Source organism: Sporosarcina sp. E16_8 (assembly GCF_017347095.1).
Lineage (GTDB): Bacteria > Bacillota > Bacilli > Bacillales_A > Planococcaceae > Sporosarcina.
The window spans coordinates 1-40,726 of record NZ_JADPRZ010000033.1; the positions used below are offsets into that span (position 1 = coordinate 1).

Annotated in this window: 40 protein-coding genes, 1 riboswitch and 1 other annotated feature; of the genes, 4 read left to right on the forward strand and 36 right to left on the reverse strand. The window is 43.6% G+C overall.

Annotated elements, in window-relative coordinates; genetic code table 11:
* Positions 1 to 154: 154 nt before the first annotated feature.
* The 22 genes from I2484_RS15300 to I2484_RS15405 form a co-directional block, all read right to left on the reverse strand.
* On the reverse strand, positions 155 to 892 hold the full coding sequence (locus tag I2484_RS15300) for a cyclase family protein (RefSeq protein WP_207151915.1): 738 nt from the start codon (positions 890 to 892) through the stop codon (positions 155 to 157).
* 105 nt (positions 893 to 997) lie between these two features.
* Positions 998 to 1,112, reverse strand: a riboswitch (SAM riboswitch).
* A gap of 102 nt (positions 1,113 to 1,214) precedes the next feature.
* On the reverse strand, positions 1,215 to 1,691 hold the full coding sequence (locus I2484_RS15305; RefSeq protein WP_207151916.1) for an acyl-CoA thioesterase: 477 nt from the start codon (positions 1,689 to 1,691) through the stop codon (positions 1,215 to 1,217).
* 244 nt (positions 1,692 to 1,935) lie between these two features.
* Positions 1,936 to 2,667, reverse strand: coding sequence for an urease accessory protein UreD (locus tag I2484_RS15310; RefSeq protein WP_255551483.1), 732 nt, complete (start codon positions 2,665 to 2,667; stop codon positions 1,936 to 1,938).
* A 67-nt stretch (positions 2,668 to 2,734) separates the two neighbouring features.
* Positions 2,735 to 3,364: an urease accessory protein UreG gene (gene ureG, locus I2484_RS15315; protein ID WP_207151918.1), complete on the reverse strand. Its 630-nt coding sequence runs from the start codon at positions 3,362 to 3,364 to the stop codon at positions 2,735 to 2,737.
* A 23-nt stretch (positions 3,365 to 3,387) separates the two neighbouring features.
* Positions 3,388 to 4,128 (reverse strand): urease accessory protein UreF, encoded by a 741-nt coding sequence (locus I2484_RS15320; protein WP_255551485.1) that lies wholly within the window; start codon positions 4,126 to 4,128, stop codon positions 3,388 to 3,390.
* Entirely contained in the window at positions 4,070 to 4,603 is a 534-nt protein-coding gene (locus I2484_RS15325) for an urease accessory protein UreE (protein ID WP_207151919.1), read from the reverse strand. The genes I2484_RS15320 and I2484_RS15325 overlap by 59 nt, the downstream gene beginning before the upstream one ends.
* Before the next feature lie 261 nt (positions 4,604 to 4,864).
* The gene (ureC, locus tag I2484_RS15330; protein WP_207151920.1) at positions 4,865 to 6,580 is read right to left on the reverse strand and encodes an urease subunit alpha; all 1,716 of its coding nucleotides are present in this window, start codon (positions 6,578 to 6,580) and stop codon (positions 4,865 to 4,867) included.
* Entirely contained in the window at positions 6,577 to 6,945 is a 369-nt protein-coding gene (locus I2484_RS15335; RefSeq protein WP_207151921.1) for an urease subunit beta, read from the reverse strand. The genes ureC and I2484_RS15335 overlap by 4 nt, the downstream gene beginning before the upstream one ends.
* 15 nt (positions 6,946 to 6,960) lie before the next feature.
* Positions 6,961 to 7,263, reverse strand: coding sequence for an urease subunit gamma (gene ureA / locus I2484_RS15340; protein WP_207151922.1), 303 nt, complete (start codon positions 7,261 to 7,263; stop codon positions 6,961 to 6,963).
* Positions 7,264 to 7,651: 388 nt separating this feature from the next.
* Positions 7,652 to 8,665, reverse strand: coding sequence for an ABC transporter ATP-binding protein (locus tag I2484_RS15345; protein ID WP_207151923.1), 1,014 nt, complete (start codon positions 8,663 to 8,665; stop codon positions 7,652 to 7,654).
* Positions 8,662 to 9,603, reverse strand: coding sequence for a C40 family peptidase (locus I2484_RS15350; protein ID WP_207151924.1), 942 nt, complete (start codon positions 9,601 to 9,603; stop codon positions 8,662 to 8,664). Before I2484_RS15350 ends, I2484_RS15345 begins: the two co-directional genes overlap by 4 nt.
* A gap of 252 nt (positions 9,604 to 9,855) precedes the next feature.
* On the reverse strand, positions 9,856 to 10,779 hold the full coding sequence (locus I2484_RS15355) for a S66 peptidase family protein (RefSeq protein ID WP_207151925.1): 924 nt from the start codon (positions 10,777 to 10,779) through the stop codon (positions 9,856 to 9,858).
* A 123-nt stretch (positions 10,780 to 10,902) separates the two neighbouring features.
* The gene (locus I2484_RS15360) at positions 10,903 to 12,552 is read right to left on the reverse strand and encodes a peptide ABC transporter substrate-binding protein (protein ID WP_207151926.1); all 1,650 of its coding nucleotides are present in this window, start codon (positions 12,550 to 12,552) and stop codon (positions 10,903 to 10,905) included.
* A 59-nt stretch (positions 12,553 to 12,611) separates the two neighbouring features.
* Entirely contained in the window at positions 12,612 to 13,592 is a 981-nt protein-coding gene (locus tag I2484_RS15365; RefSeq protein ID WP_346014202.1) for an ABC transporter ATP-binding protein, read from the reverse strand.
* A 111-nt stretch (positions 13,593 to 13,703) separates the two neighbouring features.
* A complete protein-coding gene (locus tag I2484_RS15370) occupies positions 13,704 to 14,642 on the reverse strand; it encodes an ABC transporter permease (RefSeq protein WP_207151928.1) in 939 nt (312 codons plus the stop codon).
* Positions 14,642 to 15,577: an ABC transporter permease gene (locus I2484_RS15375; protein WP_207151929.1), complete on the reverse strand. Its 936-nt coding sequence runs from the start codon at positions 15,575 to 15,577 to the stop codon at positions 14,642 to 14,644. Before I2484_RS15375 ends, I2484_RS15370 begins: the two co-directional genes overlap by 1 nt.
* A gap of 163 nt (positions 15,578 to 15,740) precedes the next feature.
* Positions 15,741 to 17,558, reverse strand: a complete 1,818-nt coding sequence (gene opp4A, locus I2484_RS15380; protein ID WP_207151949.1) for an oligopeptide ABC transporter substrate-binding protein — start codon at positions 17,556 to 17,558, stop codon at positions 15,741 to 15,743.
* Positions 17,559 to 17,582: 24 nt separating this feature from the next.
* On the reverse strand, positions 17,583 to 18,512 hold the full coding sequence (locus I2484_RS15385) for an ABC transporter permease (RefSeq protein ID WP_481886414.1): 930 nt from the start codon (positions 18,510 to 18,512) through the stop codon (positions 17,583 to 17,585).
* A 5-nt stretch (positions 18,513 to 18,517) separates the two neighbouring features.
* Positions 18,518 to 19,486 (reverse strand): oligopeptide ABC transporter permease, encoded by a 969-nt coding sequence (gene opp4B / locus I2484_RS15390; protein ID WP_207151930.1) that lies wholly within the window; start codon positions 19,484 to 19,486, stop codon positions 18,518 to 18,520.
* Positions 19,487 to 19,503: 17 nt separating this feature from the next.
* Positions 19,504 to 20,430, reverse strand: a complete 927-nt coding sequence (locus tag I2484_RS15395; protein ID WP_207151931.1) for an ABC transporter ATP-binding protein — start codon at positions 20,428 to 20,430, stop codon at positions 19,504 to 19,506.
* On the reverse strand, positions 20,417 to 21,436 hold the full coding sequence (locus I2484_RS15400; RefSeq protein WP_207151932.1) for an ABC transporter ATP-binding protein: 1,020 nt from the start codon (positions 21,434 to 21,436) through the stop codon (positions 20,417 to 20,419). Before I2484_RS15400 ends, I2484_RS15395 begins: the two co-directional genes overlap by 14 nt.
* Before the next feature lie 446 nt (positions 21,437 to 21,882).
* Entirely contained in the window at positions 21,883 to 22,857 is a 975-nt protein-coding gene (locus I2484_RS15405; protein ID WP_207151933.1) for a DUF4003 family protein, read from the reverse strand.
* Between the two features lie 118 nt (positions 22,858 to 22,975).
* On the opposite strand from I2484_RS15405, the gene I2484_RS15410 reads away from it, so the two are divergent.
* On the forward strand, positions 22,976 to 23,806 hold the full coding sequence (locus I2484_RS15410) for an AAC(3) family N-acetyltransferase (protein ID WP_207151934.1): 831 nt from the start codon (positions 22,976 to 22,978) through the stop codon (positions 23,804 to 23,806).
* A gap of 855 nt (positions 23,807 to 24,661) precedes the next feature.
* Here the strand turns inward: I2484_RS15410 and trpA are convergent.
* From trpA to I2484_RS15440, 6 genes are read right to left on the reverse strand one after another with little or no spacing between them, the layout of a single operon-like run.
* The gene (trpA, locus tag I2484_RS15415) at positions 24,662 to 25,450 is read right to left on the reverse strand and encodes a tryptophan synthase subunit alpha (RefSeq protein WP_207151935.1); all 789 of its coding nucleotides are present in this window, start codon (positions 25,448 to 25,450) and stop codon (positions 24,662 to 24,664) included.
* Positions 25,443 to 26,657 (reverse strand): tryptophan synthase subunit beta, encoded by a 1,215-nt coding sequence (gene trpB, locus I2484_RS15420; RefSeq protein ID WP_207151936.1) that lies wholly within the window; start codon positions 26,655 to 26,657, stop codon positions 25,443 to 25,445. The genes trpA and trpB overlap by 8 nt, the downstream gene beginning before the upstream one ends.
* A 3-nt stretch (positions 26,658 to 26,660) precedes the next feature.
* Positions 26,661 to 27,275: a phosphoribosylanthranilate isomerase gene (locus tag I2484_RS15425; RefSeq protein WP_207151937.1), complete on the reverse strand. Its 615-nt coding sequence runs from the start codon at positions 27,273 to 27,275 to the stop codon at positions 26,661 to 26,663.
* Positions 27,272 to 28,060, reverse strand: a complete 789-nt coding sequence (gene trpC, locus I2484_RS15430; protein WP_207151938.1) for an indole-3-glycerol phosphate synthase TrpC — start codon at positions 28,058 to 28,060, stop codon at positions 27,272 to 27,274. The genes I2484_RS15425 and trpC overlap by 4 nt, the downstream gene beginning before the upstream one ends.
* Entirely contained in the window at positions 28,057 to 29,088 is a 1,032-nt protein-coding gene (gene trpD / locus I2484_RS15435) for an anthranilate phosphoribosyltransferase (protein WP_207151939.1), read from the reverse strand. The genes trpC and trpD overlap by 4 nt, the downstream gene beginning before the upstream one ends.
* A gap of 55 nt (positions 29,089 to 29,143) precedes the next feature.
* Complete coding sequence (locus I2484_RS15440) at positions 29,144 to 30,517, reverse strand: anthranilate synthase component I family protein (protein WP_207151940.1); 1,374 nt, start codon at positions 30,515 to 30,517, stop codon at positions 29,144 to 29,146.
* Between the two features lie 67 nt (positions 30,518 to 30,584).
* Positions 30,585 to 30,811, reverse strand: a binding site (T-box leader).
* Between the two features lie 511 nt (positions 30,812 to 31,322).
* Here I2484_RS15440 and rluF point away from each other — a divergent pair.
* On the forward strand, positions 31,323 to 32,027 hold the full coding sequence (gene rluF, locus I2484_RS15445; protein WP_207151941.1) for a 23S rRNA pseudouridine(2604) synthase RluF: 705 nt from the start codon (positions 31,323 to 31,325) through the stop codon (positions 32,025 to 32,027).
* A 63-nt stretch (positions 32,028 to 32,090) separates the two neighbouring features.
* Here the strand turns inward: rluF and I2484_RS15450 are convergent, their stop codons facing one another.
* The 4 genes from I2484_RS15450 to dacB all read right to left on the reverse strand — a co-directional run bounded on the left by I2484_RS15450 (position 32,091) and on the right by dacB (position 36,070).
* Positions 32,091 to 32,816, reverse strand: a complete 726-nt coding sequence (locus tag I2484_RS15450) for an amino acid ABC transporter ATP-binding protein (protein ID WP_207151942.1) — start codon at positions 32,814 to 32,816, stop codon at positions 32,091 to 32,093.
* A 12-nt stretch (positions 32,817 to 32,828) separates the two neighbouring features.
* The gene (locus tag I2484_RS15455; RefSeq protein WP_207151943.1) at positions 32,829 to 33,497 is read right to left on the reverse strand and encodes an ABC transporter permease subunit; all 669 of its coding nucleotides are present in this window, start codon (positions 33,495 to 33,497) and stop codon (positions 32,829 to 32,831) included.
* 40 nt (positions 33,498 to 33,537) lie between these two features.
* The gene (locus I2484_RS15460) at positions 33,538 to 34,365 is read right to left on the reverse strand and encodes a transporter substrate-binding domain-containing protein (protein ID WP_207151944.1); all 828 of its coding nucleotides are present in this window, start codon (positions 34,363 to 34,365) and stop codon (positions 33,538 to 33,540) included.
* 145 nt (positions 34,366 to 34,510) lie between these two features.
* Positions 34,511 to 36,070, reverse strand: a complete 1,560-nt coding sequence (dacB, locus tag I2484_RS15465; protein WP_255551489.1) for a D-alanyl-D-alanine carboxypeptidase/D-alanyl-D-alanine endopeptidase — start codon at positions 36,068 to 36,070, stop codon at positions 34,511 to 34,513.
* Positions 36,071 to 36,225: 155 nt separating this feature from the next.
* On the opposite strand from dacB, the gene mgtE reads away from it, so the two are divergent.
* Complete coding sequence (gene mgtE, locus I2484_RS15470) at positions 36,226 to 37,584, forward strand: magnesium transporter (RefSeq protein ID WP_207151945.1); 1,359 nt, start codon at positions 36,226 to 36,228, stop codon at positions 37,582 to 37,584.
* Positions 37,585 to 37,655: 71 nt separating this feature from the next.
* On the opposite strand, the gene I2484_RS15475 is transcribed toward mgtE, so the two are convergent.
* Both I2484_RS15475 and I2484_RS21595 read right to left on the reverse strand, forming a co-directional pair.
* Positions 37,656 to 38,153, reverse strand: coding sequence for a GNAT family N-acetyltransferase (locus I2484_RS15475; RefSeq protein WP_255551490.1), 498 nt, complete (start codon positions 38,151 to 38,153; stop codon positions 37,656 to 37,658).
* On the reverse strand, positions 38,147 to 38,338 hold the full coding sequence (locus tag I2484_RS21595) for a hypothetical protein (RefSeq protein WP_255551491.1): 192 nt from the start codon (positions 38,336 to 38,338) through the stop codon (positions 38,147 to 38,149). The genes I2484_RS15475 and I2484_RS21595 overlap by 7 nt, the downstream gene beginning before the upstream one ends.
* A 76-nt stretch (positions 38,339 to 38,414) precedes the next feature.
* Between I2484_RS21595 and I2484_RS15480 the strand changes: the two genes are divergently transcribed.
* Positions 38,415 to 38,792, forward strand: a complete 378-nt coding sequence (locus I2484_RS15480; protein ID WP_481886415.1) for a VOC family protein — start codon at positions 38,415 to 38,417, stop codon at positions 38,790 to 38,792.
* A gap of 269 nt (positions 38,793 to 39,061) precedes the next feature.
* Here I2484_RS15480 and I2484_RS15485 read toward each other — a convergent pair whose 3' ends face one another.
* Together I2484_RS15485 and I2484_RS15490 are read right to left on the reverse strand one after the other, a co-directional pair.
* The gene (locus I2484_RS15485; RefSeq protein ID WP_207151946.1) at positions 39,062 to 39,679 is read right to left on the reverse strand and encodes an NAD(P)-dependent oxidoreductase; all 618 of its coding nucleotides are present in this window, start codon (positions 39,677 to 39,679) and stop codon (positions 39,062 to 39,064) included.
* 31 nt (positions 39,680 to 39,710) lie between these two features.
* Positions 39,711 to 40,418, reverse strand: a complete 708-nt coding sequence (locus I2484_RS15490; protein WP_207151947.1) for a TSUP family transporter — start codon at positions 40,416 to 40,418, stop codon at positions 39,711 to 39,713.
* Between the last annotated feature and the right edge of the window lie 308 nt (positions 40,419 to 40,726).

Below are 40,726 nucleotides of genomic sequence, written 5' to 3' on the forward strand. Positions count from 1 at the left end.
GCAGACTCTCTTTTTTATGGCAGTATCGCAAATGAGCGGACTCTCTTTTTTATGGCAGTATCGCGAATGAGCGGACTCTCTTTTTTATGGCAGTATCGCGAATGAGCGGACTCTCTTTTTTATGGCAGTATCGCAAATGAGCGGACTCTCTTTTTTATGGCAGTATCGCGAATGAGCGGACTGGGAATCCCGATGCTTTTTCCGGCTTCGGGACGATGTTAAAAATGACTGCGCCTTTTGCAGGCACTTTATCTAAGTTTGTTAATAGCTCAATTTGATAGGTATCTTGTTCAAGAACGTAATATTCGCCTAGCAAAGCTTGATTCTTTTGAAAATCGATGGCTGAATCGGTATCGAATGTTTCATGACCAACTGCTTTCACTTTTCTGTCGTCAAATAAAAACTGCAAAGCAGCTAGACCCCAACCCGGTATACGGTTATTCCCATCGGCATCTTTATTGCAAAACGCCTCGTTATCCGGCCAGCGTTTGCTCCAATCTGTGCGTAGTGCTACAAATGTACCTGCCTCAATTTGTCCATGCTGAGCTTCAAACTTTAGAATATCTTCAACAGTTAATGTGAAATCATGATTTGCATCGGATTCTTTCGATTTATCGATGACAACAAGCGGTAATACCAATTCTTTTAAACTCAATTCATCCAAGTATCTTGTATCACGTACGAAGTGAATTGGTGCATCAATATGTGTGCCATACTGTCCTGCAAATTTAAAGCTCTGTGCAAAAAAACCATCATCATGATTGAATAATGTTGTAAACTCTGCTGCATCAAATGCTGAAAAATGGGGTGATTCGGGTCCAAAGGTATGTGTTAAATCGACCCATTCTTTCTTTTTTAACAAAGCAATTGCATCGATTAATTCGTTTGACATAATAATTCTCCCTTCATCTTTTGAAGGTAACTCTAGTCTCCAGAAAGAACAAAAAAACCTCTTCTAAATTTCAAGAAGAGGTTTTGGCATAATCGCTTTTTGCTCTTCTTATCTACAAGCCCTAAGCATTACACTTAAGCTTCTGGAATTAGCACAGTACTTTTACAAGTCTGTTGCTGAGGTATCATCGGGCCAGTCCCTACACCTCTCTGGATAAGAAAGTTACGTATTTAGTTGTTAAATAGTACAATACATGTTTCTGAATGGATTGTCAATACAATATATAAACTATTTTGATTATACTTAACTTTACTTCAATAAATTAATGTTTCATCTCACTCCGTAATTTTCGGTGTTCACGGCGTTCTGGACCCGTCTCAAACAGACTCTTTTCAGCTTCTGTTTCCGGATAAATGCCCGGCACAGGTGTAGGTTTGTTGTTTTCATCCATAGCAACCATCGTCAGGAATGATTCGGTTGTTAGTTTTGTCTCGCCCGTAAGCAGGTTCATCGAATGGACCGATACGAACACTTCCATCGATGTACGACCTGTTGACGTGACGATTGCTTCAAGTTCAAGCACATCTCCGACACGCGCGGACGATACAAAATCGACCGAATCGATTGAAGCAGTAACAACCGCTTTTTTTGAATGTTTCATGGCTGCAATATCAGCGATTTCATCTATATACGCGAGGACTTTCCCCCCGAAAATTGTCTGCAGATGATTTGTATCCGGTGGCAATACAAGTTTCGTCTGGATTGTACGTGATTGGCCCATTGGCCTTTTTTCTTGCATATAAGTTATCCCCTTTTCAATGTAGAACTCCAAAGTAAGTATACCCATTCCTACGCACTGTGACCGTTATTTTTTCTTTTTGGTATGAAAATTGTAACTTAACAACACTCTCTCAAAACTTCGAAACGTTCCAAGCTAACTTAACAACACTCTCTCGAAACTTCGAAACCCTTCAAACTAACTTAACAACACTCATCGAAAAAGCCACAACCAAAAGAGGACACCCCTCTTATTGAGTGTCCTCTTAAACTATTTCTGCCAACAATGCGTATATACGCTTCATCTCTTCCTGCATCGTCCACTGATCGACCGCAAGCCATCTACAATGGATTGCATTTCCTTCAAGCCTTGTCATTCCAGCTCTCAATCCTTCTTCGACCCGCAATGTTTCTTGCATTGCGCGGACGTCGACATCTGTGGCTTTCGGCGATACGAGCCAAATTGAACCGATATACATCGCATCTTCAAGCACACCTATGCCGCCAAGTGCCACTTCTTTCGGTGAGAAATGCAGAGAATCAAAAGCAATTAATTCATCATCGACAAAAATCTTGAAATTCGTATGGAACGATTGATAATCAAATATCTCACCGCGCTTTTCGCGTCCTGGGGCAACAATTTCTCCCCATAATATGGTTGCATCGCTGGCGATTCGAAGTGTCGTGTCGCCCCTGTATTTCGCATCTACAAATGGAATAATTACTTCCGGCATCCATTCGAGGCGCGCGCGTTCTCCTATCTGGACATTAATGGTCTGCACACAAGTGTCTCCCGTATGTGACGGATAGATTTTCAAAGCGGACTGCTGAACCAATCTTACGCTGCTATCTGGAGCAAGCTTCACTGTAATGTCATTCCGATCTCCAGCGACCATGCCCCCAGAGGATTCCATTATATAGACGGTCGCTGTCGGGTCTTTCCCTTCATACAGTTCACGACTTGCCTTCAATGGAGGCTGCTGGAAAACATGAGGCATTCGCGTGTAGCCTCTTCTTGGTTCGAATTCCAAATCTAGTTTTCCGTGGTGGATGGTACGGGAGGGCTTAAGCATTTGAACCAGCGGATCCCGCACCTTCTAATAACATATTGTGCTTGATCCAAGCAACAACTTGGTCAACATTTTTCTGTGTTCTTACATCTGTAAAAATGTACGGACGTCCGTTACGCATTTTTTTCGCGTCGCTATCCATTAATTCTAGATCAACGCCAACGTATGGAGCAAGATCCGTTTTATTGATCAATAAAAGATCAGAACGCGTCAAAGCAGGTCCGCCTTTTCTCGGAATATCTTGGCCTTCTGCAACATCAATGACATAAATATAACCGTCAACAAGCTCTGGGCTAAATGTAGCGGATAAGTTGTCGCCGCCGCTTTCCACGAAAATAATATCAAGGTCTGCAAAGCGACTTTTCAGTTCATCAATTGCTGCGAAATTCATCGAAGCATCTTCACGTATTGCCGTATGTGGGCAACCTCCCGTTTCAACGCCTAAAATGCGGTCGGCTTCAAGTACACCACTATTTATTAAATACTGAGCATCTTCACGTGTGTAAATATCGTTCGTAATGACCGCTATATTATATTCTTTGTGCATCGCGCGTGTAAGTTGATCGACGAGCGATGTTTTGCCCGATCCAACTGGTCCACCGATACCAATACGTACTGGTTTCATCTAAAAAAACTCCTTTCAATCCATCATGAAATAAATAATCTTGAGAACAAATACTCGTGCTTCATAGAGGCAAGTTCAATACCTAGCGCGTTATTACTAATATCAGCTTCTGTCAACGTAGCAACTAAGTCAGCCGCTTCCGTCACCTGTCCAATTAATTCATACGTTGTTTGAACGCCGGTTGTTTGACCGAATGGCACAGCACGGACCGCATTTTGGACGAGTCCGTTAAGCGAGGCAAACAAATACGTCATAACCGCATGATGCGCACTGACACCTGTCGTTGCGCTGTAAATACCATAGAGAATGGCGTAATGTCCTTTAATCTCTTTCAAATCAATGCGTGCTTTCCAGTCAGCAAGGAAATCATCCGTCCCGAGTGGAGACACCGTTTTAATAAACTGTCTTCCAAGTTTCACACTTGCTTCACGTGATTCCTTTGCAAGCTTGATTGCTCCGCATAATTGCTCCAAATAGAGAAGCCGTTCGATATCCTGTTCCTGAGCTGCAGCATACGCTTCTTGAATTAAAATCGCATCCCCACGCACCAGGTTTTGAAAAAGAAACGACGTACAATAAGCGACCAAGTCTTCTTTTGTCCGGATCACATCTTCCTGAATGTACGTCTCCATACCATAGGTCTGCGTAAAGGATCCAATTGGAAACGCGGAATCATGAATTTGAATTAGCCGTAAAAGGGCGAGATCAGTGAGAGTGTCCTCGGTATTTGAATGGTTGTTTGAATCGTCTTTCAGTTGTTTCATATGCGACACCCACTTCATCTAGCAATTTATTCAACGTATGATCTGCACGCACGATGACTTCGTTTTCCTCAATTAATGCCGGTGTGTGGCGGTTCCCAAGTTCGAAAGCTGTTTTGCCCATTTCCGTCATGTTTTTCGGGCTAATCACGATAACAGGCTCCATTTTAGTGCGAACGGCAATACGACGCGAGTCATCCTCGAATAGGATATCGCCATATTGTAACGGCTGATGTTCATGATGATGATCGTGGTCGTCATGGTGGTCGTGGTCATCATGGTCATGGCCGTGATCGTCATGGTGGTCGTGATCGTCTTCCTGTTGTTTAAGTGACAACGCGACATCTGTACCTTGATCTGTTTCTTTGCGTAGAATGCGTTTACTTAACTCTTCCCAGTCAAGTTCAATCCACTCTGTCTGTTTACCGGCAATTTCTTCTTCCGTTCCAATGTTACCAATGACTTTAGTTATAAGCATTTAGCATCCTCCTTTATCGGTACGTTCAATAGGATGAAGCCGAAATGGCTGCAAAATACATTTTCAACCATTTCGACCTTTCCCTTTGATTATATTTATATATGTTCACACAAAGAATTTCATTGAACTCGCTACGGCGCAAGGGGATGCCTCCCGCCCCAATCCAAGAAGCTGCGCTACCAGTCTTAGGGCTTCGGCTCCCCCTTGTCAGGCGCCTTCACTTAGTTAATATAGGTTTCATTCGTTCAATATATTTAGTCATTAAAACAGGAAATAACGTTGTGCCATCGGGAGAACACTAACCGGTTCACACGTAGCAAGTACGCCGTCAATTTTCACCTCATATGTTTCAGGATTGACGTCAATTTCTGGTGTCTCACTGTTATGTTTCATATCTGCTTTGCCAATGTTACGACAATTTTTGACAGTACCAATCATTTTCTTAAGGCCCAGTTTTTCAGGAAGGCCTTCTTCTACTGCAATTTTAGGAAGAAATGTCATTGCCGCGTGTTGAGGTGCTTGACCGTGGAAACCGTACATACGGCGTCCCATCATCGGTTGCGGCGTTGGGATAGACGCGTTTGGATCGCCAGTCATTGCGTAAACAGCAATTCCACCTTTAATAACGACTTCCGCTTTCACGCCGAAAAATGCGGGTTCCCAAAGGATAATATCCGCTAGTTTCCCTTCTTCGAGTGAACCTACTTCATGGCTGATTCCGTGTGCAATCGCCGGGTTAATATTTAACTTTGAAATGTAACGTTTTACACGGAAGTTATCGTTGTCTTTTCCTTCATCTTGTGGAAGTGCGCCGCGTTGCATTTTCATTTTATTTGCCGTTTGGAATGTACGCATTGTCACTTCACCAACACGCCCCATCGCTTGTGAATCGGATGACATTATACTTAGAATTCCTAGATCCTGCATAATATCTTCGGCCGCAATTGTTTCAGGACGGATACGTGAATCTGCGAACGCCACGTCTTCAGGTACATCGTGTTTCAAATGATGACAGACCATAAGCATGTCCAAATGTTCGTCAATTGTATTTGTTGTAAATGGTTTTGTCGGATTCGTCGATGCAGGCAAGATATTTGGATATGCAGCCAATTTCAGTTGGTCTGGCGCATGTCCGCCGCCCGCTCCTTCAGTATGGAAAATGTGGATGACACGACCGTCAATTGCCTCAATTGTATTTTCAACAAAACCAGCTTCATTGAGCGTATCGGAGTGAAGTGCGACTTGGATATCGAATTCATCTGCAACGATAAGACTCTGGTTAAGAGCATCTGGAGTTGCACCCCAGTCTTCATGAATTTTCATACCGATTGCACCTGCACGGACTTGTTCAATAATTGGTTCCGTCGTAGATGCGCTCCCTTTTCCAAGTAAGCCAACGTTGATTGGTAAATCTTCAACCGCTTGTAACATTCTGTGAAGATGCCACTCGCCCGCCGTCAAACTCGTCGCTTTTGAACCTGCGGCTGGGCCTGTTCCACCGCCGATGAATGTAGTCGTACCAGCGTTAAGCGCAGTTTCAACTTGCTGAGGACTAATGAAGTGAATATGCGTGTCGACAGCACCTGCTGTTGCGATAAGTCCTTCACCCGCATAGACTTCTGTCCCTACGCCGATAATCATATCCTGATCTACACCATCCATCGTGAGCGGATTTCCTGCTTTTCCAACTCCGATGATACGGCCATCTTTAATACCGATATCCGCTTTTACAATACCTGTATAGTCAATAATCATAACGTTCGTAATGACTGTATCGAGGACACCTTCAGCGCGAATATTTTTACCGTTTTGCCCCATTGATACGCGTAGTGATTTTCCTCCACCGAAAACACCTTCATCACCGTATGATGTATAGTCTTTTTCAATTTCAATCCAAAGATCCGTATCAGCAAGACGTACTTTATCGCCTATTGTCGGACCGAACATTTTCGCATATTGTTCGTGTGTTACTTTCATTTATCCTCGGCTCCTTTAAATCCTGCTCCTGCTGCTTTATCTAAAATTTCCGCCTTATTATGTGTTGAACCTTCCGTCAAGTTATTCAGTCCAAACACGTGACGTTTTCCACCAAATTCAACCAATTCGACTTCCTTCTCTTCGCCTGGTTCAAAGCGTACAGCCGTGCCAGATGGGATATTCAAATGCATGCCAACTGCCTGTTCACGGTCGAATTCAAGGTATTTATTAACTTCGATAAAATGGAAATGAGATCCGACTTGTATCGGACGGTCACCAGTATTTGCAACACGAACTGTTTTCACCGGGCGTCCAGCATTTATTTCAATCATGCCTTCAGCTGTTCTAATTTCTCCTGGAATCATTGTTAAAGCCTCCTATTATTGAATTGGACGATGGACCGTCACAAGTTTTGTTCCATCTGGGAATGTACATTCTATCTGCACATCACTAATCATATCGCCGACGCCTTCCATTACATCCTCAACCGTAAGCACTTGTTTCCCTTCACTCATCAGTTGCGCAACAGTCTTACCATCACGCGCACCTTCCATAATGTAGTGGCAAATTAGTGCAATCGACTCTGGATAATTTAACTTTACTCCGCGTTCTTTACGTTTTATTGCAAGTTCTCCTGCAACATGTAACAGCAACTTTTCCTGTTCAACGGGTGATAATTTCAATTCAAAGCACCTCTTTTTTTAATTAATAAAAAAACCAAATCTTGTACGATTTAGAAAATTAATTGAATTAGTATTCTTGTTTCTTTTTTTAACTTAGTTTGCATGAATATGCCATTTTGGACAACCGTCCAGTGGATTGGGGCCCGTCTAGATCGGGCTTTTGCGGAATGTGTCGAAGAATGTCGATGACTAAACTATTATAATGGGTTATGGCTTTTCTTTCAACTTAATGACTTATAAAGGCATAGGGAAATCGTATTGTTTTTTACAATTATCTATGGAAAACTTACTTTTAATACTACTTGTAGTTTTGGCTTCATTACTTGTTTATGCTCTCCTTTATATTACCCAAAGATGCTCTTATCCAAACAAAAAGAGCTGTCCAGGTTCATTGGGACAACTCAGGTACTACCATTGAATCATGTCGTGCCATCACTTTTTCATCATGCAGATGACAGGCGACGAAATGACCGGACTCTTTTTCGAGCCATTTCGGCTTTAATTCCGCACAGACCAGCATAGCGTACGGACAACGCGTACGGAATACACAACCTGACGGCGGATTTATGGGACTTGGCAGTTCACCTTGCAGCAAAATACGTTCGCGTAATTCTTCGATGTCTGGATCCGGAATTGGAATCGCTGATAACAACGCTTCCGTATAGGGGTGTAGCGGTTTATCGTAGAGCTGTGCACTCGTCGTCAACTCGACCATATGCCCGAGATACATGACACCAATACGGTCTGAAATATATTTCACCATCGACAGATCATGAGCAATGAATAAATACGTCAATCCTTTCTCCCTCTGTAACCGCTGCAACAGTTTCACGACTTGCGCTTGTACGGATACATCTAGTGCAGAAATCGGTTCATCAGCGATGATGAATTCCGGATCGAGTGCAAGCGAGCGTGCGATGCCTATACGCTGGCGTTGTCCGCCAGAGAATTCATGTGGGTAACGGTTCGCATGATCCCCACTTAAGCCGACATCCTCCAATAATTCATTGACACGGTCGCGCATTTCTTTCTTTGTCTTGTACAAACCGTGGATTTGCATTGGTTCAGCAATGATCTCATAGACCGTGGAACGCGGATTCAATGATGCATATGGATCTTGGAAAATCATTTGCATTCTCTTTAAGAAACGTCGTCTTTCTTTACTCGTCATGTCGTGAACGCTTTGACCGTCGTACAACACTTCCCCGTCTGTCTTATTATACAGGCCTAGAATCGTACGACCTGCCGTTGACTTACCGCAACCCGACTCACCAACAAGGCCGAACGTCTCTCCTTTGTAAATATCAAAACTAATTCCATCGACTGCTTTCAACTTGTCTCCGCGCCCAACATCAAAATAACGTTTCAATTCTATTACAGACAATAATGCCGGTTGTGTCATATCTTTCCCTCCTTTGTCACGCCGTAACGTCGGACTGCACAAAGTTCTTTCTCCAATTTAGTGCCTGCAAGCTTCATCACTTCTACCGATTTCCCCGTGGAATGGGAATGAAGAAGCAACCCGTCACCAAAATAAAACCCGACATGACGGATACTCGCTTTTCCTTCATTATCAGCAAAAAATAGAAGATCTCCTTTTTTCCAGAGCGACTGATTATCTAATGGAATTTCCTCACCTACGCTGGCTTGGTCACCGCCATCCCGTGGAATGCTGTGCCCACAAGCTTTCAACATACTGTATGTAAAACCGGAACAATCATAGCCATACGAAGACATACCTCCCCATATATAAGGTAGATCGAGGAAAGCGAGCCCTTTATCAACCGCTACAGAAGGTTGTTCTTTTTTAAATTGATGAACAGATGGCGCTAGTTCCGTATCTTGTTTTAGTAGCAAGGCTTCTCCATCAGGTGCGCACACGCGTAAATGGCCACCAGACTCACCGATATAGGGGAGAATTGAGTTGAACGGAATAACGACGCAAGGAGAACCGTCTACTTTCCAAAGTTGTGCTTTTCCCGCTATCACTCTTGCAAATCCAGTCGCATGTATCGGTTCCGCTTCCTTCAGCTGCGCAAGAGGGACCCAACCCGGATAGCCCCTTTCGTCTTTAGTTGACGATTGCCAGACAGCAATGATTTTCGCCCAATCACCTTGCACATCTTCAACGATGACCGGTTCACCAAACAGCAACTGCGTCTGAATCCGATTGCCATCACACAAGTCAAGGCGTGGTTCATACGGTAACTTCTCAAGCCATTCCGTTAACCGGACCGGGTTCGCTGTTCCAGGTTCATCAATCACACGGACAGATTCAGGTGAAGTCCACACAGTTGCAACCGGGACCGCACAATACCAAGTGTTTACAGTCGTTTCCATTATCCATCCACTCCTTAACCTATATGCTCCATCTGTTCATAGCCAAAGCCCAGCACTGACGTTTCCAGTAAACAAATCGAACTTCTATGATAGAAGCGAGTAACGTTTGGCTAACTTGTCGCATAATGCGCTGATGCCGTAATACCCAATTTGGTCTCACTACTACTCCCGACCATACATTTCACACCGTACAATCTTGCGCGTGCATTGACTTTCAATGCTTAGTGGATGCCGCTCATTTTCGACGCTTAATTATTCCACGCCCGGTAATATCGTCAATGTCTTATTATCTGCATCGAGCTTTGCACCGACGCCTAGTGGGATCGCAAAATGCGGCTGGCAATGACCAATTTGGAATCCTTTCACGACTGGCACCCCTAGATTACCCATGTAATGGTCGAAGACTTCGTCAATCGTAAGTGTTTCTTTTCGTTTTTTCGGTTCCGCGTCTGAGTAGTTACCGATAACAATTCCTGCTGCCTCTTTTAGCTTACCAGCCATGCGCAGTTGATTGAGAAGACCATCTACTCTGTATGGCTCTTCACCTACATCTTCTATAAAGAGAAGCTTCCCCTTCGTGTCCACTTCGAACTTGGTACCAATTCCACTGGCAAGTAGCGACAGATTCCCGCCAACAAGTTCACCTTGCGCAACACCAGCTGTAATCGTTTCAAGAGGTGAAATCGCTTCTGTGTAATGAAGTTCCATCGGCTCAAATAACTGTTGAAACATTTTTGCAGATAATTCATGGAACGTGTCTTTCCCTACACAAGATGCTAACATCGGACCATGAAACGTGACGAGATTGGAATACAGTCCCATCGCCGTATGCAGGTACGTGATATCACTGAATCCCCAAAACACCTTCGGATTCTCTTTCATAAGCTGCAAATCGATTTTATCCGTAAAGCGAGCTGAACCGTACCCTCCGCCCGCACAGATGATTCCTTTAATCGAAGGATCTGCGAACATGCTATGTAAATCCTCAAGTCGTTCATCGTCCGTCCCCGCAAGATAACCATGGACATTCTTAACATGCTTCCCAAACTTCCATTTCAATCCCAGTTGTTCAAGAAACGCAAGTGAGCGCTCTAAGTTCTCCTGATTCGGCGGGCTCGATGGAGCGATGATACCGATTGTGTCACCTTTTTGAAGACGTTGTGGTCGTATTTTCATATTAATAACTTCCTTTCATTCACAAAATCTTTTTTGAAGTTGTGATGGCACTCCTAAAGTTAACGGTACAGCACCAACTATTCAAGAAAAAAACGGCGCCACAACGGACGCCGCGACTTTCACTTAGTTCTTATCCGTATACTTCAAATCGATATAACCAACCGGATGGCGCAAAATTCCGGTAATACCGGGCTTTTCAAGCGTCGTCTGGTTATAATAATAAATCGGGAAGACAGGCATTTCTTCCATTAGAAGCTGATCCGCCTGTTTCAGCAATTCCCAACGTTTGTTTTCATCTGTTTCTTTTTTAATGTCCGTAATAAGCTTATCATACTCCGCATTCGACCACGTCGTCCGGTTCATAGACGAGTCTGTGATGAAACTTTCAAGTGCATTCACAGGATCTGCATAGTCATGCAAGAAGGAAGAGCGGGACATTTGGTATTTAAACTCTTTTTGTTCAGAAGCGAAGACTGCGCTCTCAATATTTTTCAAGCCCACGTCAACACCAAGAACTTCCTTGAACGTCGCTTGTAGTGCTACCGCGATGTTTTGATGGGATGGGCTTGTTGAATACGTTAATTCCACTTTTGGTAATTCCGTATAGCCCTCTTCTTTCATTCCTTCTTCGAGAAGCTTTTTCGCTTCATCCTTATTAAATTCAACAAGATTACCCACAGAGTCACGGAATTCCTTGCCGTCCGGACCGATAAATCCGTATGTGATGAAACCGTGCGCTGGTTTTTCGCCATTTTTCGTCACGTAGTCGACGATTTCTTGCTGGTTAACCGCGAGTCCGAATGCTCTTCGGATTTTAGTATTTGTGAAAGGCTCCATCGAGGTATTGAAACGGTAGAAGTAAAGTCCCGCTTGGTCATCGATTCGCAGTTCGTCGCTATCTTTCAACTTTTCCGCAAGTTCAGGCGGTACTCCTGATTGATCTAGCTCACCCGATTCGTACATTTGATATTCCGTTGTTGGATCATTGACCATAGCCCACTCTACTTTGTCGAGCTTCACAGCAGCTGCATCCCAATAATTTTCGTTCTTTTCGAAAACGAAACTTACATCATGATCCCACGATGCTAATTTGAATGGACCATTCCCAACAAATGATGCCGCTTCTGTGAACCATTTCGGATTGGCAGTTGCTACTTTTTCATTAATCGGGAAGAAACTTGGGTTTGTAATAATATTCAAGAACGCCTCATTTGGTCCCGTTAACTTCACGATTAATGTTTTCTCGTCCGGCGCTTCTACTGCAACATCCTCAGCAGTACCTTCACCAGTATTATAGGCTTCCGCTCCTTCGATAAAATACGCTAGGAACGAAGCAGGTGAAGCTGTTTCCGGATCAAGCATATGACGCCAAGCATAGACAAAGTCCCCCGCTACTACAGGATCTCCATTTGACCATTTTGCAGCATCACGGATGGTAAATGTATATGTCAGGCCATCTTCAGAAACATCAATCTTCTCTGCCGTCGCTTCTACAGCCAGATGATCTTCTGACAGACGCGTCAAGCCTTCCATCAAGTTGTTCAATGCACCCCATGAAACTGCGTTGAACCCGACAGATGGATCAAACGATGTCGGTTCCTCACCATTATTTAAGTAAAGGATTTTCTCCTTTGCCACCGTTTCTTCTTTCTTTTCTTCGCCTTTAGTGCCCTTATCCTTCTCTGGTTCTTTCCCAGCATCCTTCGTAGCTGTACAAGCTGCCAACACGAGTGCAAGCATGGCTACAATAAGAAACGTCAACCACTTCTTCATACAAAATCCCCCTTTGTTTGTGATGAATATGGAAGCACTTTCGTGCGTATTTCCAACGTTTAGGTAAAAACCAGTTTCGAGCGTTCATCTTGTAACCAGCAATTGACTGCATGGTCTTTAGTTAGTTGTGTTGTTTCTGGATAAACACGGTCGCAGACATCCATCGCAAACGGACATCTCGCTGTGAACGGACAGCCTTCAGGCGGTGCAAACAGATCTGGGGGCGTCCCTTCAATCGGCTGTAGTTCCTCTTCTTTCAAATCAAGCCGTGGAACCGAGTTGAGTAGCCCTTTCGTATACGGGTGTTGTGGCGTATAGAAAATCTCACGCTTCTCTCCTATTTCAATCACCTTACCCGCATACATGACTGCGATGCGGTCTGCAATCTTGGCGACAACGCCCAGATCATGTGTAATCAGAATAATTGATACGCCTGTCTTTTCTTGAATTTCATCAAAAAGCTCAAGAATTTGAGCCTGGATTGTAACGTCGAGTGCGGTAGTAGGTTCATCCGCAATTAGCAGTTCTGGTTCACAAATAAGGGCAATCGCAATGACTATCCGTTGTCTCATGCCACCAGAAAACTGGTGCGGGTATTGTTTCAACCGCTCTTCGGGACTCGGAATACCTACTAGTTCCAACATTTCAATCGCTTTCTTCCGCGCATCTGCCTTGCTTACTTTGTGATGTGTTCGATATCCTTCGGTCAACTGTTCACCAATTTGTAGTGTTGGATTCAAGGCGGTCATCGGGTCTTGAAAAATCATCGAAATATCAACACCTTGGATCTTCCGCAGACCTGCTTTACTCAACTTCGTCAGGTCTTTCCCTTTGAATAGTACTTTGCCATTCTTTATTCTTCCAGGCGGCTGCGGAATCAGCCCCATGATTGTGTTTGCCGTGACACTTTTTCCGCATCCGGATTCTCCTACGATTGCGAGCGTCTCTCCCTTGTACAGATCGAACGACACACCGCGGAGCGCCTGGACTTCACCGCCAAATGTCTTAAATGATACGTGTAACTCTTCTACAGTAAGCACCTTTTCGGTTGAAACAGCTTTTCGATTCTTGCCCTTCTGTCTAACTAAATCTTCCTGCCGATTACAAACAAGTGCTTTCGCATTATCCGATTGATGTTCATTCAAAACCCATCACCCCCTTAGTTTCGGATCGAGTGCATCTTGCATACCGTCACCAAGAACGTTAAATGCAAACATCGTCATTGAAATGAAAAATGCTGGGAAGAACAATCGCCACCAATAACCTGACAAAATGACTGGCAGTGCATCATTTGCCATCACTCCCCAACTCGCAAATGGGACTTGAATGCCGAGGCCCAAGAAGCTAAGGAACGCCTCCGCAAATATGGCACTGGGCACGGTAAGTGTCATCTGTACGATAATCGGTCCCATCGTATTTGGTAATAAATTTTTTCGGATGATTCTCGGAGTCTTTGCCCCAAATGATTTCGAGGCAGTAACAAATTCATAATTTTTAATTTGGAGAACTTGTCCCCTAACGATACGAGCCATACCGACCCAGCCCGTGATGGTCAGCGCAATGATAATTGTCGTCAAACTCGCACCCATGACAACCATCAGCAAGATGACAACGAGCAAATGCGGCAATCCGTACAGTATTTCAATGATGCGCATCATAAGTGTATCGGTTCGCCCACCTTTATACCCACTGATTCCACCATAGATGATACCAATGAAGAAATCGATTAAAGCTGCCATGACACCTACAAACAGTGAAATACGTGCACCATACCATGTACGAGTAAAGACATCTCGCCCCGCTTCATCCGTCCCAAACCAATGTTCAGCAGAAGGGGCTTTGTTCTGATTCGGATAATCCGTTCCCGTCACAGAATGTGGCGAGAAAACCGGGCCGAAGATCGCAAACAGTGTTAATACGATAAGAAAAACAAGTCCGCTAATTGCCAATTTATTTTTCCGCAAGCGATGCCAGGCATCTTTCCAGTAGGACAGCGATGGCCTGACGACTGATTCTGCTATGTCCGAATCCTTCTCTTTTGGTTTGAACCACTCATCTGGAATAGTTACCCTTTCATCTTTCTGTACCATTACACATCACCATCCTTCCTGTGCAGTTTAATGCGCGGATCTAGGAAGCCGTAAACGATGTCGACGAGGAATAGCATGAAGACGAGAAATGCACTGTAGAAGACGGTGGATCCCATAATAACCGGATAATCTCGGTTATTGATACTTTCAACGAAATATTTTCCCATTCCAGGTATCGCAAAGATCTTCTCAATGACGAACGTCCCTGTCAAAATCCCTGCAAGCATCGTTCCCATTATAGTGACGACAGGCATAAGTGCATTACGAAGTGCATGGCGCACGACAACACGGAACGGTGTAAGCCCTTTCGCACGTGCCATCTTCATATAATCTTGCGTCAACACTTCAAGCATACTTGCACGCGTCAGCCGTGCGATGATTGCCGTCGGGCCCGTCGCAAGCGCTAATGTCGGCAATATCATATGAAGCGGGCTACTCCACGTCGCAGGTGGTAGCAATTGCCATGTGACGGCGACTTGCTGTATTAACAGCGTCGCAAGCACGAAGTTCGGAACGGATATCCCGACGACAGCGAAGGTCATTGCCATATAATCAATAAATCCGTTATGCCGGAGCGCCGCGAATGTGCCAAGAATAATACCCGATATGACTGCAACAAGAATTGTAATCATTCCAAGTTCGAATGAAATCGGAAATCCCCTGGCAAGCAAACTGTTCACGGTCTCGTTCGGCTTTTTAATCGATGGTCCAAAATCAAACGTCACAATTGACTTTAAATAATAGACGTATTGAACAGCAACTGGCTGATCAAGTTTATAGAACTTTTCAAGGTTCGCCTGAATCGTCGGATTAGTTGTCCTTTCTTCATCGAACGGCGATCCTGGTATTGAATGCATTAGGAAGAACGTCAATGTTGCGATGATAAGGATCGTAGCAATCATCATGAAAAACCGTTTGACTATGTATACCGCCATGCATCATTCCCCCAAACTCTCTGTCTTTCTTCCTTTTTATATCTAACTATTCAAATAACTAGGTAATCACAATTCTATCAAACTCTTGTGAATATTACAACATCACTAACAAGAAAAAAACCGTTACCCAGAGTAATCTAGGTAACGGTTTTTAACTATTTACTTATTCAGATACGCCCCACATCCATGGGTTGTAGTTAGGAGTACCTGCTTCAATCGAGTAGTTAACCATACGCTTGTTAGTAGCTGTTAGTGCATAACGGTATACAGTTGGTGCAACCGGTACGTCTTCAACCATAAGCGCCTGCCACTGATTGTAGATGTCTTTACGGTAGTCCGAGTCAAATGCTTTCTCAGACGTTCCAGCTGTTAAGAGCTCATCGTTCTTTTCGCTCGTGTAATGAGAGTAGTTAAACGATGCTGTTCTTCCATACAAGCCTGATGGATCTGGATCTGATCCAGTTCCCCATGCGCCTTGATAGATATCGATTTTTGATTCGCCAGCTTTTAACATATCGTAGAATGAATTGAACTCATGTAAACGACCGTCAAGAAGTTCAACTTTGATACCTACATCAGCCCAGTTTTGCATATAGAACTGTGCAATTGGTTCAGCTGTTTCCCCACCAGCCATAGAAGCGAAGTTAAGTACGAATTCTTCACCTTTATCATTTTCACGGAAGCCATCGCCGTCTACATCTTTATAGCCAGCTTCATCAAGAAGCGCTTTTGCTTTTTCAGCATCATATCCACGGCCTGGATTGTCCCCATCATGGAAACTTGCGAATACCGGGATGATTAAAGTTGTAGCCGGGAAACGAAGACCATGGTAAAGTTCTTTACCAATTGTATCGTTATCCATTGCGTGCCACATTGCTTGACGAACAAGTTTGTTGCTCATTTTTTTACTTGGATCCATTACGTTTTCTTTCTCTTCCCATTGACCAAGATTGAAGCCGATATATGTGTACGCAAGGTCTACTTTTGCAAGAAGTTCTACGTTTTCAACCTTTTTCGCATTTTCGTACTGATCGACTGGAACACTTGCAAAGTCGATTTCACCTTTTTTAAGTGCTTCAAGAGCAGTTGCCGAACTTACCACTTTCAAAACAACTGTTTTATTGGCAGGTTTCCCTCTCCAATAATCTTCGCTTCTTTCAAAAAGGACAGATTCGCCTGGTACAATTTTAGCAACTTTATAAGGTCCGAAACCGATTGGATTTACACGAATCTTATCTGATGCTACGATTTCTTCCATTGTCAATTCACCAGCTGTTACGTCACCCACATGGTGTCTTGGAGTAGGGTATGTCACAATACCTGATAGAAGGGACGGTGTAGCTTCAGTATATGTGATCGCAATTTCTTTATCGCTAATTACGTTAATACCGGAAATTTTATCCGTTTCTCCTTTGTTATATGCAGGCATACCTACTACGTTTTCGATCATGAAATCATAACGGTCACCGACATAATCAGGGTGTCCTAAAAGCTCGTACGTGTAAAGGAGATCCGATGCTTTTACAGGCTCCCCATCATGCCAATTCACATTGTCTGCGATTTTTAGTGTGATTGTTTTGTTGTCATCAGAAATTTCATATGTTGCAGCTCCATCATTTGTGATCAAATAGTCACCATCAGTAGCTAGAAGATCTTCAACGAAGAACTGCATGACGTCAGCGTCATATGCTCCAGAATAGAACACAGGGCTCAATGTACCTTCGAACGGAGAATCACTAACAAGTCCAAACGTTAGTTCACCGTCTTCTTTTGCTGCTGCCGTATTTGCGACGTCTAGCGGGAATACAAGTGCATCGCCTTCAGCCGGTTTTTCTTCCGGTTTTTCCTCAGTCTTCGTTTCTTTTTCCTTGTCTTTTTCTACTTCTTTTTCGCCAACTGCGTTCTCTTTACCTGTACAAGCAGCTAAAAACACGCTGAGAACAAGCATTAGACCAACAAGTAACATAAGTTGCTTCTTCATCAATTGTATTACCTCCCCTTTTTTTTAAGCTAATCTTTGTCTTGCGTCAGACGCACGTTTAACCGCTTGTCCAACGTAATTTATACACAGCATCATTACTAGAATCAGTAATGCTGCGGGTAACCATACCCACCACTTATTCTGTACAATATCAGGGTTTCTCGCATAGCTAATCAACGTCCCGAGAGAAGGCGTTCCCGCCGGCAGACCAAATCCAAGGAATGTAAGACCTGTCTCTAACCCGATATTTCCCGCAAGCGTAAGTGTCATATTTACTATGACGAGGGAACTTAAGTTTGGAAATAATTCAAAGAACATAATTTTCCAACTCGGTGTCCCTAACGTCTTGGAAGCATTGATGTAGTCAAGCTCCCGTTCTGCCAGTGCCCTTGAACGGATTAACCTTGCTTTACCGAACCAAGCGAACGCACTTACGATTAAGATGAAGCCGAAAATCGTATATTTTGGAACACTAACCACGAAAATGATGATGATCATCAATGACGGTAGAACCATTAAGAAGTCGATGATACGCATAATGATATTATCGACAATTCCACCATAGAAGCCAGCAATCAGACCAACCGTTAAACCAAAAACACCAGCAATTAATGTGACGCTTAGTCCGATTGTGAAAGAGTTCCGCGTCCCTAGCAACAGCTGACCCAATACATCACGACCACCATCATCCGTCCCGAGCCAATTGTCTGCGGAGGGCGGCTTCCAGTTATTAAAGAAGTTGACGCGCGTAAGTGCTGTCTGGTCGATGAATAGTGGAGATAAATAGGCGGCCAACAAAATAAGCGTAAGTAAGATAAGTGAACCCAATGCCATTTTGTCGTTTCTTATTTCACGCCAAATCGTTTTCACAAACGATGGAGTATTCATTTTCTCTTTTGCCATCAGTTCTTTTTCATTGAACACGACCACTGTTTTCCCCTCCTCACTTTTCATTTTTATCAATCAATACGGATACGTGGATCGACAATGCTGAGGATTATATCCGAAAGCATCGTCCCGACAATTGCAGCTGTGCCCGAAATCATGACAAGAGCTGTAACTACCGTAAAGTCACGTCCCATAACTGACTGGATGAAAAGCTGTCCGAGTCCGGGATAACTGAAAATCATTTCAAGGAAGATTGAACCTGCAATAAGACCTGTAATTTCATAACCGAGAAATGCTGCTATTGGCAATAGGGAGTTCCGTAAAATATGACGCGTATACACCTTACTTTCCGGAACCCCTTTAGCACGGGCTGTCTTAACAAAATCTTTTAGCTTAGTATCGATAATATCATTACGTAAATATTGAATGGTTCCGAACGTCGCAAGCAATGCGCCCGACATAACAGGTAGAATTAAGTGTTTCACTTTACTTACTATATAATCAAAGGATCCTGTCTCAATCCGTATATCGACACTTCCACCAATTGGGGTCCACCCAAGGATGAAGCTGAAGAGAAACAACATTAAAAGTGAAAAGACGAATAGCGGCGTTGCAAAAGCAAAATAGTTATAGGTGACAATCAGCTTATCAGCCCACGAATCCGTCCACCTGCCAGCAATGATTCCAAGTGGTATAGCGATTATATAGGTCACTATCAATATTCCAGTTGATAACAGTAGCGTGTTCCCAACTCTTCCTGCAAGCAATGACGTAACAGGTTGCTTATGTGTAAATGACTGACCGAAATCTCCTTGAACCGCATTCCCAACCCAGTGTCCATACTGAACATACCAAGAATCATTTAGGCCTAATTTTTCACGCATTTTCTCCATTTGCTCAGGTGTCACATTAGGGTTACTCATGAATGAACTTGTCACTGCATCGCCAGGCATCGCTTTGGCGAGCAAGAAGATTATTAAGCTAAGAACTAAAAGCTGCGGAATCATGATCAATGTTCTTCTTAAGATGAATTTTAGCATTTTTCAACAATTCCCCTTTACTGCAATGCAACGGAATGTGTATCAGAAACCCTTTTCAGGTCAAACATCCGTCCATCTTTATCGAAATAACTATCATAGTCTGTCCGGTATGCTTCATTGATGGACTGACGGAGATGCGTTTTCTCAAATCGCTTTTCTGGATTCATTTCCGGAATTGCTGCAATAAGCCTCTTCGTGTATAAGTGTTGTGGGTTGTTATAAACGTCGGCAGCTGTTCCTTCTTCAACAAAACGGCCTTTATACATGATGCCGATTCGGTCACACATATGCTGGATAATCCCTAAGTCATGGGAAATGAATAAGTACGTCAGATTAAATTCCTTTTGAATTTCTTGCATAAAATTCAAAACTTGTGCTTGAACAGACACGTCTAGTGCTGAAACAGGCTCATCTGCGATAATTAATTTGGGATTCAATGTGAGCGCACGTGCAATTCCAATACGTTGGCGTTGACCACCAGAAAATTGGTGTGGATACTTATAAATCGATTCAGGATTCAAACCAACTCGTTCAATAAGTGTCTGTACCCTTTTCAACTCTTCGCCAGGCGACATCCGTTCAAAGTTCCGAAGCGGTTCGGAAATGATATTCAATACATTTTTCCGGACATTCAACGATGAGTAAGGGTCTTGAAAAATCATTTGGATATCTTTTGTATGCTGTCTTCTGTCTGAACCTCTTAGCTTCGCGAGGTCATTGCCTTCAAAAAGCATTTCTCCTTCTGTCGCCTTATTGAGGCCAATAATTGCACGTCCAGTTGTCGTCTTTCCACAACCTGATTCACCAACAAGACCATATGTCTCGCCCGGCTCCAACTCAAAGCTAACGCCGTCAACTGCTCTTACTTGATCGACCACTCGGCGGAGAAAACCTCCTCGAATCGGGTAATGTACTTTTAACTTATTTACTTTAAGTAGTGACATAAGTCTCTGCTCCTACTCTCTCCTCAGGGAAGTGGAAGTTTTTGTAGCAGCTGCAACGGACGAAATGACCCGGTTCTGCTTCATGTAATTGTGGATTCATTTCGTGTTCTTCCTCTGCAATCCATTTAATACGAGGCGCAAATCTGCAACCTGTCCGATCTAGATTTTGGATGGAAGGAACAATTCCTTCAATAACGTGAAGTTTTTCCTTCGCCTTCATATTCGCAGGGATTGAATTTAATAACGAGCGGGTATAGGGGTGTAATGGATTTGCAAAAAGCTCACGAACTTCAGCAATTTCCACTATTTCTCCTGCATACATAACCGCTACGCGATCAGCCATTTCCGCTACGACACCAAGATCATGTGTAATCAGAATAATGCCCGATTTAATTTGATTTTGTAGATCTTTCATGAGATCCATGATTTGCGCTTGAATTGTTACGTCCAAGGCTGTCGTCGGCTCGTCCGCTATTAGAAGAACGGGGTCACAAGCAAGTGCGATTGCGATAACAATACGTTGCCTCATGCCGCCAGATAGTTCATGCGGATATTGCTTAAAGACGCGTTGTTCGTTTTTGATACCTACACGTCGAAGTAGATCGAGTACACGTTTTTTCTTAGCGCCCCTCGAAAGTTTCATGTGGTAATCCATCGGTTCTTCAATCTGTCTGCCTACCGTCGCTAGCGGATTGAGCGCAGTCATCGGATCCTGGAAGATCATCCCGACATCTCTACCGCGAACTTTGTTCAATTTAGAAACCGGTAGGTTCAAAAGATTCTGACCCTTAAAGTTAACTTGTCCTTCAAGTTTCGTAGTTTTTAGATTATGAAGGCCCATTACAGAAAGGGCTAATGCACTTTTTCCACAACCCGACTCCCCCACGATTGCGACGACCTCATTTTCATGGACCGTTAAGGAAACATCGTCTACCGCAGCGTGGTAGTTGCCCTTGATGCTAAACGATGTACGGAGATTCGCAATTTCCAATACTGGGTTTCCCAAGAAAACTTCCTCCTTACATTACTTAAACTCCCAAACTATTAATAGTAAATTTTCTGATATTTATCACTTGCACCAATATACTATACAAATTTATGGATGACAACACTATTTTTTCAGATTATGAACTACATAAAGTACTCACCATATGACAATTAGGTTACAAACAGGTTACAAACGTTGATTTGAAAGCATTTCCTTAACCGAAATACTTTTAGCTTTTCAAGAATACTATTTTTATATTTTATTTATAAAATGCAAAAAAGATTCCATTCCCGATTTGGAATGAAATCTTTTCAATGTATTTAACAGGACGTTTTCATCATAATCATTTTAAGTGCTATCAGTTCCTTTACAAGATACATTGATTTAAAATCAAGTTTCTGATGGCCACTTTTCCCATGCCGGAAAGTCCTATTGAAACTGAATGGTGATTAAGCGACTCACAATCAATTATTTGCCGAGTTTGCCGACGTAGATGCAACCATCGCAGCAATCGTCGCAGCCATCACCGCTTGTTGCGCTTGTATAATTAATTCTACAGACGTTGCCAGGCTGACACTTGCCTCTTCTGCGCTTTCAGTTAATTTATGCATAATATACCCAATCGCGATAGACAGCGCCATTTCACGATTCCATTTAAAAGGTTTGGATTCCTCCAATGAATGCGTCAGTTCGACAATATTCTGCAATTCCATATCATCTATTCCAAATACGGTGAGAAATCCGATCATCGGGTAATGCACAGGCCGTACTTTCGTATTGCGTTTAAAATGAGTTAGTACTTCAGCAGCCCTGGTTACGAGACTTGGATCAAACTTGATCTGTATGTAAGTCATCACTTGTGACAGCCATTGTAGTTCATTTCCCGAACGGAATCCCTCTGTTCGTAGTGCGTCGTAATACGCACGCATTGACTTAGCGTGCTCAATTGGATCAGCACCTCTTTTCCCTAACAATACTGCATACGCGTAATCATCGTCAGACGTCAGGAAGAAATGCTGCTTCTTAATCGCATCGTATAGCTTTTTGGCTTGGCGAGCTTCATTTTCATAGAGCTCTGTATCATTCGTCAGCAGAAGCGCAGCCAAATACGAATGGATCGTATTACGGAAGCCCATCCCTTTTAGGACTTGTTGCTTGGCAAATAAACGATTCACTTCTTTGTCAATATCAGCTTCGGGCTGATCTAGGAATGCAGCTATCATCGGAAGTAGATTGCCACGTAACGGCGAAAGCCAACTTGATTTACTTTTCAGTGCATCCATTACTCGGCTCAAACTTTGCGCGTCAAATTCTCTTTCAGATGTGACATAATACGATGTAATTGTCAGCACGACGTTTTTATCCACCGTCCAACCTGCCAACGACTTCACTTTTTCATATGTCGTTTCGACTTCCTGTCTAATCACATTCGCATCCATTGAACACATCTCCTTTTATATATGTACGCTTGTCCGCAAGAAAGGTTTCATAAAACTTGGCAAAACCTTTACCGCTTGCTATGCTTTTCGAAAATATCTATAGAATTGAGTGATCCACATGACCGAATTTGAAACAATTCTTAATACCCATTCATTCCAATCTAAAAAGACGCTAAAAGAGCAACTTGGCTCACTTGGCGTTAAATCTGGCGATACCATCATTGTCCATTCATCCCTCAAATCGATGGGGTGGATTGCAGGTGGCGAACAAGCCGTCGTCGAAGCGCTAATGGATTCAGTGACGCCGAACGGGACAATTATCATGCCCGCACAGTCCGCCGACAATTCAGAACCGTCTTACTGGATGCTTCCCCCTGTCCCGGAAGAATGGCATGAACCTATACGTCAATCTATTCCCGCTTACGATCCGAACTTAACCCATCTACGTGGGATGGGGAAAATTGCTGAATGCTTTCACCGCCACCCCAAAACAATTCGAAGCCCTCACCCCGCCCATTCGTTTATAGCATGGGGACTACACGCAGATGAGTGGATGCGTGAACACCTGCTTGAGGATTCATTCGGACCTAGTTCTCCACTTGGGAAAATGTTGAATGCGGATGTGAAAGTCATAATGATTGGCGTCAGTTATGAATCGTGTACAGCCCTTCATTTATCCGAATACTTGGCTCCTAAGTGTACAGTTTCCCCACAAGGAGCAGCTATCATGCAAGGCGGCGAACGAATTTGGGCTACTTTTGATATGGCCGATGTCGATTCGGATATTTTTCCTGAATTGGGTATGGCATTCGAGAAAATGAACCCAGGCATCGCTCTCGACGGCAAGTTAGGGCAAGCCCTTTGCAAAGTCGTTCCAATGAAACCGTTGATTGATTTTGGAACTATATGGGTAACCGAAAAAAGGATGTCGGAAGTAGTAGCTGAGTAAAAGCAGAAACTGTAGGACCCTATCCTAGAACTATACGACAAAACGACGAAACTGTATAAGAAACGCCCCTCCTCGCGCACTATTTCATGCAAGGAAGGGCGTTTTTTTAATACGTCTGTTGATTAACCATTTATTCGCGTAAAATACTGGCGAGAAGGGCTTGATGGCCTTCATTTTCACTGGACTATTTTCGGCCCGCTTACGGCTAACTATTCATGACAGATTTACTGAGGGATCCTAGTGTGGCTAGAAGCGAATCCGTCACTTCTAGCCACAACATTTCAGTAATACTGTTGTGAATAGTTGCCTGTCGCGTTCCTACACTATTCAAGTGAAAAATGCAGTTGTTTTGGAAGAATAGAGTAGATGACATTCTATGGAGAGTGTAAGCGCCCGAAGATGCAATTTCGGGCACTCTTGCACGTTGTACAATGTGTTCCTTGCTTACTTTTAGTAAAGATTATGCATCTAATTCATGTGATGTCTTATAGAAAGTGACACTTCTTTAATAAAAAAAGAAAAACCCATATAGAAAGCATCAGCCGCCAAAATTGCATCTTTGGCGGCTTTTCTCCAGTTAAGCAGCCAGCTATTCTTTCGTCCCAAAAAGCATCAGCACTACGTGTACTTATGCATTTGGAGCAGGGCGGATGAAGGTCCACCATACGATTACCGAAAAGATGTGTAGGGATGCGACAAAGTCGTATCCCTACACATCCAGACATCTCGATAACGGTATAGTAGTCGTTCAATCCAAAGCAATCCAAAGCAATCCAAATGCAACTATACACGTAGCACCCAGTGCGTAATCAAGTTATTTGCTGGTTAATTTTGGTTAATCAACAGACGTGTTTTTTAACTATATATTTCTTTCTTCGACGCTTTCACAAGCTCCTCCACCGTCATTAAATCATTGCGGTGAAAAGCAGCAACAATCGCACTGCCTACAATGACTCCGTCTGCAAGGGCACCAATTGACTGGACCTGTTCAGGTGTTGAAATACCAAACCCAGCTAGCACGGGGACAGGACTTACCGCTTTCAATTGCTCCAAATGGGCAGCAAGATCATCGCCAAATCCATCCCGCACCCCTGTAATACCATTTACCGTCACTGCGTACACAAAGCCTTCAGCTGCAGCTGTTATTTTCTTAATCCGTTCTGGTGGGCTCGTTAGCGAGACCAGTGGAATGAGTGCAATTTCGGATTTTTCAAGGGAATTCTGCAATAGCCCACTTTCTTCGTGTGGCAAGTCAGGCACAATCAGCCCGCTGATTCCACTGTCCTGACAATCCTTCGCAAATTGATCAATGCCATAGCTTAAAATCGGATTCAAATAAGTCATAATTACAAGCGGAACGGTAACTTCATTCTTAAACGAAGCAAGTTCCTTCACTACCTTACGAAGGGTTATTCCTTTAGCGAGTGCCCGTTCTCCCGCCTCTTCTATCACTGGACCGTCTGCCACCGGATCTGAAAATGGAATGCCCAGTTCGATTGCGGTCACGCCTGTTTGTTGGAGAAATAAAATAGTGTTCTTTATCGTTTCAAGCCCGCCGTCGCCCGCCATTATATAGGGCACAAACGCTTTATCACCCCGGGCTACACAATCCGTAATTGCGTTAGTTAAGTCTTGCTTAGTCATTCAATCCACCTCCTAAAGCATCGCGGACCGTTTGGACATCTTTATCGCCACGTCCTGAAAGGCAAATAACGAGAATTTCTTCCTCACCCATCGTACCCGCCAGTTCGACTGCATAGTGAACCGCATGGGCACTTTCAAGTGCGGGGATGATTCCTTCTACTTTTGCCAATAACTGCAATCCTTGCAATGCACCTGCATCCGTTACAGATGTATACGTAACGCGCCCGATGTCATGCAAATGGCTATGTTCCGGACCGACGGCAGGATAATCAAGACCTGCTGAAATGGAGTGCGCTTCCTGGATAAATCCATCATTATCTTGCAACACATACATATATGCCCCGTGCAGAACGCCTTCTTTACCATCTGCAATTGCAGCCGCATGGAGTCCCGTTTCAATGCCACTTCCCGCCGCTTCAACGCCGTACAAACCAACGTCTTCATCGTCAATAAATGGATGGAACATGCCGATCGCATTGCTCCCGCCCCCGATGCACGCAACAATTGCATCTGGCAGACGCCCTTCTTTCTCCACAATTTGTCGTCTCGTTTCCACACCGATAACACGTTGGAAATCACGGACAATTCTCGGGAACGGATGCGGACCGAGAGCTGAACCTAATATGTAGTGCGTGTCTTCCACGTTCGCCACCCAATAGCGTAGCGCCTCATTCACGGCATCTTTCAGTGTACCTGATCCTTTATTAACCGAAACTACTTTGGCTCCAAGTAACTCCATGCGGAAAACATTCAATTCCTGTCTGCGAATATCTTCTTTCCCCATATAAATAACGCATTCAAGATTAAATAAAGCGCATACTGTTGCCGTTGCTACGCCGTGCTGACCTGCTCCGGTTTCCGCAACAATTTTCTTTTTACCCATACGCATCGCAAGGAGTGCCTGGCCGACTGTATTATTAATTTTATGGGCGCCCGTATGGTTTAAATCTTCCCGTTTAAGATAAATCTTCGCTCCGCCCGCTTCTTTTGTAAGTCTTTCCGCAAAGTACAGCGGTGTCTCGCGTCCGACAAAATCCTTTAAGTAATAACTTACTTCATCTGTGAAAATGGGATCGGCAATCGCATCATCATAAGCAGCCTCTAGTTCGATAAGTGCTGTCATTAATGTTTCAGGAACAAACTGTCCGCCAAATCTTCCATATCGCCCTGCCCGCATCGTTTGAGTTACATTCAATTCTTTTACCATCGCTTATCTCTCCTCATCTTTGACTGCCTTAATGAATGCGCGAATCAAATTGTCATCTTTTCTTCCCATACTTTCTACTCCGCTTGAAACGTCCACCATATATGGATGTACCGTCCTGATTGCTTGTGCAACATTATCCGCGTTCAGTCCGCCCGCCAGAATGACTTTGTCCGATTGTACACCAACGTCTTTCATTAGTTGCCAATCGAAGGTCATTCCGCTACCACCTTTAAAGTCCGTTCCAGGTGTATCGAACAAAAAGTAGTCTGTTTCATAGCGTGCGGATCGCTTTGCATCTTCATCGCTGTAAACTGATAACACTTTAATAGAAGGAAGTCCGACTTTTTTGATGAAATCTGAACTTTCATCACCATGAAATTGAACAAAGTCTAGCGGTACTTCCCGGAAAGTTTGCTCAATTTCATCCTGTGATGCATCTACAAATACGCCGATTTTCAGTACGCCAGGTGGAATATCCCTCGCTAACTCTTGTGCTTCGGCGATTGTCACTTGCCGCCTGCTTGGAGCAAAGACAAAGCCGATTGCATCCACTCCAGCTTCGACTGCTGTTTTCACGTGTTGTGGTTCCATTAATCCACAAATTTTCACCTTCGTCATCGGACTACCCTCGGTAATGCAACTTGCAGCGATTGGAGAGCTCTAGCGACTGCACCACTGCGCATCAATGATTCGCCAACGAGGACAGCACTCGCACCAGCATCCGCTACGAATAACGCATCTTCCGATTCCCAGATACCACTTTCGCTGATGAGGACACGTTCTTCATCAAATGGAAACAGGGCTGCAATCTCTTCTGTTCTCTTTAAATCGACTTTAAATGTGCGGAGATCACGATTATTTACACCTATCAGTTTTGCGTTGATGGCGATTGCACGTTTCAGCTCCGCCTCATCATGTACTTCAACCAGTACTTCCAGTCCGGATGCCAACGCATAGGCATGGAGATTACTGAGTTCGTCATCAGTGAGAGCGGCAACAATTAGTAGAATGACAGATGCACCAGCATTTTTCGCACGGTCAATCTGTACGGTATGGATGATAAATTCCTTACATAGCAACGGAATTGGAACATTGTCCGCGACAGCCGCCAGGTCCTTGAAAGAGCCCTTGAAAAAGTGATTATCCGTCAATACTGAAATGCACGCTGCGCCTGCGTTGTAGTAAGAAATCGCTTGTGCAACAGGGTCTGCACCTTCCGCGATAAGTCCTTTCGAAGGAGATGCACGCTTCATCTCTGCTATGACTTGCAAATGCTCTGTTTTATATAACTTTTTGAATAAAGAAGGACGCGACGGACGGGTTTCTTGTAACACATCCTGCTCCGCCAACATATTCAGCACTTCACGCCGTTTCACGTGTAATATTTCATCCAAAATCGTCATTTCGCCACCGCCTTTGCAACAATTTTAGTACTGAATGCCACGACTGCATCTAGCTTTTGCAACGCTTTTCCAGACAAAATACTATCTGTCGCCTGTTTGACACCTTCTTGGATCGTCCCTGCTTGCCCATTTGCAAATAATCCGATGCCTGCATTGAAAACAACTGTATCGAAATGAGGACCGCGTCGTCCATTGAAAATCGCACGAATGGTTGCTGCATTTTCCTTCGCGTCGCCCCCACGTATAGCTGAAATCGGTGCCGAGGTAAGGCCCACGTCATCTGCTGTCAGTGAAAACGGGATTAAATCACCTTTATCAAGAAGCACAAATGTATTTTGCCCCGCAAGTGAGGCTTCGTCCATTCCACCCGATCCCGATACGACAATTGCCCGCTCTCTGCCAAGCATGCGCAATACGGATGCATATTCCATCGTGAAGTTCGGCCTGTTAATACCCGTGAACTGTGTTTTCAATGGGATTGGATTTGTCAGAGGCCCTACGAGATTGAAGATGGTTGGCTTACCAATTTGCTGCCGGATAGCACCAATTCGCTTCATTTTCGGATGGACGTTCGGTGCATATAAGAAGGTGATCCCTTCCTGCTTAAGAAGTTCAATTGTTTCATCTAAGCTGAAATTCGTATGAATGCCGAGTGCTTCCAATACATCGGAGCTTCCCGCGGCACTTGATATTTTCCGATTGCCATGCTTAGCGATAGATGCGCCCGCACCTGCCAAAACGAACGCGGATGCCGTACTAATATTGAACGTATTTGAGCCGTCTCCGCCCGTACCGCAGTTATCCATAAATGTTTCCCGTGGAACATTTACTCGAAGCGCAAACGATTTCATAACCGAAGCAAGTGCCGCAACCTCGTGAGCCGTTTCCCCTTTTCGTGACAATGCCACAAGGAAATCAGCCACGTCTGGCGATTCCGTTTGTTCAGCAAACATCAGCTTTGAAGCTTCCACCATTTCTTCATACATCAAATGCTCGCCCAACTCTACTCTTCTCACAAAACTTCTCATTTCAATCTCTCCTCTGCTCTGCTAAGCTCTTTCTCACAATCAATTCATCATCGATTTAGTTCACGACTTCCAACAAGGACTTGGCTTTATTGGCCGTCTCCATGAATTCTGCTGTCGGATCTGACGCTTGCACAATTCCTGCTCCTGCCTGGACGTATGCTTTTCCGCCTTTTACAACCATCGTGCGAATCGTCAGCGCAAAATCCATATTGCCGTTGAAACCGATGTAACCAATTGCCCCGCCGTAAATACCCCGGTCCATTTTCTCCAATTCATCAATCAATTCCATTGCACGTTTTTTCGGTGTACCTGTTACAGTACCCGCCGGAAGACATGCCGTTAACGCGTCCAATGAATGTAGCACTGGCGACAATATCCCCTCTGCTTCCGATACAATATGCATCACATGCTCGTAACGGACGACTTCCATATAACTTGTGACGTGCACCGAATCTGGAAGGCATACTTTCTGCAAATCTTTCCGTCCAAGCTCGACAAGCATATCGTGTTCCGAAAGTTCTTTTGGATCTGCCAACAACTCTTTTTCAAGTGCTAGATCTTCTGCTTTATCTACACCACGTCGGCGTGTTCCTGCAATTGGATTCGTCATCACTTTGCCATTCGATACACTTACAATACTTTCTGGGGACGTACCTAAAACGACATGATCATCGAATTCCATATAGTACATATAAGGTGAAGGATTACGCTTTCTTAGCTTTCGGTATAATGAAAACGGATCGCCGTTAAAGTCCGCTACTAAACGTCTAGACAGTACGACTTGCTCGACTTCACCTTGCTCGATATACCCTTTTGCAACGCGTACCAACTCTTCAAATTGCTGTTGTGTGACAGAACAGCTATAATCCGATATTACAAAAGCCGACTCTTCTTTTTCCGGTCCCGACAACATACTTTCTTCCAGTGCATCCAAGTCAGGAGCGCTTTGTTCTGGATTAATTTCTGTATGCAACAACGTCACTTCATTCAACACATGGTCAAAAACAATAATGGTTTCGTAAATATTGAAATTAACATCTGGGAATCCCATATCGTCATGGGAACGCGTCACACTGTCAGAACCTGCCCCATATCCCACGTAACCGACTGCTCCACCTGTGAATGGAAAATCGATATCGTCCGTAATTCGAGGCATCAATCGTTTCAACAGCACAAACAAATCACCCTCGTGTACATATTTCTTGCCCGTAGCATAAACATGTTCTTCAAGTTTTCCTTCGCGTCCGCTGTACGATTTCAGTGGATCCATCCCAAGGAAGGAGTAGCGCCCAGATCCCTCGCGCTTCGAAGAACTTTCTAGTAAAAACTTTCTTTTGCCCTGCATTCTTCTGAATATCAATATAGGAGTTAATGAATCCCCATTTAACTTCTTCATTGTCGTCCGTAAACTCGTCTGTTCTCTACTCATCTCTGCTCAGCTCTCCTCTTTTTTGGTATAAAAAAAGTCCCCTGCAAAAGGACAGATTAGTCCGATTGCAGAGGACGGAATTTACCGCGTTGCCACCTCTAATTGAAGCATTACTGCTTCCACTTAGCGTGTCTAAAAGACACATCCCGTAACGTGGGATCTCACGTCCTACTTGAAAAACGATTCAAGTAGACTCTCATAAGTCCATTCACACCGGCCGCGAATCAGTTTCCACCACCCACTGACTCTCTATAATCGCGCTCCTGTGCTACTCTTCTTATTCATCAATTTCTCAGCTATGCTCTTCTCAACTCGTCTGTCGTGGGCGGTACCGCTCTCGGTACCTTCTGCCCGTCTCTTTAAAAATGTTATTCCCATCGTATTACAAGTCTAGTTAGTTGTCAATCTTTTCTGTTTCATTCGCACCTGACTTAAAATTGAGGCGTCTTTTTTTGCGTGATTGCAACTTCTTGGTTTTAATTGCAACTTTGAACTTTGAACTTTTAACTGCAACTCCGAACTTTTAACTGCAACTCCGAAATTCTAACTGCAACTCCGAAATTCTAACTGCAACTCCGAACTTTTAACTGCAACTCCGAACGTCTAACTGCAACTCCAAACTTCTAATTGCAACTCCAAACTTCTAACTACAACTCCGAACTTCTAACTGCAACTCCGAACTTCTAACTGCAACTCCGAACTTCTAACTGCAACTCCGAACTTCTAACTGCAACTCCACGGTTTTGAACATTTCCCATAGACGCGCTACAATAGAGGAAAGAACTTTCTAGATAGGATGACATACATGAGAATCAATAAATATTTAAGCGAAGCAGGAATTGTTTCACGCCGCGGCGCGGATAAATGGATAGAAGATGGACGTATTACAATTAACGGGCAGCTTGCCGAACTCGGCAGTAAAGTCGAAGATGGCGACGAAGTCCACGCTGATGGAAAACTGGTGAAGACAGAAGAGCAACTCGTCTATCTTATGCTCAACAAACCTGTTGGTATTACCAGCACGACAGAACGCCATATTAAAGGAAATGTTGTCGACTTCGTCAATCACCCTCTACGGGTTTTCCATATCGGTCGGCTCGACAAAGATTCAGATGGACTTCTGCTTCTGACAAATGACGGCGATATCGTCAATGAAATTTTGCGCGAAGAAAATGGCCACGAAAAAGAATATATCGTCACTGTCGATCAACCGATCACCAAGGAATTCATCAGACAAATGGAGTCTGGCGTCCCGATTTTAGATACAGTGACAAAACCATGCAAAATAAAACAGCTCGGACCACGGAAATTCAACTTGACATTGACGCAAGGTCTGAACCGCCAAATCCGCCGTATGTGTTCCGCACTTGGTTACAATGTACGGAAATTGCAACGAACGCGTATTATGAATATCCATCTCGGCGATTTGCCGAATGGGAAATGGCGTGACTTGACTGAGGATGAACTGTCGGAAATGTTCAAGATGTTGAATTATGAACCGAAACGTTAATATAAAAAAGATATCCCACACCTACTAAACTTTGGTGTGGGATATCTTTTTATATTAACTACCTTATACGTCAACCATCTCTAAAAATTGTCGCGTCCGTTCGTTGGTCGAGTGATTGAAAAATGTATGCGGGTCTGCATTTTCAATGATACAGCCTTCGTCCAGCATAACAATTCGGTCTGCTACTTCTTTTGCAAACTTCATTTCATGGGTAACTACGACCATCGTCATGCCTTCATTGGCGAGATCCTGCATTACTTGAAGTACTTCTCCGACAAGTTCCGGATCAAGCGCTGATGTCGGTTCGTCGAACAAGAGCGCTTTGGGTTCCATTGCAAGGGCCCGTGCAATGGCGACACGCTGTTTTTGACCACCTGATAGTTTGCCTGGATATACGTCTGCTTTATCAGATAAGCCGACTTTCTCCAAGATAACACGCGCCTCTTTCTCTGCACGTTCCTTCTTCATCTTCTTGACAATTATTGGTGCCTCCGTGACGTTTTCAAGTACTGTCTTATGTGGGAAAAGGTTAAAATGCTGGAACACCATGCCTACTTCGGCACGCACATTCGACAAGTCATCTTTCTTCAGATCAACTTGTCGTCCATCAATTGTAATTTCACCTTCATTCGGCATTTCAAGGAAGTTCAGACAGCGAAGCAAGGTACTTTTACCCGAGCCACTAACACCAATTAGCACAACAACTTCCCCGGTTTCCACGTCTAGGTCGATTCCTTTCAGCACTTCAAGATCGCCGAATGACTTGTGAAGGTTTTTTGTTTTAATCATTTAATTTCCTCCTCATATACTGTCAACATCCAGCTTTTTCTCATACCATTTCAGTAACGCGGAGAAGATTAGTACAAGTACGAGATAATACATCCCAACGACTAGGAATGTTTCGAATGGCTGGAATGAGGCTGCCGCTTCCCTGTTTGCCAGCCCGAACATTTCCGAAACACCAATAACGTACACAAGTGATGAATCTTTCATGGTAATTATGAACTGGTTTCCAAGTGGCGGAATCGCACGGCGAAGCGCTTGTGGAAAAATAATTCTTCGCATTGCTTGCCGACGGTTCATGCCAACTGCAAGACTTGCTTCTTCTTGCCCACGATCGATTCCCTGTATGGCGCCCCGGAAAATTTCCGCAATATAAGCACCATTATGAATACCCAGCGCAATTGCACCTGCCCAGAAATTCGAGAGGACGACGATATTCGTAATTCCATAATATAAAAACATAATTTGGACAATCAGCGGAGTCCCACGGATTAAAGTAATATACAGGTTTGCGATTGTCTGTAAAATTTTTGATTTGGATATCTTCATTAATGCAAAAACTATACCTAGTGCAGTACCTAACACGAGTGCAATTGCTGTAATTTCCAACGTGATAAGTGCAGCTTTTAAAAATCCTGGGTACGTTCGTATGAATACCTCATAAAGTGTTGTAAATATCTCTGGCACTAGTTATACCCTCTTTCCGTAGTCAAGTCTGTGGAGTCATTCATTCTAAAAGCTCCACACCTTCCAGATCGAGGTCTAGTAGATTTCGGTCAAACCATTTCTTAGAAATTTCATCATACGTGCCATCTTCAATTATTTCTTTCAGCGCTTTATCAATGGCTTCCCTTAATGCATCATTGTCAGGTCGTACAGCGATGGAAGGCTGCTCTACCCAAAGTGGCTTTCCAACTTCTTTAATTTTAAAATCATTGTCAATTGCTTCATAGCCAACAATATCGGCCGTGATAACCGCATCGAGACGGCCTTTTATAGTCAAATCTTTTAGTGCAACAACATCACTGCTATAATACTGGATATCGTCCGAAAGGGTTTGTGCAGGTTTTTCATATGTAGATTGGGCCACGACGCCGATCTTTTTCCCTTTCAAATCATCCTCAGACTTAATATCCACATTATCTTCGGATACAAAAATCATTCCGCCTGAGTAATAGTAAGGTTCAGTAAAACTCACCTGCTTTGCGCGCTCTTTTGTATAAGCCATCGATCCGATGATTGCATCGTACTTTTTACCGATTAGCCCCTGCATGATTGTTTCGAAAGGATTTGTCACTGGGTTCGCCTTTAGCCCCATCTTATCAGCAATTGCCTCACCAATTTCTATATCAAAACCAGTTAACTTCCCTTTTTCTTCAAAGTTAAACGGCTTATAAACACCACTTGCAGCAAAAGTTAGACTCCCCTTTTTCATAAGTTCATAACTTTCGTCGCCGTCACTTTTTTCATCTTTGGCATCCTTCTTAGTCGCGCATGCCGATAATACTAGCACCGAAACAGTCAGCAATAGAAATAATGATTTTAACTTCCCCATAGTAAAACTTCTCCCCTTTTTATCATCCCGGATGTTTTTCCGGTTTTTACCTTACTCTCTATCTCGTTCCCTATTCATTTTCTACTAAACATAAATATTCAATGGATTTGAACTTCATTGCATATTAGGTGTAATGGAAAGTGATTCACTTTGATTGGTAATTTGCAAGTGTAATAGCGATTCTGTCTAGTATTTCAGGCGTCGTGTCATTCAAATAGTTATTAATCATAATAGAAAAAGTAAGCATTTCTCCATCTTTTGTTGTAACGTAGCCCGACAATGCGGTGACTCCGTTCAATGCACCCGTTTTCGCTTGTACGTTGCCTGCTGCCGCTGTCCCTTTCATACGATTGCGCAATGTTCCTCCAACAAACCGTTCTTCATTTCCCGCTACAGGAAGTGCCTTCAAAAATGCTGGATACCATGGTTTTGTCTGTGCTGTGTAGAGCAGTTTTGTCACTTCATTCGCTGTTACGAGATTTTTATGGGACATGCCTGACCCATCGCGCAACAACATGTTCTTGGTATCAAGTCCCAGAGTAGCGAGAGTTGCTTCTACGACTGAAAGCCCCTTATCCCAACTGCCCTCACCACCTATAGTACGCCCCATCTCTTTGACTAGTACTTCGGCATGTCCGTTATTACTTAATTTCATGAAGGGAATAAACAATTCATTTAGTGGCATTGAATTTTTTGACGTCAGTAAAGTGGCCCCTTTTGCCACTTTTTTGCGCTCAATTTTCGTAGCCGTCGAGAACGTAATACCTAGTTCTTCAATTGTTTTTTTAAATATGCTAATGGTGTAGTTCGTCGGTTCCCAGACCGATGCCCAAGTGCGTGTTTTTTTTGAGCCTTCTGGAATCGTCCCGGAAACGATAACAGTATTTGTACCGTGTTGCCTTTCAACCGTAATACTTTTGGTGCCTTTTTTAGCTACCGTTTGAGTCTTGTTGACGATTGTCAGGTAGCTATTTGCTGGCACCATGGCGACTTGTCCCGCCTGTCCTGATTTCCTGGCCGGATTCACTTCGACGATGACCGTTCCTGCATCATAGTCGTCATTTGGCGATAGCGTCAGTGCGGACACCTGCGAACCTGTATAGTAGGGTTCATCAGACCAGTTTAGATCTTGGGAAAGCCTAATGTCATCGTACCAAGTATCATCCCCGTAAACGTTTCCTGCGATGGAGCTGATCCCCTTCGCTTTTAATACGGATACGAATGCCTTCAGGTCGTTCTTCGTTAGTGTCGGGTCGCCTCTTCCTTTTAAATAGAGATTGCCGTGCAGCACGCCGCTCTCTATTCGCCCATCCATATACAAGTCAGTCTTAAACATATGCTCTTGTCCAATTGTTTCAAGTGCCGCAGCACCAGTCAGTAATTTCATGACGGATGCAGGGTGGACCCGTGTATCACCTAGATGGGAATAGACAACTTCGCCGGTGGATGCCTCGCGAATACTTACCGCAGTCGTCGCGCCTTGCAATCTTGGATCTTTCAGAATTTCGTCAATGTCATGAAATTCACGCGGTTTATGCGGTTCATCCGGTTTACCAACTACTTCGTCCACTTTAACAACGGAGACTGTCGTATTGTCTGGAGCGGTGGTATGGTTATCCTTGTCGTTAAATCCGTTTATCAGCAAGACAATCGTCGCAATCACTAGTAGTACGCTTATTAATTTCAATAGTTGACTCTTTTTCAATCGACCTTCGCCTCCCAACCAGTTAAGTAAATTATTCCTTATAATAAACAAACAAAAACGGTTTTCCAATCAATATAATAGGGGATAAAGCTATAGAGAGAGAAACGGAAGCACACTGATCCATCTCTCACCATTTTTTAAGAGAGGTGTATATTTTGGTTCATAAAGACCCTGAGAATGGAATCGCAACTGCGATCATCCATATATTAAAAGAAGGAAAAAGAGATACATTCCATGAAATCATGAAGGAATTGAAACCTTTCGATATTGCAAATCAGTATAAAAACTTACCAGTGAAACATGGTCCATTATTTTTAGAATTCCTTACATTGGATGAATTAACCGGGTTATTACGTCATTTATCACAGGATGATCAGCTCCGTGCTTTGCGAACAATCGGTCCTTCCCGTTCTACGGATATAGTAGATCTTATGAAAAATGATGACCTTGCTTTCCTGTTATCGGGACTTCCCCAAAAAGAGGCAGATGCATTAATTGCCGAAATGAAACAAGAAGAAATGGATATCATTCGGAAAATCATGAATTATCCACCAAAAACGGCCGGTAGAGCGATGACGAACCGCTTCGTGTGGATCCATAAATCATATTCTGTCGAGCGGGCAGTAAAGAAACTAAAGAGTTACGCTGCACTTGCGGAGTATCTGAACTACCTGTATGTCCTTGACGATGATAAAAAGCTTATCGGAGTTGTCTCTTACCGCGATCTGTTACTTGCGGAACCAGGTGATGAGATAGAAAACGTCATGTCACGGAACGTTGTCAAAGTGAGTGTGCTAACAAAGCAGGAAGAAGTCGCCAAGATTATTGCCCGTTACGATTTCGTTTCACTGCCTGTCACTGATGACGAAGGTGTTCTGCTCGGTATCATCACTGTGGATGACGTCCTTGATATTGTCGTCCGAGAAGCGAATGAAGATATTGAAATGCTACTGGCCTCCGGGAAAGCGATTGACTTCAGAACGAAGCCGTTAGTTGCCGCCAGAAGACGTTTGCCATGGCTAATTTTACTGCTGTTCATCGGACTTGTTTCTGGAAGTATCATATCCCGTTTCGAAGCGACGCTTGAAGCCGTTGTCGCGCTCGCCTTCTTCATGCCTATGATTGCCGGAATGACCGGCAATACTGGAACACAATCACTTGCCGTCGTTGTCCGCGGTCTCGTATCCGAGGATCTTGATACGAAAAAAATGCTGAAACTTATTTTTCGGGAGCTGTTAGTCGGGATTATTATCGGTATTGTCTGTTCCATCGTCATTTCAGTTATTGCTTATATTTGGCAAGGTAGTTTTGTGCTCGGACTCGTCGTTGGCGCCTCTTTACTTATCACACTTATTATCGGAACGTTGGCGGGTACAATCATCCCGCTCGTTTTGCACAAATTCAATGTGGATCCCGCAGTTGCATCGGGCCCGCTTATTACCACCATCAACGATATATTGTCGCTTTTAATTTATTTCGGAATCGCGACAATGTTCATTTCAAAATTGATGTGAATCAAAGAGGAAGCGACTTTACTCAATTGGGTAAAGTCGTTCCTTTTCTACTAGTCACGAAAGTGGATGAATTATTTACAATACCGAACAAGCCATCCATCCGGACTTCCTGAAATTCCAGTCCCTCGCCATCCTTCTTCAAGCAATTTTTGCTGAGCTTTTGTATCTTGCATCGGAATGAATTGCTCCACTTGCCATTCGACCCCCTCTTTATGAAGATGTTTCATAAAAACATAACGTAACACTCCACCGTATTTCTTTTTCAGCGCGGCAATTTCCATCTGTTGTGAGAACTTGTCCTTGAGACTTGCGATGTTGAACGGAGCAACCGTTGCGCAGACGTACTTATAGTCTGCCACTTTCAACTGCTCCATTAGCATGTCTGCCATAATCTTTTGCAGACGGTAGCCACGATAGCGTGGAGAAACAGTCGATATCTCCTGATAAACAACAGAACCCAATTCCGTCAAGTCAAGCCCGACATCGGAACCGAGATGCTCTTCATCAGCTCCTGGGACAAGTAACGCACGGAAAGCGACGAGTCTTCCATCCGCAAACACCACTACCATCTTACCGCCGCCAGCCAAAATATATTCGTACTCTTTTGCGATAATATAGATAACGAACTTGGATTATCGAGTACATAGACCACTTCTTTCTGCACACGTATAATTTCATCAAGGTCTTTCAGATGCAGTCGTCGAATATAAAATGGGTGATTATCTTTCAACAGACCACTAAAGAGAATATCCATCTTCTTGTCCCTCCGCTTCGTCGGATTAAGACTGGCATGCTATACTTAAGTAGACTATTGACTGAATAGGGTGATTATTACCGTGATAAATTTAAAAAGTATTGGCCAAATTGGGGTTCCTGTAAGAGATATTGATCGAGCTATTTCGTTTTACAAAGACATACTTGAATTACCACTTTTATTCAACACAGATACAATGGCTTTCTTCGACTGCGACGGTGTCCGTCTTATGCTTAGTCTTCCCGAAAAAGAACAGTTCACAAACGCGAGTTCCGTCCTTTATTTTCAAGTAGACGACATCACAACAAGCTATAATCAGATGAAAGAAAAAGGAGTCTCATTTATCGATAAACCGCATGCCGTCGCAAAGATGATCTCCACAGAAACGTGGATGGTATTTTTCAATGACACGGAAGGCAATACACATGCACTAACGAACGAAGTGGAGGTTTAATTCGGATTATAGGTGTTACACGTGAAACAAAACATCGATTTGGATGACTTTATGATTGGTCGCCATTCTTTATCCATAAAAAAGGGTTGCCCTGTCAGTTATGAAAAACTGATGGTGCAACCTTTCTTTAATCAATCAAACTTTAAAGAATTCGATTTGCTCTAGCAAGTCTTCAGCTAAAGGGGTTAATGCCCCTGCCAATGCTGAAATTTCTCTCAAATAGTTTCCTAACAAAAATAACACCGTCAACGACAGTACTACTCTGTGTACTAATATGAAATTCCAACACGAAAACCGATATTATCACCTTGCAGTAGTTCACCGTAAGCAAAAGCAGCTGTGTCACCAACGGATATTTGTTTACCGTCCTCTGGCAACAAATCGCGCTCAGTTCTGTAGTCACCAACTGCAACACCATCCGGTAAATAAGTAGGGCATACAATTGTCCACTCAAGCCCCGATTGACGCAGCATGCCATATACTTTATGGTGCTCCTCCGCTGCAAAAGTTAGTCGGCGATTTGTATCTCCAGCTTCATAACGCAGTTTTTCGGGATCAATCTTACTTTGCAAGATGCCTGCTGTCCCAATTGTGACAAGCCGATTAATTCCTGTATCCTCCATCGCTCTTATCATATGAGGGACTGCCTCTGTCAACGTTGTCGTCTTGTCTGTACCTAGCGAACTAAATACAACTTCCATTCCAGCAACAGCATGCGAAACTGCTACAACATCACGGACATCACCTCGGATAATTGTTAACCTGTCATGTGGTGCCAATTTCTCAGGTGAACGGACAAGTACCGTCACTTCATGCCCTTCTGCTAATGCTAAATTTAGGACTTCCCCACCCACGCGCCCTGTTGCCCCAAACAATGCGATTTTCATAAGAAACATCTCCATTCTATAAATTACTTCCTCATTTTATTAATAAATAAACGCCCGTAAATAGCAAAATACCGTATGTGAAGATCCGAAAGGTCTTTTGACTGATATGACGGAACAGCAGTTGTCCCAGGTACATTCCAGTAAATACAAGCGGCAGTGCCATTCCGATTGAGGTCCAGATACCTTTATTTGTGCCAACAAAAAGCACTTGAATGAGTAGACTAACGGAATAAATGAATAAATAAAACGCGAGTGTCGTTGCCCGTAATGTTTCTTTTTGCATAGCCGTTCCTGCAAAGTAGAGCAAAATCGGCGGACCTGGCATGCCAATTCCTGTCGTCAATGTACCGGATAATCCGCCAACAAAAAAGTCCCCGCGTTTAGTTCTCTTAATGCGAAGGTTCAGGACAAGCAGCAGTGTTAGCAAAAGAAGAACGATGCCTATGCCCGTTTTCAATTTGTTGATATCCGCCGAAATGAACAAAATGATACCAATTGGCAGTCCAGATAAGCTCCCGATTATTAACTTTTTTAATAGGTCTGTATCCACATCTTTACGTATTTTGGCGATAAGTGCACTCGAAATAACAAGCGACAAAACTATGTTTATCTGAATGGCCTCCATCGGATTGAAAATCATGAGTAGAAAAGGTGTCGCCATGATTGAAAAACAAAATCCTGTACTTGTCTGTAAAATGGACGCAAAAAGTATAATCGTAATAAATATGAAAGTTGTCACCCTAACACCGCTTTCTAGTTCATTTCAAGTGTAACAGACTAATTGTAACGCAATTTATGCTCGGTCTCTCATGCTATATGCTCGGTTCGCACGCTATATGATCGGTCGGCTTGCTTATATGCTCGGTTAGCATGCTATATGATCGGTCAGCTTGCTTATATGCTCGGTTCGCACGCTATATGATCGGTCGGCTTGCTTATATGCTCGGTTAGCATGCTATATGATCGGTCAGCTTGCTTATATGCTCGGTTCGCACGCTATATGATCGGTCGGCTTGCTTATATGCTCGGTTCGCACGCTATATGATC

Coding starts and splice junctions, on each gene's coding strand:
- I2484_RS15350 (WP_207151924.1), bottom strand. CDS start 9,603: ATGGAAACGACTGTAAACACTTGGTATTGTGCGGTCCCGGTTGCAACT.
- rluF (WP_207151941.1), top strand. CDS start 31,323: ATGAGAATCAATAAATATTTAAGCGAAGCAGGAATTGTTTCACGCCGC.
- I2484_RS15410 (WP_207151934.1), top strand. CDS start 22,976: ATGACCGAATTTGAAACAATTCTTAATACCCATTCATTCCAATCTAAA.
- I2484_RS15440 (WP_207151940.1), bottom strand. CDS start 30,517: ATGAGTAGAGAACAGACGAGTTTACGGACGACAATGAAGAAGTTAAAT.
- trpC (WP_207151938.1), bottom strand. CDS start 28,060: ATGACGATTTTGGATGAAATATTACACGTGAAACGGCGTGAAGTGCTG.
- trpD (WP_207151939.1), bottom strand. CDS start 29,088: ATGAGAAGTTTTGTGAGAAGAGTAGAGTTGGGCGAGCATTTGATGTAT.
- I2484_RS15335 (WP_207151921.1), bottom strand. CDS start 6,945: ATGATTCCAGGAGAAATTAGAACAGCTGAAGGCATGATTGAAATAAAT.
- I2484_RS15475 (WP_255551490.1), bottom strand. CDS start 38,153: ATGGTAGTGGTGTTTGCGGATGGAAGACTCGTCGCTTTCCGTGCGTTA.
- I2484_RS15310 (WP_255551483.1), bottom strand. CDS start 2,667: ATGCCTCATGTTTTCCAGCAGCCTCCATTGAAGGCAAGTCGTGAACTG.
- I2484_RS15360 (WP_207151926.1), bottom strand. CDS start 12,552: ATGAAGAAGTGGTTGACGTTTCTTATTGTAGCCATGCTTGCACTCGTG.
- I2484_RS15405 (WP_207151933.1), bottom strand. CDS start 22,857: ATGGATGCGAATGTGATTAGACAGGAAGTCGAAACGACATATGAAAAA.
- I2484_RS15385 (WP_481886414.1), bottom strand. CDS start 18,512: ATGAAAAGTGAGGAGGGGAAAACAGTGGTCGTGTTCAATGAAAAAGAA.
- I2484_RS15375 (WP_207151929.1), bottom strand. CDS start 15,577: ATGGCGGTATACATAGTCAAACGGTTTTTCATGATGATTGCTACGATC.
- I2484_RS15355 (WP_207151925.1), bottom strand. CDS start 10,779: ATGAAAATACGACCACAACGTCTTCAAAAAGGTGACACAATCGGTATC.
- opp4A (WP_207151949.1), bottom strand. CDS start 17,558: ATGAAGAAGCAACTTATGTTACTTGTTGGTCTAATGCTTGTTCTCAGC.
- opp4B (WP_207151930.1), bottom strand. CDS start 19,486: ATGCTAAAATTCATCTTAAGAAGAACATTGATCATGATTCCGCAGCTT.
- I2484_RS15450 (WP_207151942.1), bottom strand. CDS start 32,816: ATGATTAAAACAAAAAACCTTCACAAGTCATTCGGCGATCTTGAAGTG.
- I2484_RS15485 (WP_207151946.1), bottom strand. CDS start 39,679: ATGAAAATCGCATTGTTTGGGGCAACAGGGCGCGTGGGTGGGGAAGTC.
- trpB (WP_207151936.1), bottom strand. CDS start 26,657: ATGGTAAAAGAATTGAATGTAACTCAAACGATGCGGGCAGGGCGATAT.
- I2484_RS15320 (WP_255551485.1), bottom strand. CDS start 4,128: ATGAAACAACTGAAAGACGATTCAAACAACCATTCAAATACCGAGGAC.
- I2484_RS15425 (WP_207151937.1), bottom strand. CDS start 27,275: ATGACGAAGGTGAAAATTTGTGGATTAATGGAACCACAACACGTGAAA.
- I2484_RS15325 (WP_207151919.1), bottom strand. CDS start 4,603: ATGCTTATAACTAAAGTCATTGGTAACATTGGAACGGAAGAAGAAATT.
- trpA (WP_207151935.1), bottom strand. CDS start 25,450: ATGACTAAGCAAGACTTAACTAACGCAATTACGGATTGTGTAGCCCGG.
- ureC (WP_207151920.1), bottom strand. CDS start 6,580: ATGAAAGTAACACACGAACAATATGCGAAAATGTTCGGTCCGACAATA.
- I2484_RS15305 (WP_207151916.1), bottom strand. CDS start 1,691: ATGCAAGAAAAAAGGCCAATGGGCCAATCACGTACAATCCAGACGAAA.
- I2484_RS15345 (WP_207151923.1), bottom strand. CDS start 8,665: ATGACACAACCGGCATTATTGTCTGTAATAGAATTGAAACGTTATTTT.
- I2484_RS15300 (WP_207151915.1), bottom strand. CDS start 892: ATGTCAAACGAATTAATCGATGCAATTGCTTTGTTAAAAAAGAAAGAA.
- ureG (WP_207151918.1), bottom strand. CDS start 3,364: ATGAAACCAGTACGTATTGGTATCGGTGGACCAGTTGGATCGGGCAAA.
- I2484_RS21595 (WP_255551491.1), bottom strand. CDS start 38,338: ATGGATATTCTCTTTAGTGGTCTGTTGAAAGATAATCACCCATTTTAT.
- I2484_RS15395 (WP_207151931.1), bottom strand. CDS start 20,430: ATGTCACTACTTAAAGTAAATAAGTTAAAAGTACATTACCCGATTCGA.
- I2484_RS15370 (WP_207151928.1), bottom strand. CDS start 14,642: ATGGTACAGAAAGATGAAAGGGTAACTATTCCAGATGAGTGGTTCAAA.
- I2484_RS15460 (WP_207151944.1), bottom strand. CDS start 34,365: ATGGGGAAGTTAAAATCATTATTTCTATTGCTGACTGTTTCGGTGCTA.